We start from the raw sequence: 50,103 nt of genomic DNA, 5'->3' as shown, positions 1-50,103 counted from the left end.
TGAAGCGTCCCGGGTTTTCCGGAGGCTCCTATTTGTGAGAAGGAGCCAGAATGAGCGCTACAAGGAACAAGTTTTCGCCAGAGTTTCGTGACCGCGCGGTGCGAATGGTGGATGAGCACCGGGGGGATTACCCGTCGGAATGGGCAGCGTTGTCTTCGATTGCCGGGAAGGTTGGCTGCACGACCGAGACGCTGCGCCGCTGGTGCCGTGAGGAGGCGAGCCGACGAGCGGGACCAGCGGCGCAGGCCGCCAGCGACCGGGACCGGGTCAAGGCGCTGGAACGCGAAGTGAAGGAGTTGCGCCGGGCCAACGAGATACTCCGCAAGGCATCCGCATATTTTGCTCAGGCGGAGCTCGACCGCCACGGCAAATGGTGATGTCGTTTATCGACACGCACCGTGAGGAACTGGGTATCGAGCCGATCTGCCGTGAACTGGCGATCGCCCCGTCCTCCTACCACGAGCATGCTGCCCGGCTTGCAGATCCTACCAGGCGTCCGGCCCGTGCCCGGCGCGATGATGAGATCAAGGAAGAGATCAGGCGTGTCCATGACAACAACTTTGGCCTCTACGGTTCCCGCAAGGTCTGGCACCAGTTACGCCGCGAGGGCATCGCTGTGGCCAAGTGCACCGTGGAACGGTTGATGCGCACCATGTCGCTGGCAGGCGTGCGACGAGGCAAGACGACGGTCACGACCGTCAGCAACCCCAAGGCGCCGTGCCCGCTCGACAAGGTCAACCGCGAGTTCCGCGTCAGCCGGCCGAACGCTTTGTGGGTGGTCGACTTTACCTATGTCCACACCTGGGCCGGGTTCGTCTACGTGGCATTTGTGATCGATGCCTATGCCCGCCGGATCGTGGGCTGGAAGGTCAGCACGTCGGCGACCGCCGGCTTCGTGCTCGATGCTCTGGAACAGGCGATCCATGCGCGCAGGCCTGGCCCTGATGACGGCCTGATCCATCACAGCGACAGGGGCGTCCAATATCTGGCCATGAACTACACCCAGCGCTTGGCAGAGGCCAACCTCGTCCCGTCCGTTGGCAGCGTTGGCGACAGTTACGACAACGCTTTGGCCGAGACGATCAACGGCCTCTACAAGGCGGAAGTGATCTGGCGGCAGCGATCATGGCCAAGCGTGTCGGCCGTGGAAATGGCAACGCTACGCTGGGTCGATTGGTTCAACAACCAGCGTCTGTTCGGCCCCATCGGGCACATCCCACCCGCTGAGGCCGAAGCCAATTACTATGCAGCTAGAGGGAACCTCGATATGGTCGCATGACTCAATTGAAACTGCCTCCGGAAAATCCGGGACGCTTCACTCCGTTTCTTGACATTCCCACCGCCGCAGTATGAGTCCGCGATCCACCTCGTGTGCCCCCACGCGAAACCGGTGCAATTTGCGACATCGGCGAAAATGTTTTGCTTGCCCATCAAGGCATGGCGGAGACAGATATTTTCCCGCGCTGGGATCACGTGCCGATGACATTCGGATGCCTGAATGGCTGGGCCAGTGATCGGCGGGACAGTTGACCTCTCTGCATTGACATGATCGATGAGTACCGGGCCCAGACCTGATTTCTATCGTCCAGAGAATCAGAGATATCTGCCGATCATCCAAGGAACCAATATGTACCGAAGTCTTGGTCTTTCGATCGCCGTCGCAGTCTTCGCGAGCGATCTCATTTCAAAATGGCTTATTGTGAATGTGGTCATGGACCCTGCCCGCGTGATAGATGTTTTTCCATTCTTCAATCTGGTGCTCGGATATAATCGCGGTGTTACATTCGGCCTCCTGAGTTCCGGCAATCCAATCGCGCCCTATTTGCTGTCCGGGTTCGCGCTTCTTGTCGTGGGCGTTCTGGCCAGATGGCTCTGGCGCAGTACCGTACGCCTCGAATCCGCCGCGATAGGTTCGATCATTGGCGGTGCATTGGGTAACGTTGCCGACCGACTGGCGGACGGAGCGGTCACCGATTTTCTCGACTTCTATGTCGGCGGCTATCACTGGCCGGCGTTCAATCTCGCGGATGTCGGAATAGTCCTTGGAGTGGCATTGTTTCTCGTTACCTGGTGGTCCGGAGAAACGCAGCGCGACGATGGCACCGCGCCGAAAGTGTAGATTCTGCGCTTTTGCCAAGGCAATCTTCAGGCGGATTTTCTAGCAAGCCCGCCGATGATGCCGCAGTCGGTGGCAGTGCCCCCATCGCAGGCCCGTGCCAGGCCGATCAGTTCCTGTCTCATCGCCTGCAGCTGTTCGATCTGCTCTTCCACCCGGCGCAAATGATTTCGTGCCAAAGTCGCAGCGTCCTTGCAATCCCGGTTTGGTGCGTCCGACACTTCGAGCAGCGAGCGAACTTCGGACACCGAAAAGCCCAAACCCCGAGCCCGCCGGATGAATGCGAGCCGTTCGACATCGGCGTCTGCGTAAATCCTTCGTCCCGACTGGGAGCGCGGAGCGGGCTTCAGAAGACCGATCTCTTCATAATAGCGAACGGTGTTGACTTTGGTCCCGGTCGCGCGGGCAATTTTTCCTATCTGCATTCTTTAATCCTCGATGATGGCCATCGCAGGGTGTGTGTCTCCGCGACGCAATCGCACATCGGCCGTCAGACTTTCTGCGAAAGGTGCGCAGAAAGTCCTTGATCCTCCAGTAACTGGAGATTGTAAAGCTCAAAAATCATGAGTTTAGATGATTCGGAAGACTGTGGTTGCACCGGCGACCCCGAGAGGGCGGTTGACGATCCGCAATACCGCCGCGCGCTTTGGATCGTGATTATCCTCAATGTCGGTTTCGGCATGATCGAGCTGGCCGCCGGGTTTTTAGCCGCGAGCCAGGCGCTCAAAGCCGACGCGCTGGATTTCCTTGGCGATGGCTCGATCACCTTCATCGGACTGCTTGCGCTCGGATGGACGGCATCGACGCGTGCTCGGGTGGCGCTCGCGCAAGGTTTGTTTCTGGCGGCGCTTGGTGTGAGTGTGATCGGCGCGGCGATCTGGCGCATGTTCGATATGGTGCAGCCGGAAGCCGGCATCATGGGCTGGGTGGGTTTTGTCGCCCTGCTTATCAACCTTGCCGCCGTTTTTGTGCTCGCTCGCTTTCGCAAAGGAGGCGATGCTCAAGCGCGCGCGATATGGCTATTTTCACGCAACGATGCCCTGGCCAATGTCGCGGTCATCGTCGCAGCCGGTTTGGTTTATTGGTTGGGAAGCGCATGGCCTGATATCATCGTGGCCGCTGCGATTGCGTTTTTGTTCCTCCATTCGGCTCTCGAAATTATCCGCCATGCGCGCAGCGATATGAAAACGCAGCAGATTGCATGATGAAATATTTGGCGCGCCTGTCCGGCATTTGCCTGGCCCTTCTGTTGTCGTTCGGCAGCGCGCAAGCGTTGGCGGCAGAACCCAACACGATCTGGCGCCTGCTCGATTACATGGCGGTAGATTATGCAGCTGCCGTCGAGGACGGCGAAGTCGTCAACGAAGTCGAATATGAGGAAATGGTCGAATTCGCCGGTACGGTACGATCGGGTATTGCGGAATTGCCTGAACGCCCCGGTCGCGTTCGGCTAGAGGCAAACGCGAAGCAACTTGAAGCCGATATCCTCTCGATGGCCCCCGTTGATCAAGTTGCCACGGCAGCCAGAAAGCTCGCTGCGGATCTCCTAGCCATCTATCCGATCACGCTCTCGCCTTCGAGGGCGCCCGATCTTGAGCGCGGAAGACTGCTGTACCAGGAGACTTGTGCCAGTTGCCACGGGGTGTCAGGAAACGGTCGCGGGCCGGCGTCTGCGGGCCTTGATCCACCGCCGATCGCATTTACCGACGTCGATCGCGCGCGTCAGCGCAGCATTATGGGTCTCTATCAGGTTATCGACCAAGGGATCGATGGCACCGCCATGCCCGGTTTCTCGCAGCTCTCCTCCGACGATCGTTGGGCCCTGGCCTTCTATTCGGGATCCGTCGCCTTTGAGGCGGTCGACGAAGGGGCGCGTCTATGGAAGTCAGATTCCGAACTACGCAAACGCTTTCCCGATCTTGCCGCTCTCACGAAGATCACGCCGGACGAACTGGCAGGAGAGATCGGGCAAGTGCGCGCGGACGCGCTCATGGCCTATCTTCGGGCCAACCCGTCGGCGATCGCCGATGCAGCGGGGCCTCTTGGCATCACACGTACCCGGCTCGCAGAAGCTGAACGCGCCCACGCGAACGGGAATATTTCCCGGGCCAAGGAGCTCGCACTGTCGGCATATTTGGACGGGTTCGAACCCGTCGAACCGATATTGGCGACACGCAATCCGGATCTTCTGGTGCGTATCGAGAGCGGGATGATGGACTTGCGTGCAGCCATCGACGCAGATCTGCCGACCTCTGCGATAAGCGAACGGATCCGGGCCATCGAGGGTTTGCTCGTACAGGCTGAAAATGTCCTTGCGCCGGAATCTGCGACGGGCTGGTCAACCTTCGTGGCATCTTTCGCGATCCTCCTCCGCGAGGGTCTGGAGGCATTGCTGATCGTGATCGCCATGATCGCTTTCGTGAGGAAGGCGGGACAGGATCGGGCATTGCGATTTGTTCATGGCGGGTGGACCGGTGCGCTGGTGGCAGGCGCGCTTACTTGGCTTGCGGCGACCTATCTTCTCGACATCAGCGGTGCCGGCCGGGAATCGATCGAGGCATTCGGTTCGCTGATTGCAGCGCTGGTCCTTCTGTCGGTTGGCGTCTGGATGCACGGAAAATCACAGGCAGACAATTGGCAGCGCTATATCCGCGACAAGCTTGGCAAGGCGCTTTCGCGCGGATCGCTCTGGTTCCTGTTCGGGATCGTATTCCTTGTCGTCTATAGAGAGGTCTTCGAAACCATCCTCTTTTACGCTGCGCTGTCCGCTCAGGGAAGTACGGGCTATCTGCTGGCGGGCGCTGCCACGGCCGGTTTGCTCCTTGTCGTCATCGCCTGGCTGCTGCTGCGCTACAGCCGGACGCTGCCGATCGGAAAGTTCTTTGCCTACAGTTCGGTGCTCATCGCCCTGCTTGCGATTGTCCTGATTGGCAAAGGGATCGCGGGCTTGCAGGAAGCGGGTGTGATCGGAATTGCGCCGATAGCCGGCGGTCCGCGACTAAGTATGCTTGGAGTTTATCCGACGTTCCAAGTGATTGGCGCTCAACTTGCAATGGCATCCGTACTTTTACTTGGTTTCTGGATTAATCACACCCGAGCATCAAACAATGACCGGTCACGCGATGCAGTGTGATATTATATCTTTCTATTACGGCGTTTGTGTCGACCCAGGTCGGTACATGAATAGCGCATTTGTTCGTTCTTATGCATTGAGCTGCGCGACGGCTTCGGAATTCGAAGAGAATATCGACTTGTGCCATGTGATTGGTCCTGCTAGCGGGGCCAAAGTGTCATGACCCTCCGTATGCCCCTTCTTGCCTTGAAGCCGTTTTTCGCCATGCTGATTCTCTTCGGCCTGGTGTTCAGCGTAAGCGTGGACGCGGCGGTATGCGGGCCTGAAATTGGCGAACTTACAAGTGTCGAAGCTGCAAGTAGCGAGACTGGTCAAGACTTGCCGGACAGCCCGAATGAGCAGCATGGCATCTGCGCCCACGGCCATTGCCATCATGGAGTCCAATTTGCAGGCAATGCGGATATCGGGGCCGGTGAGCGTTCATCCGGTGCACAGCATTTCTTCGAACCCGTCGGCCTGACTGCAGTCCAGCAAGCGATTTTGACGCCCCCTCCTCGAATCTGACGTCCAGTATTGCCGCCGCAATGTCGGCGCGCATTCGGCATGTCAGTAGAGGAAAAATCAATTCATGTTTGCCATTATTTGGCGAGGCGCCCTTTTTGCAGGGCTGAGCCTCGCAGTACTGCCCGGTGCGGTGCGTGCACAAGAACGCGCGGTGTTGACGCTCGACGAAGCTCTCGCGCGTGCGGGTGTGGACGAAAGCGCGCAGGTGCAATCAGACAATCCGCGTTTGATCGGGCCGCAGGCCGAAACGGACGCGGCACGCGCGCTTATCGATCAGGCACGGCTTCGGCCAAATCCTGAGCTTGCCTTTGAAGCGGAGAACATCGCAGGAAGCGGTGCCTTTTCAGGGCTGCAAGCAACCGAATATACGCTGTCTTTGAGTCAGCGCCTCGAGCTAGGCGGCAAGCGGGGCGCACGCATTCGCTCGGCCGAGGCCGAGGCGCGCGTGGCAATGCTTTCTGGAGAATTGTCGGTCGCTGAGCTGAGTCGCATGGTGCGCGAACGCTACATCGAGGCGGTCGCTTCAGCTGCGCGACTGGAACTTGCCCGCGACGTAGTCGAACGCAATCGCGAACTCGCGCGTATAGCTGGCCTGCTTGTCGAAGTTGGCCGCGAGCCGCCGCTGCGCTCGCTTCGTGCAGAAGCGGCCCTTGCTGAAGCCGAGGCGGAGTTTGAAGCCGCGCGAGCTTCAGAGATAGCGGCGCGGAGCGCGTTGGTGGCGCTCTGGGGTGAAACGTCCCCTCCCCCGGACGTGCCATCGGCGTTTCCCGGGATCGAACCTCCTGCGATGCTTCTTGCATCGCCTTCTGCTTTGCGTCTCCAAGTCGCGCGTGCCGAACGCGAGGCGGCGGACGCTGCGATCGACAGGGAGCGCTCTTTGGGTGTTCCCGATCCGGCCATCTCCGCCGGTGTCAGGCGGTTCGAGGAAAGCAGGGATCAGGCCTTCCTAGTGGGCGTCTCGATTCCCCTTCCTTTCCGCAATCGCAATCAGGGTAACATCGCCGCTGCCGAGGCCCGCTTCCGCGCGGCCTCCGCACGCGAGGCTGTCGCCCGCGCGGATTTCGAACTCGAAGTAACCCAGGCGCGCGGCCGCTTTCTCGCCGCCGAGGCTCGTGTAGAGACTCTGTCCCAAACCTCCCTGCCTCAAGCGGAAGAAGCCTTGCGCCTCGTCCGGATTGGGTATCGCAACGGCAGGTTCCCGCTGATCGAGGTTCTGGCTGCGGCCGAAGCCCGCGATGCAATCCGAGAAGCCTTGATCCAAGCCCAGGAAGATCGCGGTCGCCTGGCGGCGCAGTTGATCTGGCTTGGCGCCCAATGAGGAAAATACCCATGAACCGTAAGCGTTTGGCCGTACTGATCGGCCTGATCATTCTTGTTTTTGCGGCTGCTGTAATGCTGTGGCCGGACAACGGCGCAGAACCGCACAGCGAAGAGGAAACCGAAGAAAGCGATCTCCCGGAAGGACTGGTCCTACTCGGCGAAGAGCAGATTCGAAGCTCCGAAATCATGGTCGAGACCGTTGGTGAGGGCTCGGCGGTAGAGCTAGTGTTCCCAGCCACAATCGCCGCTAGCCCCACAGGCAGCGCGCGGATCGATGCGCGAGCGGCGGGCGTGGTGCGGAGCGTTCAAAAAACGCTGGGTGATTACGTCCGGCAGGGTGAAACCATTGCGCGTATCGAAAGTGCGGAAGCGGCAGCTTTGGCATCGCAATTGAGCGCGGCGCGCGCGCGCGTCAACGAATTGTCAGCCGCCTATGAGCGCGAACGCCGGCTTTTCGAAGCCAATGTTACGGCGCGGCAGGATCTCGAAGCGGTGCGCGCCAATCTCCAGGTCGCCCAGTCAGAACTGTCCCGCGCGCAGGCAGCGGTTGCGGCAGCGGGCGTGAGTGGCGACGGTCGGTCTTTGGCGGTTACCAGCCCTCTTGCAGGACGGGTAACGGCGGCGCCTATTGTCCTTGGTTCGTTTGTCGATGCGGGAGAGGAACTCTACCAAATCGTGAATCCTAATGCGATGCAGATCGAAGTCGCGCTCCCCTCTGCAGAAGCGAGCCGTATTCAGCCAGGCGATGAAGCCACGCTGGAACTTGCAGAAAACCGCGAGATCGGAGCGCGGGTCCGCTCCGTCACGCCATCGCTCGATCCTGAGAGCCGCAGCGCGACGGCAGTCCTTTCGCTCACGCGGTCCATCCCCGGTCTTCAACCAGGTGCCTTCCTGCAAGCGCGCATCCGACCTTCGGGCGAGGTCGACACGGGCCGCATGTCGGTGCCCGAAAGCGCGGTGCAGTCACTCGACGGCCAGGAAGTGGTTTTCGTGCGCACGCGCCGCGGCTTCCAGACCCGTCCGGTGGTGACCGGCGCACGTTCCGCAGGCCGCGTGGTGATCGAATCCGGTCTCGAAGCGAACTGGCGGATCGCAACCGAGAATGCCTTCCTGCTCAAAGCCGAACTCGAAAAAGAGGAAGCCGAACATGGACACTGATCGCATGCAGGAAACGGAGCACTCGCACCGCCACGGCCTGATCGGCATGATCCTCGACATGGCCGTGCGTTTTCGCTGGGCCATGGTCGTTTTGACGATCGGTGTCGCCATCTATGGCGTGATGAACCTTCTTCGGCTTCCCATTGACGCCGTACCCGACATTACGAACGTTCAGGTGCAGATCAATACCGAAGCGCCCGCCCTTTCCCCCTCCCAGGTCGAAACGCAGGTAACCTATCCGGTGGAAACCGGTCTCGCCGGGATCGATGGTCTGGAAATGACCCGTTCGATTTCGCGCAACGGGTTCAGCCAGGTTACTGCAATCTTCGAAGAAGGTACTGACATCTATTTCGCGCGGCAGCAGGTCAATGAGCGCCTGACGCCGATCACCGCTTCGCTGCCCGAAGGAGCAGAACCGGTAATGGGACCTATCTCGACCGGTCTGGGCGAAGTGCTCATGTATACGATCGAGTTCGAGCATCCGGGGGGCAAGGAAGCACCGAAGGGCAATGCGGTCGGTTGGCAGTCCGACGGAAGCTTCGTTACCGAACGCGGTGACAGGCTGGATAGCGATGTCGCTAAGGCTGCTTATCTGCGTACCATTCAGGACTGGGTGGTCGCTCCACTCATGCGGTCGGTCGATGGCGTCGCCGGTGTCGATTCCATCGGGGGTTTCCGAAAGCAATATCTCGTACAGCCCGATCCTGCTCGCATGACAGGCTACGGGCTTTCATTCGATGAGGTGATCGATGCGCTGGAAGCCGCCAACCTTGCCGAAGGCGCGAATTTCGTCGAGCGATCAGGAGAAGCCCTGCTGGCTCGTGTCGATGCACGGCTCGGCAGTGTCCAGGACATCGAGCAAGCAGTCATATCTACACGTGGAGGCGTTCCCATTCGCGTGGGAGATGTCGCAACGGTCAGCATTGGCGGTGATCTCAGAACCGGGGCTGCATCGCTGAATGGCGACGAGGCTGTGGTTGGTACCGTCCTCATGCGGGCAGGAGAAAACAGCCGCACTGTTTCAGCCCAGGCCGCTGAGAGGCTTGACGAAGTCCGCGCCTCCCTGCCACAAGGTGTGGTAGCCGAAATCGTCTACAATCGTTCGTCTCTCGTCGATGCAACGATCGCGACCGTCGAGAAGAATCTCGTCGAGGGTGCGCTGCTGGTCATAGCCATCCTGTTCCTTTTGCTCGGCAACATACGGGCCGCAATTATCGCCGCTCTGGTTATCCCTTTTTCGATGCTGATGGCATCGATCGGCATGAACCGGCTCGGAGTGTCAGGCAATCTGATGAGTCTGGGCGCGCTTGACTTCGGTCTGATCGTCGATGGGGCCGTGATTATCGTCGAGAATAGTGTGGCACGTCTTGCGGCCAGACAGGAGCATGAGGGCCGGCTCCTGACACTTGGCGAACGGCTGACGGAAACGCGGCTTGCCGCGCAGGAGATGATCAAGCCGACTGTCTATGGTCAGGCGATTATCCTTCTGGTGTTCGCACCGTTGCTGACCTTCACCGGAGTCGAGGGCAAGACGTTCTCGCCGATGGCCATCACGGTCATGCTGGCGCTCGCGTCGGCATTCGTACTCTCGCTGACTTTCGTCCCGGCGATGATCGCGATCCTGCTGAACAAAAAACTGACGGAGAAGGAAGTCAAACCGATCCGGATCGCCAAGGAACGCTATGGGCCTCTTGTCCGCAAAGCCATCGCCCGCCCTTGGCCGGTGATCGGGGCCGGTGCCGGCATTTTTGCCGTTGCTGCTCTGGTGTTCAGTTTCCTTGGCAGCGAGTTTACACCGCAGCTCGACGAGCGCGATATCGCGGTGCAATCATTGCGAATCCCTTCCACATCTCTCGAGCGGTCTCTGGCGATGCAGCGGCGAGTAGAAGATCGATTGGAGGAATTTCCGCAAGTGCAGCTGGTATTCTCACGTACCGGTACTGCGGAAGTGGCCAGCGACCCGATGCCGCCCAACGCCTCCGATGCGTATGTGATCCTGAAGCCGCGCGATGAATGGCCTGACCCGGATCTTTCGAAAGATGATCTGGTGGCAGAAATGGAGAGTGCTCTGGGAGGCCTGGTTGGCAATCTCTATGAGTTCAGCCAACCAATCGAACTTCGCTTCAACGAACTGATCGCTGGCGTGCGCGGCGATGTCGCGGTCAAGATCTACGGCGACGACCTGACCGCCATGACCTCGGCAGCGAACGAGGTCGCCGGGATTTTGCGCGAGGTCGAGGGAGCTGCGGATGTTAAAGTCCAGCAGGTCACCGGTTTCCCAACGCTTGATATTGCCTTCGATCGTCCAACGATCGCTCGATATGGGCTGAAGGTCGAAGACGTCGCTCAATCCGTCGCAATTGCTTTGGGCGGGCGGCCTGCCGGGCTGGTCTTTGAAGGCGATCGAAGGTTCGAGGTCGTCGTTCGGCTTTCGGATGCGACACGCGATGATTTCGATCAGCTTGGTGCATTGCCGGTGCTGCTTCCGAACGGAGCGACCATACCGCTGCGCTCGGTCGCCGAATTCCGGGTTGTGGATGGCCTTGCCGAAGTCCGCCGTGAACAGGGACGCAGGCTGGTGATCGTTTCCTCCAACGTGCGCGAGCGCGATCTTGGCTCCTTCGTTGAGGAAGCGAGGGCGAATGTCGAGGCGCAGGTCGAATTGCCCGCTGCAGCCTTCATCGAGTGGGGCGGCCAGTACCAGAACCTTCAGGCTGCGCAGGAACGGTTGCAGATCGTTATCCCGATCGCTTTCGCGGTTATTCTCCTGTTGCTCTATATGGCAGTCGGAGGCTGGGTTCCCGCTCTGGCTGTTTTCAGCGCGATCCCGCTCGCCCTCGCTGGCGGCATCTTCTCGCTGGCTCTGCGCGGAATGCCGTTTTCGGTTTCGGCGGCAGTCGGGTTCATCGCCCTCTCGGGCGTGGCGACCCTCAACGGTCTCGTGATGGTGACTGCAATACGCCAGCGTCTGGACAAGGGGATGGCGCTCGATGAGGCCATCGTGGAAGGCGGACTGGCGCGCTTGCGTCCAGTATTGATGACGGCTCTGGTCGCGTCGCTCGGGTTTGTCCCCATGGCGATCGCGACCGGCACTGGAGCGGAGGTTCAACGGCCTCTGGCAACGGTGGTCATTGGCGGTCTGATCACCGCCACTGCGCTCACCTTGTTCGTCCTTCCCGCGATCCTGAAGCTCGTCTTCGCCACCAGAAAGGATGACCGGACGTGGCGTCAACGCTGGTGGGACCGCCTGCGCCGCAACGTCACTCCCGAGGAACGGCAAGAGCTGCAAGAGGTTACGTGAATGGAGAGCATCAATGATTAGTAGCCAGCTCAGTGTGACTCTTGCCGGCGCCCTGATACTTTCAAGTGTTCCAGCATCGGCGCAGGATCAGAGCACGCTTGTTCCGATCGCCGGTGTCTGGAGCCTTGGTGAAACGCGGTCTTGTGATAGCGGACCGGCCTGGGTGTTTTTCGCAGATGGCTATTATGCCGAAGTGCAGCTTCCGGACGGTGGCCCCGCCGCCGTCGGAATTTGGCGAGACGAGGGCGATGCCATCGCTTACACCCACGCGCACATGCCATTTGAAGGTCATGAACGGCCGATGCGGGTTCGTCATCTTACCATCGAAGAGCGCACCGCCGAAAAACTGACAACCCGCAATTATCGCGGTGTCACGCGCACGTTTCACCGCTGTCCAGCGAATTCGCTGAAAGTGCCGGCAGGTCAGGACGCACATTGACGCTTTCGTTACGCAATATGCGGGCTTCGCTAGTCCCTATTCGGGTTTCGCGAACCTGCAAGCTTACGGGTCTGCGGCACCGGGAGCGGTCAATTTCCAATGGGAAGCAATAGGCAATGACGCGAACCATCGAACTCGAAGTCTCACCGCTCCTTCCCGACATCCCGAGCGAAACCGATCATTGCATCGCGCGCTTGCAGTCTTTGCTCAGCTCGCGGATCGGCGTGCACGAGGTCACGATATTGCCCGGCGAGAAAGATGCATCCGCCCGACTAGCGATATCATACGATGCCGATCGCCTGACTGTCGCCCGCATCAAGGAGTTGGCCCATGTGGCCGGAGCGGAAATCTCCGAACGCTACGGACACGTTGTCTGGCAAGCCGATGGCATCAATTCCACCCGCCGTGCCCAAACGGTCGCGGACCTGCTGGCCAGCAAACCCGGTATCCTCGAAGCAAATGCTGATGCGAGCGGGAGGTTCATCGCCGAGTACGACCGTCAGCTAACCGATGAGCCTAGGATTGCTGGCGAGCTCAAGAACCTCGGCGTGTCGGTTCTGGCGGGCGATGTCGCCAGGAACGCCGAGCACTCTTCCAAAGACCATGATCACGATGATGAAGATCGTGCCGGGCACAGTCATGGTGGCATTTTCGGCGCGAACACCGAACTCTATTTCTCGCTCGCCTCGGGCGTATTTCTCGCGACCGGGTTCGGGATTGAGAAGCTATGGTCTGGGCATCCAGGATGGCTGCCATTCGCATGCTATCTCGCGGCGTATTTCTTTGGCGGATTCTTTACCGTCCGAGAGGCGTGGGACAATTTGCGCCTGCGCCGGTTTGAAATCGACAGCCTCATGCTTGTCGCCGCTGCGGGCGCCGCCTTTCTCGGGGAATGGGCCGAAGGCGCGCTATTGCTGTTCCTGTTCAGTTTCGGCCACGCGCTCGAACACTACGCGATGGGCCGCGCCAAGAGGGCGATCGAGGCGCTCGCCGAGCTCGCGCCGGAAACGGCACGAGTAAAACGTGGAGATGACGTCGTTGAGGTTCCGGTCGAGGAGCTTGCGCTAGGCGACGTCGTAATCGTGCGTCCGAACGAACGCCTTCCGGCTGACGGCTTCATCTTGGACGGCGTCAGTGCCATCAATCAGGCTCCGGTGACCGGGGAAAGCGTGCCGGTCGACAAGAGCGCGGTTTCGAATATCGCTTCTGCGCGCGCAAATCCTGACAATCTTGCGGATGACAATCGCGTCTTCGCAGGGACGATCAACGGATCGGGCGCGCTCGAAGTGGAAGTGACCCGGCGATCGAGTGACACGACCCTCGCCAAGGTCGTCCAAATGGTGAGCGAAGCCGAGGCTCAGCAATCTCCTACCCAGCGCTTCACGCAGCGCTTTGAGCGAATTTTTGTGCCTGCCGTGCTCGCTTTGGCCGGCCTGCTCCTTTTCGCCTGGGTTGTCATCGACGAGCCGTTCCGCGACAGTTTTTACCGGGCGATGGCGGTGCTTGTGGCTGCCAGCCCCTGCGCTTTGGCGATCGCGACCCCGAGCGCGGTCTTGTCCGGAGTAGCCAGAGCAGCACGCAGCGGCATTCTGGTAAAGGGCGGCGCGCCGCTCGAGGATCTCGGCGCGCTCAAGGCCATCGCGTTCGACAAGACCGGTACTCTTACCGAAGGCGAGCCCCGCATGACCGATGTCCAACCCGCGCAGGGTGTATCTGAAAACGAACTGCTTGCGATTGCCTCGGCGGCTGAAAATCTGAGCGATCATCCCCTAGCACAGGCGATTGTTAGGGACGGCAAGCAGCGGCTTGGCGATGAGGCACTGCCCGAAGCTACAAGTCTTGAAAGCTTCACAGGCAAGGGGATCACCGCGCTTGTCGGCGGTGAGCGGGTGTGGATCGGAAAGCTCGAAATGTTCGGGCAAGACGGGGTCCCTCAGCTCGGTGCCGAACTGTCGGATGCTATCGAGTCCATGCGCGAGCGCGGGCGGACGACGATGGGCGTTCGCTCGGAAACGCGCGATCTTGGAGCGATCGGTTTGCTCGACACGCCGCGGGCGGCAGCAAAGGCGACGCTCGAAGCGTTGCGCGGCCTCGGGATCACCCGAATGATCATGATCTCGGGCGACGACCAAAGAGTGGCCGATGCGGTTGGAAAGGAAGTCGGCCTCGACGAGGCCTGGGGCAATCTCATGCCCGACGACAAGGTCAAGGCCATCCGCAAGCTTGCCGGCCAGGACAAGGTTGCGATGGTCGGAGACGGGGTTAATGACGCTCCGGCCATGGCGAACGCAACGGTCGGAATAGCAATGGGGGCTGCCGGCTCGGACGTTGCATTGGAGACAGCCGATGTCGCGCTGATGGCCGATGATCTCGCCCGACTGCCTTTCGCCGTCGATCTGAGCCGACAAACCCGGTCAATCATCCGGCAGAACATGATCGTCAGTCTCGGAATTGTTGTCGTGCTCATCCCGGCAACCATTTTCGGTCTCGGGATAGGCCCCGCTGTCGCGGTTCACGAGGGATCAACGCTAATCGTGGTCGCCAATGCGCTTCGCCTTCTGGCGTATAAAGAGAAGGGCAGCACAAAAGACATAGCAGAGAAGCCAGTATGAGCTGCAACGATGACTTCGATCTGGATTCGGCGGACAAGCGACGCACATTGTGGATCGTATTGTGGCTCAACGTCGCAATCGCGGTTGGTTTCTTTGTCGTTGCCTATTTTGCGGACTCGAACGCGCTCTTGGCCAACGGGCTCGACAATTCGTCGGACGCGCTTGTCTACGCTCTCAGTCTCCTTGCGCTGAGTCGACCGCGCTCCTGGAAGCGAGGCGCAGCGCGCTTTTCTGGCGTCATGCTTTTGATCTTTGCCGGCGGAGTGATTGCTGATGCCGTCAGGCGGTTTGTTGAAGGTTCTGAGCCGGGTGGCATCCTGATGATCGCGATGGCTGCCGTCGCGGGCATAGTGAACCTCTATTGCCTTCGCCTGTTGCAAAAGATGCAGAACAAGGACGTCAACATGCGGGCCGCCACCACATTCAGCTTCAATGACTTCATTTCGAACGGCGGGATTATCATCGCTGGCGTCATCGTTATGATCACAGGCGCGAACTGGCCGGACCTTGTGGTCGGCATCGCTGTGGCTGGCATAGCTCTTTACGGCGGGATCGATATCCTGCGCGACGCGCACAGTGACAAGCACGACGAGGCGGGAACGGTTCATGGCGAAACACGGGAATGAGCCTCGTCCACGAGATATTTGTAACTGAGGATTTGTCGGCGATCCTGACCTTGGCGATGCTGGCAAGCCTCGGCCTGGGTGCTGGCGTTGTCTGGGAAGAAAAGCACGGGCCTACCCCGAACGAAAATGGGTTCGCGGCGGCCGTCCACTCTGGCGCCCTTGCCGCACTTGCGCTTGTTTTGACCGGTCCTGCAGTTGGACAAGCAAGGGGTGACTTCATAGACGCAGCCCTGCTCCCCGCTGGCGGGACTCTCTATCTTCTGGCGGTGCTGATCGGAGGCTGGGCTTCGCATCGCGACTCAGTTGGAACCCTGTCCGACGCCGTGGGAAGACGCGGGCCGAAGATGACCATTGCGCTTCAAGGCGGTATTGCGCTGGGGTTTGGTGGCATCGCTCTGGGTGCAGCAGCAGCCGTGTCTGTCTTCGCCGGTTTCGCAGCAACACTAGGGGTTGGAATCACCTTTTTCCTGGTGGGGCGAAAGACAACAGCCGGATTTCGCGACAGCGCGATGAAACGCATGGATCGTCTAGCGATCCATGTTTTTCTGTCACTCGCCTTTGTTGCCGCAGCGGTAGCCGGGTTTTGGCTTCTCCACGGCATGAGCGAAACAGCGGACGCGCGGTTGGCAATTCTACTCGCAGGATACTTTCTTGTCTGGTCGGTTCATTTTTTGCTGCAAATCCCGGGCAGACTGGGAGGTTTGAATTTGGCAGCACTCGCGGCCTTCATCTCCGGGCTTGCGATGTTCGGAATGATTGCAGTCGGATTTAACGCCGCGATCGGAGCAATCGATAATTCCGATGCGATCCTTCAGCATCCGGATACCGCCGGCAACAAAATCGCAAATAGCGGAGAAAAGTGATGGCGCACTCGCACGATCAAGCTGGCCACAGTCACGGCGAGGAAAACCTTAGCGATCGTCAGCTGATCCTCGCGGTCGCGATCAATGTCCTCCTGACCCTTGCCCAGATTGTCGGCGGCATCCTTTCAGGGTCACTGGCGCTTATCGCGGATGCATTGCACAACTTCAGCGATGCGGCCTCTCTTGGTCTTGCGTGGTTTGCGCGACGCATAGGCCGGCGTCCGGCGGACAAGCTGATGACCTTCGGCTACGCCCAGGGAGAAGTGGTCGCCGCACTCATCAATCTGACGACCTTGCTGATCATCGGATTCTATCTGATCGTTGAGGCGATCAACCGTTTCGCCGCGCCGCAGCCGGTCGAAGGCTGGACCGTGATCTGGGTTGCCGGGATCGCACTTGTCATCGATCTCGTCACCGCATTCATTGTCTATCGCGGCGCGCATGACAGCATTAACATGAAGGCTGCCTTCCTTCATAACGTTTCGGACGCGCTGGCCTCGATCGGTGTGATCGTCGCCGGAGTGCTAATTATTCTATACGATCTCGTCGTCGCCGATCTCATCATCACTCTCATCATCGCGGCCTATGTCATCTGGCAGGGCGCGACGCTCCTACCGCGAACCGTTCGTCTGCTGATGGGAGCAGTGCCGGACGAGGTGGAATTTGATCAGATGGTTGAAAACCTGCGCGCGCTTGGCGGCGTGCAGGATATTCACCACGTCCATGTCTGGAATCTGGGAGAACATCACCGGGCGCTCGAAGCCCATCTCACTCTTGTTGATTACTCCCAAACAGCATTCGAGGGAGTCAAGCGACGCGCGCGGGCGATGCTGGAAAAGGATTTCGGCATCGCACATGTCACTTTCGAGCCCTGCCTCGCTACGGACTGCGATGATGCGCTGATCCCTGCCCACCCGGCACCCAACAACGGGAAAAACACGGTCGGTGATTAAGCTTTCGCTGGCCTGTTCCTGCCCGGCCGTTCGCAGACCCTGAGCCCTCATCGCGCGCCGGTCGCGGACGGTATTGCAGTCCAGAACCGATGCACCGCGAGCCGCCCTCACCCAATATGGGCATAAAAGCCTACTACTGCTATTGCGAATACGTCTCAATAGCAGTAGTAGGCTGGTAAATGTCTCGAAAGGATTCTTCACATGTATCGCGCTACCGCCTCGCTCATAGCAATTGCACTGGCCGCCCCTGCTTACGCCAATGAAAAAGACCCGACCGATGAGCGGCAATCGCAGGACGGGATAGCAAACCCAAGCGAATCGATTATCGTGATTGGCGGTCGCATCGATGCGTATGAAGTGGCCGGTGCGGCGGACCTAATCGATGGCGAGGAACTGAGCGAATTCGAGCATGGTGACGTCAACCGTGTCCTGCGCCAGGTGCCGGGGGTCAACATTCAGGAAGAGGACGGTTTCGGGCTATTCCCGAATATTGGCTTGCGCGGCGCGCCGGTCGAACGGTCGAGCAACATCACCTTGATGGAAGATGGCGTTCTCATTGCCCCTGCCCCCTACGCCGCTCCGGCCGCGTATTACTTTCCCGCGATCGGTCGAATGGACGCAGTCGAAGTGATCAAGGGCGCGGGCTCGGTACGCTATGGTCCTCGCACGATCGGCGGGGCCATCAATTTCCGATCGACTCCGATACCGACCGAGAGCCTGGCTGGCGAAGCTTCCGGCCAGCTTGGTTCTCGCGGCTATTATCAGGGTCATGGCTGGATTGGCGCTAGTGCCGACAATTTCGGGGCGATGGTAGAAAGCTATCAGCAAGGCAGTGACGGGTTCAAGACGATAGATGGGCTTCCCGGCGCCGAGACCGGTTTTCAACGTCAGGACTATCGCGCCCGCTTCGCCGTCCACACCAACCCAGATTCGCCGGTCGATGCTCGCCTCGAGTTCGCCTATGGTCGATCCGAACTTGAGGCGAACGAAACCTATTTGGGCCTCGCCGACGCGGATTTCGCGAGCGATCCGTACCGGCGCTATTCGGCCAGCCAACGCGACGTTTTCACGGGCGAGCACGATCAATATCGGCTCACCGGCACCCTCCGGTTGCCTGACGACACGCAGTTCGCGGTTACCCTATATCGCAACGATTTCACACGAAGTTGGTCGAAGCTACAGGACATCGATTTCGATGGTGATGGCAGCTTTGATGCCATCCAACCCGTTTTCGATGCTCCCTCCTCAAACGAGAGAGGCCTCGCAATCCTGCGAGGCGCAGACAGCGCTGAAGGTGCCCTTCGCATTCGCAACAACAACCGCGTCTATCGGAGCGAAGGCGTCCAGCTTTCGTTCGAAAGACCTTTCGAGACCGGCGAGGTCAGGCACAACCTGGCTGCGTCGCTCCGGTATCACGAGGATGAAGAAGACCGGTTGCAGAATGAGGAATTCTATACGCAAACGGATGGAGATCTCGTTTTCGTCCGGCAGACGGCTCCGGGCGCTCAAGCCAATCGCGAGGCGAAGGCGAAGGCGATCGCTTTCTATCTGGAGAACCGGATCGAGATCGGCGGGCTTACTCTGACACCCGGCATTCGGTACGAAGGCATCGACCTTACTCGACTGGACTATGATCGAGCCGACCCCGCTCGTCTCGATGGACCTGCGCGCATACGCAAGACCAACGTTGACGAATGGCTTCCCGCACTCGGTGCAACCTATGCACTGGGAGACGTGCTGTTGATTGCAGGCGCTTCGCGCGGTTTTTCTCCCCCCGGGCCCGGAAATCCGGAGGCACGAGCCGAGAAAAGCTGGAACTATGAATTTGGTGGGCGTTTTCGGAATGGCGCCATTCAAGCTTCCGCGATTGCGTTTTATTCCGACTATTCCAATCTGCTCGGAAACTGCACACAATCCGTGGGGTGTAGCGTCGGGGATATTGGCGACCAGTTCAATGCTGGGGCCGTCTCCGTGAAGGGGTTGGAGCTGGCAGCTTCGACGGAGCATCAAGTGGGTAGGGAAATTTCTATTCCCTTCTCGGTGGTTTACACGCTCACCGACGCGCAATTCGAAAGCAGTTTCGAGAGTGCGTTCTTCGGTTCCGTGTCCCAGGGCGACGCACTCCCCTACATCGCTCGCCACCAATTCTATGCCGAAACGGGGCTCGCATTTGGACCGGCATCCTTGCTCGTGAGCGCCAATTACACATCGCAAGTACGCACCGAAGCAGGTAGCGGGGATATTTCGCCCGATGAGCGTATTGACGAAAGGATTGTCTTTGATCTCGCCGGCCGGTTTGCGCTGACGGAAGGTCTCTCTTTGTTTGCCAGAGTGGATAATCTGTTCGACAATGCTTATGCTGTAGCGCGTCGGCCTTCGGGTTTGAGACCGGGGGCTCCCCGGCGCTTCGTAGCAGGCGCTAGCGTGCGCTTCTGAGTATCTACGCCGGCCGATGATCGCGCAATCTTGTAGGAGGCGGGAGCGCCAGTGAGCATTTCCGCCTCACTAAATGCAGGTGAGGTCGAGACTCACGCAATCGATTGCGCCGACATTCGACGTGCCGCAGGCCACACACCCGCCAAAATATGAGGACGGCGGACACCTCCCCCAGAATAAATAGGAGTTTTGACATGACCCTCTCCATTGGCTCGACAGCTCCCGATTTCACAGCGGAAACGACCCAAGGCACCATCACCTTCCATGATTGGATGGGCGACAATTGGGCTATCCTGTTTTCTCATCCAAAGGCATTTACCCCGGTTTGTACGACCGAGCTGGGTTACATGGCCGGTCTCGGCGAGGAATTTGCCAAACGCGACACCAAGATTCTCGGCCTGTCGGTCGACAGCAGCCAAGACAATCGCGACTGGCTACCCGATATCGAGGCGGTCAGCGGCAATAAAGTCGATTACCCGGTGGTCGGCGACAGCGACCTGAAGGTGGCCAAACTCTACAATATGTTGCCCGCCGAGGAGACTGGCAGTGCGGAGCAAAGAACCGCAGCCGACAATGCTACCGTTCGCGCCGTCTATATCGTTGGCCCGGACAAAAAAATCCGTGCGATGCTACTCTATCCGATGAGCAGCGGACGCAATTTCGAAGAAGTGCTCCGATTGCTCGATTCAGTCCAGCTCACCGAAAGTAAAGGCGTGGCAACCCCGGTCAATTGGCAGAGTGGGGATGACGTCATCATTCCACCGTCTGTTTCCGATAAAGAAGCGAAAGCGCGCTTCCCGCAAGGTTTCACAACGCTGCGCCCCTATCTGCGCACGGTTAAAATCGACTGACCAGCGCAAGCGGATGTGGTGTATTTGGGCTCGAACTCAACAGGGGAACCCGCATGAAGCTAGACAAAAGCAGTCACGCAACTGCGGCTTCTGCCGCATTACGATTTGGCACCGACGAATTCGTAAGCGCATCCTGCCAGAAACTCGCGGAAATGGAGTTCGTTCAGCTCTCGGCGGGCTGGTAGCCACGGGCGGAATTCTTCGTATTCGCGCGAGACGCCGAACGGTTTCGTAGCGAATATTCCGATTTCAATCAGCCATCGCGGCCAGCGCTCGGGGTGCTTCAGGCCAAGCAGGGCCATCCGGCCACCCGTCGGGAGAGCAGCTGAGGCGCGCTCGATGATCGCGGCGTAGTCAGGTGGCATTTCCAGTCGAAAGGTGCTGATGACTGCGCTGGTCTCGCTCGGAAAGCGGAAGGCGGCTACGTCTGACTGCACAAATTCGACATTGCTAGCTCGCAGGCGCTTCGCTCGTCGACGGGCTTGGTCGAGCATGCCTTGCGAAAGGTCGACCAGCGTCACCTTGCCGCTTGGTCCTACTCTCTCAAGCAGAAACGCGAGGTTTGCGCCGGTGACAGCACATAGATCGATCACATGGTCACCGGCCTTGAGTTCAAGCCGGTTAACCAGATCGCGTCGCCAGCGACCAAGACCGGCCCACCGAAACCCCGACACCAATCGGTCATAGATTCCCGCGTTCTTGTCGTAGAGACGTTCAACCTGTTCGTTGGATAGAATTGCCATGGCGCGTGCTAGCGAACCTCGTCCGAAGAGATGGTGAAAACCTCCGCGAGGTCGTCCGGGTATGGCATTGGCGCGAATGCGCTCACGTTTGCGCGTCCGGTATTGCCCCAGGGGAGCCGTCCGGTGAGATTACCAAGGGGAGCGAGCGCAAGACGTATGACCTGCCCCAGAACTTCGCGGCCATCGCGGGTTTCAACTGCATAGCCCAGCATCGTCATATGTGAACGAAGGTGCGGCCCGAAGAAGCCCTGGCCCAGAATATGTTCCCGCTCGAGCGCGGTCCAAGCCAAAGCCCGGTCACCAGACTGCCTGGCGGCACGGAAAACGCGCCGCTCAGCTTCGATAAGTTCAATAATGTCCTTCTTTGCCACAGGATTTTACCGTTCTGCTTGCATCTTCGAATCGTCTTATGCACCTTGTAGTGGCTACAAGGTCAAGCATTGCGAGAAACCCATGAAGATTGGTGCCCTGGCGCGGAAGACCGGCACGACCGCCGAAACGATCCGCTACTACGAACGGACCGGATTGCTGGAGGAACCACCACGCACCGCCGGAAACTACCGGGACTATGGCCCGACCGAATTGGCCAGATTGCGGTTTATCCGCCGCGCACGCGACCTCGGCTTCACCATGGCGGAGGTGCGCCAATTGCTTTCTTTGTCGGATGATCCATCGCAATCGTGCGAAGCCGTGGACTCTATTGCCAGCCTCCACCTACGCGAAGTGGATCGGAAGCTTGGTGACTTGCGAAAACTGCGAACCGAACTGCGCCATATGGTCGACGACTGCCAGCACGGAGCGGTTGGCGAATGCCGGATAATCGAAGTGCTTTCCGGCTAGCGGGACAGCGCGCGTTTATTCGAGCGGTGACGGGACGCAAACCATGATCATCTCGAAATTCGGGGCGTGTTCTGACATATCTCGTCGGTGCGTTCGACAACAGAACCGATCCAGTCATCGATCTCGGCTTCGACCCAAACCGTGCAACGGGGACCGAGCGAACGCGACTTTGGAAAACGGCCTTCGCGCATCCGCTGATAGATTGCCGTTCGGCGCAGGCCCACGCGCGCCATGACCTCGGGAAGACGAATGAGCCGGTCTGGCGTTGGCTCGACAGGAACGGCTTCCGCGTCCGTTTCGAGACCAGTCGTCATTTCAGAGAGCGAAGCTTTGTTCATCCTGCCGCTCCAGTTGCGCGAGGTGATCCGACAGGAGACCGGCGGTGCGGTGAGCGGTCCCCTTTGCCCAGCGCGGTCTCACATCGAGCAGCCTCTCGCCCAGCGCTTGATCCAAAGCAGACGGCAACTCGCTTATGAAGGTTTCAAGAAATTCCAGCACGCCGCTATTCTGCCAATCCTTGCTACGCTGCGAGTACCCCGCGAGTGCCAGCATCAGGGAGGTGCGCGGCGCGTGACCGCTCGCGTCAAGGATGGCCAGCGCCTCAAGCAGTGTGGCTGACCTTGTCCCGGCGAGGATGCGTCGGAGCGCGTCCTTGTTGATATTCGTCTGTGCGGCAATCGTCCGCCGGGACTTGCCACTTTCGTCCACGGCATGGTCGAGGAAAGCGGCGACTCCTCGCGATAGTTCTCCCCATTTGTCGTTTGTGTTTCGCGCCATTGTTCCTGCTTCCGGTGATCTTTAGCGAATCACCAACAGGCTAGGCGACGCGTCAAACTGTAGGAAAGGAAAAAGAACAAATAAGGAACTCGTAGGAAACTGGCTCATCGTCACACGATTTGATTCGCGCAGAGTCCGGTCCCTCGATCTCAGATTTCGGTATGGGTGGCGCAATGATCGGTATTCTTGGCCGCAATGTCTGCACCGGTCGCGCAAAGCCCGGTCAGATTGCCCAGAATCGACGATTTCTCTTGGTCGGAATGCCGCGTGCGGCAGTTTCCGTTTTCCTACACCCTGCCTTCCAATCGAGGAAAGAACATACAGCGAACGCATCGCTGCCAATGTTCGAAACGGAGTTCCTCGATGAACAATGCAATCACCCTTCCCCGCCCATCCGTCAAAGGCATTCGTGCCCGCGACTATATTCTTCCGGCCGCGATTGCGGTCGCCTGCGCCGGTGCCGCCTATGCCGGTGCCGACACGACCTTTGATCCGGCGCTGCAGAAGTTCACTGACTTCCTCGAAGGTTCGGGCGGCAAGATCATCACCGTCCTCAGCCTTGCCGGCGGTTTGATCGCGCTCGCCTCGGGCCGCTTCGCCCTTGGGCAGGTCGCGGTCCCGGTCGGTGTCGGAATTGGCGTCGGCACAGGCGTGCCGATCGTCACCTCGGTCGTGACCGCAACCATTTGATCGCGGTCTAACGACGGGAGGGCGGCATGGCCGACAGATACCTCGTTCCACGGCGGCTCGACGACCCGGAGCTCATCGGCTTCTGGACCATCGACGAGTTTGCGGGACTGCTCGTCCCCTTCGCGTGGGGCATCCTTTCGCAGCACATCATCATCGGCACCGGCCTATCGGTCATGACCTGGTTCGCCCTTCGAAAGGCGAAGGCATCAGGCGCAGGGTCGAAACTGGTCCATGCTGCCTACTGGTATCTGCCGGGGAGCTTCCTCGGGCTGAAAGCCACGCCGCCCTCCCACTGCCGCCTGCTCGCAGGCTGAGGGAGGACCCAAGTGAAACACGAATTCGCCTATGAGGAAGCGCAGCGTCACCTCAAACAGCGCAACCGCTTCGCCGCGCTGTCAGCCGTGCTGGGCCTTACCAGCCTGCTGGCGGTCGGCGCGGCGGCGACGCGCGAGGAAAGCGTCATTTTGGTGCCTGTCACGACCGAGCGCCTGACGCTCGGGAGCGGCGGTACCGATGCGCACTACCTCGAACTCGTAACCCGCGACACCGCGCTCATGCTGCTCAATCGCGCACCCGAGAGCCTCGACTACTGGATGGAACAGGTCCTCAAGGTGGCAGATCCGTCAGCGCACGGGAGCCTCAAGGCCGAGCTCGTCAAGATCGTCGACGAGCAGCGCGGTTCGGACATCAGCCAGGCCTTCGTCATCTCGCGGATGGAGGTCGACGCGCAGGCGCTCACCGCTGTCGTCACCGGCACGCTCAAGACCTTCGTCGGTGCGCAGGTGATCGCAAGCCAAGAGCGCAGCTTCGAATTCAGCTGGAACCGCCGCGGCCTCAGTCTCGGCCTCACCGGCTTCCGCCAGCTCCCAACCGAAAACGAGGAGGAGAACCCATGACACTCCTATCCCGCCCCTTCCCCGCCGCGCTGACCAGCGTTGCGCTGGCAATCGCCACGGCCGCCTACGCTTCACCGGCACATGCCGACCAGTTCGTCGAGGCCGCTGATGGCGCCGCGATCGACTGCGTGCTCGCGCGCGGCGCGCTGACCCGTATCGCCCTCATCGAGGACGGTTTCGCCAATGTCTCGAAGATGGCGAGCGGTTTTCCCTACAACGATTTCGAGGTGACCCACGAGCCGGTGCGCGGCGACATCTATGTCTCGGTGCCGCTGCAATATGCGAGCGCCAAGGTCAGCTTCTTCGCGACGAGCAGCGCGGGCTATGTCTACAAGTTCACCTGCCGCGTCGAAGGCGAGGAAGCGAGCCAGCTCTTCGTCACCAATCCCGCGCTCGCCAAATCCCAGGCGAGTGAATGGGAAGGCGCAGCAGTGACGCGCGACGAGGCCGCGATCCGGCTGATCGAAGCGATGGCCAGCGATGGGGTCCTGCCGGGCTTCCGCGCCCGTGCCGAACTTTCGCGACCACGCCACACCGACAGCCTCGAAGTGCAGCAGGTCGCGGAATACGAAGGCGCCGAACTGATCGGCCAAGCCTTTACTCTCCGTAATCTTGGCCCGGCACTCGTCGACCTTGCCGGTGAGCGCGAGGCGCCCGCCGGGGCGCTGGCCTTTGCCTATGGCCGCAACTCCCTCGAGCCCGGCGAGAGCACGCAAGCCTTCCTTGTCTTTACCAAGGGAGGGCTCAAATAATGGCCGATACCGACACAAGCTATACGCCCGCGGCAGCGCCAAAGGACGAGACGCGCGGCGAAGCCCGGCGCGATCTCAACCGCACGGTCGCGCAGCGCCAGAAGCTGTTGCTTGCCGGGATCGGCGGCGTGGCGCTCATCGCCGGTTCGATGTTCATCTTCGGCGGCGAGGATGAAGCGAGCGCCGACGGCGCGGGCGCAACCACGATCGAGACCGGCGCGCTGGTCAATCGCAATCTCTCGCAGCGCGAATTCGTCGCCACTTACGGCAACCGCCTCGATGCGCAGGGCAAGGCGATCAAGGACCTGCAGGAGACCCAGCTTCCCAGGGCTTCGATCGAGCAGGAGCTCGAAACGCTGCGGGGCGAGAACGCGCGGATGCTGAGCGACGGGCAAGCTGCGATCGATGCGATCTCGGCGGAGAACGCTGCCTTGCGCTCGGAACTCGAAACCGTCCGCACCAATCCCCCAGTTGCGCCGGTGGCCGCAGTCGATCCGCGGGCTCCGGGCTTCGCTCCCGGACCGCTCGAGCCACCCAGCGAACCCAAGGCAAGCCTGCTGAGCTTCTCAAACGACAAGCCGGGCACCGCCAAGGCCAAGGCAACCGAAAGCGCGCCGGCGCTGCTGCTCGAGGCAAGCCGCGATTACCTGCCGCCCAACAGCTATGCACCTGCCACCGTAATCGTCGGGGTCGACGCCTCGACCGGGGTCACCAGCCAGAGCGATCCGCTGCCCGTGGTGCTGCGGATCACCGGTCCGGCGCGCTCGGTGCTGCAGGGCAACAAGCTCCTCACCACCGATCTCACCGGCTGCCTCGTCAACGGCGCGGCGCGAGGCGATCTCTCGGCCGAGAAGGTTTACGTCAAGCTCGTGCGCATGACCTGTGCGCAGCCCGGCGGACGCTTCGCGGTGAGCGAAGTGAAGGGATTCATCGCCTTCGCCGGCAAGTCGGGCGTGCGCGGCAATGTCGTCAGCCGCGAAGGCAGCCTCGTCAGCCAGGCGCTGCTCGCCGGAATCGTCGGCGGCTTCGGCCGCGGCTTCTCGGCCAATGCCAACGGCATCTTTGCGCAGCCTGTCGGCAGCGACGGCAAGCGCGACGCGCTCTCGCCGACCGACATCCTCGCAGGCGGCCTGGGCCAGGGCGCGGGCGAAGCCGCCGACACCGTCAGCAAATACCTCATCGAACGCGCAGAACAGTACCAACCCGTCGTCGAGATGCCGACCGGCATCGCAGTCGAGATCGTCTTTCTCGACGGCGTCCATGTCAGGAGCACACCCCAATGAACTACTCGAACCAGCGGCCCGGCCTCAAGGCGCGCGCCGCGCACATATCGCTCGCCGCCGCCAGCGCAGCAGCCCTCCTTACAAGCGGCGTCGCGATCGTAACCGCCATGCCCGCGCAGGCCGCGATCACGCGAGATGTGGTTGAAGCGCTCAAGCTTCGTCTGCCCAGAACGCCGATCGACGCGCTCGATTGCACGACATTCGCGCCATGGTGCGAGGTCGTCTCGGGAGAGACGCTGTTCTACATCGACGAAGCGGCACGCTACCTCTTCGTCGGGCGGCTCTACGACATGGAGGAGCGGCGCGACGTGACTGCCGCGCGCCTGCTCGAACTCAACCCCGACCTGCTCGCCGCCGGCGCAGCCCGCCACGCCGGCGAGGACACTGGAGGGCGCCATGACGTTGCCGAAACCCGCGACAGGCAGGTCGCGACGCATGTCGATCTCAAAGCCCTTCCCAAGGAAGGCGCGATCCTGTGGGGCAATCCCAAGGGGCCGAAGCTGGTTGTCTTCTCGGATTTCCAGTGCGGCTACTGTAAGCGGCTCACCGGCGAACTCGAGAAGGCAGGCGTTCTTGTAGAGGAACGGCCGATCTCGATCTTCGGCGCATCGAGCCGGCGCAGGTCCGAGGCGGTGCTCTGCGCCGCCGATCCGATCGGGGCGCTCCATGCCGCCTATACCGGCAAGCACCTCGAACCGCGCGCCGCCTGCAAGAAAGCAGCTGCGCTCGATGCCAACGAAGCCTTTGCACAGGCCAACGGCTTTGCCGGAACCCCGGTAATCGTCCGGGCGCGCGACGGTGCGGTGCTGCACGGCTACCGTGATGCAAAGACACTGCGCGCCTTTGCCAATGCCAAGACCGGATCGAAGCAATGAGCGGCGGTGCGACCCGTGTCGGAGCGACGGCAATTCTCGCGTTGATGATCGCCGGCTGTGCGACGCTTGGCGGCAACGTCAAGGGCGACTTTTCCTGCCGGGCACCGGAGGGAAGCTGCGCGCCGACCTCGATGATCGACGATACCGCGACCCGCGTTTCACAGGCAGAACGGTCCGGTCATGCCTCTGCGGGAGCGCACAGGGCCGGTGATCGCGGATTGCGGATCGTTGTTGCGGGCTACCGCGACGGGACGGGCCACATCCACGAGGCCCGGGTTGTTCATGTCGTGCTGCCCGATCGCGCTGCCGAGCGCTGGCGCGCGCCGCGTTCGACCGGCGACGTGCTTCGCGCACTGGCGCGTCCGGCTGAAGCAGAAGTCGCCCCGCCCGCCGCCGCAGAAGCAATTCCTTTTCAGCTTTCCAATCCGTCCCCCCAGCAGCCTCCCGATGTCCTGGTCATCCCCTCGCAGGATCTGACGGAGCTGCCCGGCGCCAAAGCGCCGGACCCCGGGGCACCTGGTCGTCCCCCCTCCCCCGGCCAGGTGCCCCACCCCGTTCTGCCCGAAGGAGAGCCCAAGTGAACCTCTCGCTATCCTCTGCGCGCGACGCGCTTCTCGCTGGCCTGTTCGGCGATGCGAAAAGGGGCGATCATGCGCAGCCGCGTTTCGCGCTCGACATGCTGTCGGACTGGCTTCCGTACCGAGTCTATGACGAGGGCCCGGGGCTCTACCGCAACGCGCACTCGAAGGGCTTCATTCTCGAAGTCACCCCGCTCATCGGCGCCGACGAGCGGACAGGTGAGATCCTCGGCCAGTTCTTTTCCGAGAGCCTGCCGCAAGGCGCCTGCCTCCAAGTGCTGAACTTCGCGTCCCCGCGCATCGGCGCCATCGTCGGCCCGTGGTTCGCACCGCGCTACGAGCAGGGCGGGATCTACGAAGCGATTGCGAAAGCCCGCACCAACCGGCTCTACGATCTCGTCTGGAAGTCGGGCTCGGCACACGCGCCGTTTCATGCACGCCATGTGCGTCTGGTGCTCTCGCTCGGCGTTCCGGTGCCCGGAAGCGTCACCGATGCAGAACTCACCGAATGCCGCGACGGGATGTCGGGGATGCTGAACTCGCTCGGCCTTGCATCGAACAGGCTCGAGCCCGCAGGCCTCCTCGCACTGGTCGACGAGCTCACCTCGCCGACCACCGCGCGCGAACCCGATCTCACCCACTGGAACCGCGAGGACACGCTCGACGCGCAAGCGATCCGCCGCGACATCGAACTCGAAGTCGAGGACGACCGGCTGATCTTGCGCACCGAGCGCTTCCGCGAGACCGGGCGCTCGCGAGATGGCGTGCCGCAGGTAGGTGAATGCTATCCCGACCGCTTCGATATGCGCCATTACGGCGTGCGCTCTACCCCTGAGCGCTGGGCACCGTGGGAATGCGCGCGGCTCATCGGCGACATGTTCACCGACAAGCTGCGCTTTCCCTGCCCGGCTGCGACCATGCTGTGCCTGCATTATCCCGACCAGGAAGCCGCCTCGGCGCGCGCAGGCTACAAGTTCATGCGCACCACCAGCCTGTCGGAGACCAAAAGCGCGCGCTTCCTGCCCAAACTGTCGGAGCAGTCGGCAGAATGGAGACACGTCCAGGCCGAACTCCAAGCGGGCAAGAAGCTCGTCAAGCTGTTCTATGGTCTCACCACGATCTCGCCGCTCGGCGAAGGCGATGCGCATGAGCGCACGGTCAAGGCGATTTACAAGGCGGCCGGATGGGACCTTGCCGACGAGCGCTTCCTCCAGCTCCAGGGCCTCGTCGCCTCGTTCCCGTTGAGCCTCGCCGATGGTCTGGTCCACGACCTTGCGCGGCTCAAACGCTTTCGAACCATGCTCTCGACCACCGCGGCCAATATCGCCCCCCTGCAGGGCGAGTATCTCGGCGGCACGATCCCGCACCTGCTGCTGCTCGGACGGCGCGGCCAGCCCTTCTTCTGGTCGCCCTTCGAGAACAAGGCGGGCAACCACAACATCGCGATTTGCGGGAAGTCGGGCTCGGGCAAGTCGGTGCTGCTGCAGGAGCTATGCGCCGCGCTGCGCGGCGCTGGCGCCAAGGTCGTGGTGATCGATGACGGCCGGAGTTTCGAGCACTCGATCAAACTTCAGGGCGGCCGCTTTGTCGAGTTCACGCTCGCCTCGGGATTCTCGCTCAACCCGTTCTCGATGGTCGACGATGCAAGGGCGCATCAAGACGAGGATTACCGGCTCGACTGCTTTGCGATGATCAAGGCGATCGTCGGCCAGATGGCGCGGCCAAGCGCCGCGCCCTCTGACACCGAACGCGGCCTCATCGATCGTGCAGTAACACAGGTCTGGAATGCGCTCGGCAGCGGGGGCGCGATCGACGACGTCGCGCATGCGCTCCATCAGAGCGAGAACGAGGCGGGCAAGGACCTAGCCACAGCGATCGCGCCCTTCTGCCGCGGTGGCAGCTATGCCGGGTTCTTCTCGGGGAAAGCGAGTTTCGCGCTCGAAGACGATTTCACTGTCTTCGAGATGAGCGACCTCGCGTCCCGCGAGGAGCTTCGAAGCGTTGTCCTCTCGGCAATCATGTTCATGACCGGTCAGGCGATGACGCGCTCGTCGCGCTCGACCAAGAAGCTGCTGCTGATCGACGAGGCCTGGGCGATGCTCAGGGGCGGTTCGATGGGCGAGTTCGTCGAGACCTATGCCCGCACCGCGCGCAAGTATGGCGGCGCGCTTGCGACCGCCACCCAGTCCTTGAACGACTATTACAAGTCCGATGGCGCGCGGGCCGCGCTCGAGAATAGCGACTGGATGCTGGTGCTCCAGCAGAAGCCCGAGACCATCGCCGATTTCCGCAAGGAGGCCCGGCTCGACATGGACGACCGGACCGAGACGCTGATCCGCAGCCTCAAGCGCTCGGGCACCGAGTACAGCGAGATCTACCTCAAAGGTCCCGAGATGGAAGCCGTTGGACGCCTGGTGCTCGACCCACTCTCGGCAACCATCTTCTCCTCCGATCCTGACACCTATGCCGCAATCCACCGCCATGTCGAAAACGGCATGCCGCTGGAGCGCGCAGTCGCGCTGGTCGCAGGTGTGGAAGGAGGCATGTGATGGTGCTCGAGACCACCACGCTCGTAGATCGCGTGCCGCTTCCGTCAGTCAGACAAGCCTGCGACAAGCACCGTGCGATCGACTGGCTGGCGCTTTTCCAGGGCACCTGCCTGGTGCTGATCAAAACGGCAAGCTTCGCGGCGAGCACGCTGCTGCTGGTCCTCGGCCTGCCGCTGTTCGTGTTCTTGGCTGTAGCAGGCTGGGATCTCACGGCGCTGTTCGCGCAGCTCGGCAACCTCGCCGATCACTACCGCACCGCCGATCCGATCGCGCGCCGCTTCTTTGCCCAGGACCTCCAGATCGCGTTTCTCATCGCAGCCGGCGGTCTCGCCCTGCTGCGCCTGCCGGCCTTCCTGCGCCGCCTCGACCGCCGCCTCTCCGAAGGATCTTCTCGCCATGGATAAACTCAACCTCCCGCTGCGCCTGCTTGGCCCGAAACTGCTTGCCGTAGCCTTGCTCGTTGCTGCGCTCTTGTGGGGCGCGTGGCTTACCCAGCAGGTCACCAGCGCCCCCAAGCAGCGGATCGTCACGGTCCGGCTTGCCGAGACCATCGGCACCTTCGTCGAGGAGGCCGCGCGCGCCGATGCCGATCCGGCGGTCGTCCAGGCGGCAAGCCTCGCCTATCTCAAGGCCGCCGAAAGCGCCGTTGCCGACATGGGCCATGACGGCCGCGTGGTGCTGGTTGCCGAGGCCGTGCTCGCGGGCGCTGCCGACGACGCAACCTCCGAACTCGAGCAGCGCATTGCGGACAAGCTCGCCGGGGAGAAGCAGCCATGAGCCTGACCCGCACGATCCGCCGTTCGCTGCTGCTCTCGGGCCTCGTCCTGCTGCCGCTCGCCTGGGCGCCGCTCGATGCCTTCAGCAAGGACCACGCGTTCCTCATCAATGCGAGCCCGAGCCTGCCCAACTGGGCGTTCTGGCTCGACAAGCACGCGCCGATCGAACGCGGCAGCCTGATCTTCTTCGAGCCGCCGCAAAGCGAGCTGCTCGAAAGGCATTTCGGAAAAGGACCGCAGATGTTCGGCAAGCGCGTGCTTGGCATGCCGGGCGATGTCGTGCGCCACGAGGGCGATGCGGTCTTCATCAACGGGAAGCAGGTCGCGAGCCTGCTCGAGGTCACCCGCCTTGGCGTGCCGCTTACGCGCGGTCCCGAAGGCGCAATACCGGAAGGTTGCTACTACACCGGAACCGACCATCCGCGCGGGCTCGACAGCCGCTACGGCGCAATCGGGTACGTGTGTCGCGGGCAGATCCTCGGCAGCGGGAGGGCAATCCTGTGATGCGCTCCTTCCTTCCGCTCGGCGCCTTTCTCCTCGCTGCGCTCCCGGCCAGCCTGCAAGCACGAGACTACGGCCAGCGCGGCGCGGTCTTCCCCGTGATCGAGCGCGACCTGCTCGAACAGATCCATACGCGCCTCGCGCAGATGGAAAATTCGGGCGAGACCGCCCGCCTCAATCAGGAGCTCAAGCGTCGCACGATCGCCCGCGTAAACCGGCCCGAACCGGTTGCCGGCCTCACTCGCGCAAGCGCAAGCCGTAGCTGGGCGTTCGACCCGACGATCACGCTCGCCGCCGATATCCGCGGGGCCAAAGGCGAGCTCATCCATGCCGCCGGAACCCGGGTCAATCCGCTCGACAGCGTCAAGCTGCGCTCCGACCTCCTCTTTCTCGACGGCGACGATCCCGCGCAAATCGCCTGGGCGCTCAAGCAAGATGCCAATGCCAAGCTCATCCTCGTGAAAGGCGCACCGCTCGAACTGATGAAGGCCCGCCAGCGCCGTTTCTATTTCGACCAGAGTGGCAAGCTGACGCAAAAATTCGGTATCAAGGCTGTTCCCGCGCGAGTGCGCCAGAACGGGCGCTTCCTCGAAGTCAGCGAGATTGCGCTGCCGCGCCGGAAGGCACAGCCATGACCGGAATCCGCGCCTTCCTCGTACTCTTCACGGCGATGCTATCGCTGGTCTTCTCATCACCCGCTTCGGCCGATGCCGGCCCGGGCAAATGCACCGGGCAGTTCGTAAACCCGATCACCGACATCTGCTGGTCGTGCCTGTTCCCGATATCGGTCGGCGGGCTCGAAATCTGGCCCAGCAATCGCCCCGATCCCGACAATCCCGACCTGCCAGTCTGCCTGTGCGGGCTTCGGCCCGGCATCGCGATGGGGTTCTGGGAGCCGGTTCGGCTCGCCGATGTCAGTATGAAGCCGTGGTGCTTCGTCAACCTCGGCGGGATGAAACTCGATCCCGGCTTCGATATCGGGTTCCGCTCAATCTCGGGTCCTTCGGCGGTGGGCGGCGCCAGCCAGTATTATTCGAGCTGGCACGTCCATTGGTATGCCTATCCGCTCATCTACTGGATGGAAATCGTCGCCGACTTTCTGTGCCTTGAGCCAGGTTCGATCGATATCCTCTATATCTCAGAGATCGATCCGCTGTGGCAGGACAGCGAACTCACCGCGATAATCAATCCCGAAGCGGTGCTGTTTGCCAACCCGCTGGCGCTCGCCGCCTGTGCGGCCGATTGCGCTGCATCGACCGCCAATTTGCCGCTCGACGAGATGTTCTGGTGCGCGGGCTGCCAAGGGTCGATGTACCCGATGAACGGCAATGTCTCGGCCTCGATCGGACATGTGCAGGCCTCGCGGCTCGTGCTCTCACGCTTCGCCTACAAACTCCACCGCGAGCTGGTCTCGTGGGGGACGATGGGTTCGAAGGGTCTGTGCGGCAAGTACCTCATGCCGGTGATGCGCAAGCAGCAATACCGCTTCCAGACCACCAACCCCAACCCGGCGACCAAGGGCCGCTACGCCTGCCCGCCCATCGGCGCCTCAACCACCTTCCAGTCCCCCGGACAGGTCATCCCCGCCATCGGCGAAGACATGGGATACCTCGTCTGGCGCAAGAGGAATTGCTGCGCGCTATGAGAAACGCTTTCCCCATACTCGTTGGCCTGAGCCTCGTGATCGCTGCCGGATTTGCCGCCGCTTCGGCGCAGGATGCCGGGCCCGATCTTGACCTCGCTGAGATCCGCGCACGCGCGGCCGAACATGCCGCCGACGCCGAGGCTCTCGCCACATCGGTCAGGACAAAAGCGGATGCCCTCGCAGAAGACGCGCGCGCCGCTCAGCAAACGGCTTTCGACAATCGCGCAGCCTATGCCGAGACTGCGCAGGCGACCGCGAATGCCGGGCCGCTCGATCTCGATGGCATGATCCGCGCCCAGGCCGACGCGGAAGTGGCAGCGATGGGCGACACGCCCCGGTTCATCGCTTTTGCCTCATTGGCAATGCCCGAGCCCTCATTGAAGGCGCTGGTTCGCGATGTCTCAAGGGCCGGCGGCGTCACCGTACTGCGCGGTTTCCCGCAAGGCGACAGCTCGAGCTTCAAGAAACGCATCGCCGCCATCTGGAGCGATAGCGATGATGCCGGCGCGCTCGGGATCGACCCGCGCCTGTTCCGCGCCTTCGATATCAAGGTTGCCCCGAGCTTCGTGATGATCGCAAGCGATTTCAGCCCCTGCGACGGGTTCGACTGCAAAGACGTCTTGCCGCCGCACGACCGCATTGCCGGCAATATCAGCGTGGCCGAAGTGCTTGACACCTTCGCTTCGGGAGGCGGTCCGGGAGCGCAGCTCGCGCGCCTCCATTCCCGCAGGCTCGAAGGAGAACGGCCATGAGGCTCATACAATCGCTTCGCATAGGACTGCTCGGTCTTCTCGCCGTCGCCGCGCCCCTTTCCGCGCAGCAGCAGGACGCGCGTGCCGATGGCAAGGCCTTTGGCCAAAGCCTGCGCGGCGAAGCGCAAGAAGCTGCCAGATCGCAGCCCAATGCAGCAAACCTGCCCAATTACGACCGCGACGCCGTGCAAAACCTCGAATCGCTCGCCGGCGACCCCGACCGGATCGAGAGCAATGCGACAGCGGCAGCCTCCGGACACCAGGGCTATCGGGCAATGCGCGAAAGCGTGGCCAATCGCGCGCGCTTCGATCCAAGCGAGATCGAGGACGTCATCGCGCGCAGCCTCGCCATCAACGAGACCCCGCTCGACTATACCAGTGGCATGGATATCTCCGGCGGCCAGGGCAATTGTGTCCCGCTGCCGCCCGGCTCGAGCGCGGCGGGAACCTATACTGCGACCTGCAACACCGGCACGCGGATCGACCAGTCGGTGGGTCAGTGCGCGGTGCCGCTCGTTGCCAGCGTGACCCGGCGCCAGCAATGGCACTATCTCTGCAATGAGACGAGCACAGTCTATGGATATCCCTGGTGCTCGGCATTCGATGGAGGCTCGTGCCGGATCACGGGGTATCGGCCCGGCCCCTGCCTCCAGTGGCGGCAGGACCAGTTCTACAGATACTGCACCGAACCTGGCGACCCCATCGCCGAAATCACATGCGACACTCCAGATGCGCGCTACACGCCCTATGCGGTGACCACGGACAACTCGATCGATACCTTTTCCGACGAGAGCCAGTGCACCGGATTTGCCGATAATGGCGACTGTACGCTCGATACCGAGATCTGCACCGATGCCGATCCGCAGACACGGGTGATCGACGGTGTCTCGGTTACGCGGCCCTGCTGGGAATGGCAGCGTAGCTACACCTGCACATCGCGCGATGCGGCGACCGACTGTTCGGACATCGAAAGCCAGGGCACCTGCCGGTTCATCGGCGAGGAATGCCTCACCGACGAGACGCCCTGCGAGACCTGGGAGCGCATCTACGAATGTCCCCTGCCCGGTACGGACAGCTCCACCCAGTATGTCTGCGACGGCGATGTCTATTGCATCGATGGCAGCTGCGAGACGATCGAGCGCACCGCCAATGACGAGTTCAAGGATGCGGCGGTCGCATTGCACGCCATGGACGAGGCGCGCGGCCAGTTCGATCCGAACACGCTGACACTGTTCCGCGGCACGCGCAACACCTGCTCGTCCAAGGTCTTCGGCGTGCTCAACTGCTGCAAGGGTAAGGGTTTCCCGCTCATTCCGGGGATCAGCCTGCTGGTTGCGCTCGGCTGCGATCGCGAGGAAGTGCTACTCCACCAGCGCGATGCGCAGGGGCTGTGCGCCTATGTGGGGACCTATTGTTCGGACAAGTTCCTCGGCGTCTGCCTCACCAAGAAGAAGGTCTACTGCTGCTTCGAGAGCAAGCTGTCGCGGATCCTGCAGGAACAGGGCCGCAAGCAGCTCCCCAAGCCATGGGACAAGCCCAAAGAAGAACAATGTGAGGGGTTCACTCTCGACGAGTTTGCCCGGCTCGACCTCAGCCGGATGGATTTCAGCGAAGTCTATGCCGAGTTCACCGACGCGGCCCGACTTCCCGACGAACTCGAGACCTCCATCCTCATCCAGCAGAAGATCGAAGACTACTACGCAAGGGGCGGCCAATGACCCATCTGCATCACCTCACGGCGCTCGCGCTCGGCATCGCTGCCCTGCCCGCCACTCTGGCCCAGGCGCAGGAGCGGCGGGACACAAGATCGACCACCTCGGCAGACGCGCTCTACTGCGAAGAGCGCAGGCTCGGCTACTGGTTCTACTGCGTGAAGCCCGCTCCCATTGAAGAGCCACAACAGCCTGAAGCCGAGCAGGTCGCGGCAACGCAGGAACTCGACGCGATCACCTCCGAGCTTCGCGAACTCAAGGCGCGCGCGATCCTCTATCCGACCGAGGCCAATGTAGCGGCCTATATCCGCTTCCAGCGCGCGCAGCTCGACCGCGCCTCGCTGTTCTCCGATGTCTGGCAGCGGGCGATCTGGCAGGACCCGGACCTCGACTACACGCTTGAACGCCCCGTCGGAGCGGTCGCCAAGAAGCAGTGGCAGGATGCCCGCAGCGCGGAGCGCGATCACGTCATGGCAACGCTCTCGCAGCGCTACGGCCTTTTCTATTTCTTCAGTTCGACCTGCGGACCGTGCGAAGTGATGAGCCCGATCGTGAAGGGCGTCGCCGACCGCTGGCGGATCACCGTGCGCGCGATCTCCACCGATGGCGGTCCATCCCGGCATTTTCCCGACTATCGGGTCGAGACAAACCAGCGCGGCAAGCTTGGTCTCGAAGGCAAAGCCACCCCCGCTCTGGTGCTGTGGGACAGCGTGACCAAACGCCCGATCCCGATCGGTTACGGTGTGCTCTCGGCCGACGAACTCCAGGACCGCATCTACCTTCTCACCTCCAAGGAAGCAGGACATGATTACTAGCATCCGCAATGCGGCATTGACCCTCGCCGCCACCAGTTTGGTCGGCTCACCTGTCGCAGCGAATGTTGGCGACAGCATGGACCGCTTCATTGACGATATGGGCGCGGCGGCGAATGTCACCGGCCCGACCGCCTTCGAAGGTCAATCGGCGGGCTATTACAGCCTCGGCAATGTCTGGACACGCTTCCCGCAGAAGACCACCAATATCGCCAATCTCCAGCTGCCGCGCGCAAGGGCGGGCTGCGGCGGGATCGACATCTTTGCGGGGTCCTTTTCCTTCATCAATGCGAGCGAGATGGTCGCGCTCATGAAGGCGGTTGCTAACAACGCGGTCGGGTTCGCCTTCAGCCTGGCGATCGATACCGTCTGCCCCGAGTGCAACAAGATCATGCAGGAGTTCAGCCAAAAGGCTCAGCTCATGAACAATCTGTCGATCAACTCGTGTGAAATGGCGCAAGGGCTGGTCGGCGGCATCTGGCCCAAGGGCGATCTGGCCGACAAGGCAATCTGCGAGGCGATCGGCAATTCGGAAGGGATCTTCACGGATTACGCCGCAGCCAAGCATGGCTGCGGCACACGCGGACAACGCGCTTCAACCAACGACAGCGCCGGCACCGACTATGCTGACGTCAATCCCGGCGTCGCGCGCAACTACACCTGGCACGTCCTGAAAAAGAGCGCCTTCTTCAATCCCGGCGGCACTTTCGACCGCGAGCTTGCAGAATACGCCATGACGCTGATTGGCACGGTCATCTACGTGCCGCCCAAGGATGACGAGGCAGGCAAGTTCGTGCCGTTCTCGGGCGACGCGTCCTCGACGCTCGTAAGCGCGCTCCTAGACGGGACGCAGGGCCAGACCGTGCGCGTTTTTCGCTGCGACGAGACCGATCTTTGCCTCAATCCCACCTTCGAGCAGATGAGCCTATCGAATGCGAAGGCCATACGCCCACGTGTGGCGCTGCTTATCGGCAATATGGTTGATGCAATCCGCACCGACACCGCGATCGGCAATGCCGAAAAGGAACTGCTGCAGGTTGCCTCGGTGCCGCTCTACAAGATCCTTACCGTCCAGGCCGCCTATGGGCGCGGAATGCCGACCGACGACCGTGACACGCTCGCTGAGATCGCTAGCATCGACCTGCTCTATGCCATCCTCGACCGGATCGTCTCGGAAGCCGGTCGCTCGATGGCAAGCTTCATCGCCGCCGACGAAGCCAAGCTCGCAATCTGGCGTGGCCAGGTCGCCGAGGTGCGCTCTGGCCTCGTCCAGCGGCAGGCAACCGGACAGGCCAAGGTCTCCGCGATCATGCAGATCATCGAGAAGACCGCGATGATCGAGAACGCGCTTGCCGCCTCGATGTCGCCTTCGATGTCCGCCGCGCTCGACTGGTCGCGCGGACTCCAGTCGCGCTCGATCGTCCCCTGAGGCGGGCACCATGGTCGAGATCTTCACCACCGGCGGCGGCGAATACATCGTCAATGTCTTGAACGCCGTCGCCGCGTGGACCGGGGCCGGTGGCTACAAGAGCCTGATCCAGGTGGCATTGGTCATGGGGATGGCGCTTGCGGTCATTGTCGTCGCGTTCAACCAGGACTGGCGCGCCTGGCTCAACTGGTTCCTCGGCGCGACGCTCATCTACATGTGCCTGATGGTGCCGCGCATGGATGTGCAGGTCACCGACCGCGTCAATCCGAGCCTTGCACCGGCCACGGTCGCCAATGTCCCGCTGGGCCTAGCGCTCATGGCAAGCTTTACCAGCCAGGCGGGCGACTATCTAACCCGTTCCGCAGAGCTCGTCTTCGGCCTTCCCGACGATCTCAACTATTCGAAGAACGGCATGATTTATGGCGCTCGTCTGCTTGAGGCGACACGCTCGCTGCGCATTGCCGATCCGGAATTTGCCGCCAATTTCGATGAGCATATCCGGCAATGCGTGTTTTACGACCTGCTCCTAGGCCGCTACTCGATGAAAGAGCTGTCAGAGAGCAACGATATCTGGGCGACGATTGCGCCCGGCAGTGCCGCGCGTGCACAGCGCTTCGTAACCCGGCAGGCGGATGATAGCGTCACGGCCACGATCATCACCTGCCGCGAAGCATACACTGCGCTCTCCAGCCAATGGGCCGGGCTTATCGATGAGATGACGCAGGTCGCCGGGCGCCAGCTCTACCCCCGGGAGACCGAAGCGCTCGCGACGGCCAAGCTCATTGCCGACCTGCCGATTGCCTATCAGTACCTCACAGGAGTCTCGAAGGATGCAAGCAGCATCTTCCGCCAGGTTCTGACCATCAACGCCATGAACCAGGCGATGCATGGCTTCGCCGGAGCAAGCGGCGCATCGAGCGTCGATGTGTTCGCGCAGACCCGCGCCGATATCCAGACCGAACGGACCTATTCCTCGATCGCGCATAACGCGATGAAGTGGGTCCCGATCCTCAATGTCGTCCTGACGGTCGTATTCTACGCGCTCTTTCCGGTGCTCTTCCCGCTGTTCCTGATGCCCAAGACCGGACCGATCGCACTCAGAGGATACGTCACGGGCTTCTTCTATCTGGCAGCCTGGGGGCCGCTGTTCGTCATCCTGCACATGATCCTGATGCTCAAGGGCGCGAGCGATGTGGCGGCAGCGGGCGGCGCAACCGGTCTCAGCCTCGCGACCTTCTCCGGCATGACCGACGTCAACAACGATATCGGGATCCTGGCCGGTTATCTCGTTGCATCGATACCGTTCCTTGCAGGCGGCGTCGCCAGGGGCGCGCTCGCAATATCGGGCCAGGCAACGAGCTACCTCAATCCGAGCCAGAACGCGGCAGAAGAGGCGGCGCGCGAAGCGAGCACCGGCAATGTTTCGCTCGGCAATTCCAGCCTTGAGAACTCGAACGTGTTTTCGCGCCAGTTTGCGCAAGCCAGCCTCGCGCCCAACATTGGCTACGGCGCCGCGCAGACGCGAGCCACGGGCGAAAACGGCACCCAGACCACCGGCTTCGCTCAAGCCGAATTCGCCACCGTGCCGACCTCGAGCTATCCGTTTACCCCGACACTCGGGCAGGACTTCTCGAGCCGGCTTGCGACCATGGCTAGCCAGAGCCGCGGCCAGAGCGAGACATTCTCGAACCTTGCCCAGCAATCAACGAGTTCGGCTGTCACCCGCTTCAGCGAGTTGCGCGATGCCTACACCCGCTCGCGCTCGAACGAGAGCGTCAGTGGCACGTCAACGAGCGACAGCATCGGCAGCGCCTTCAGCGAAGTCGACAACGCCTCGAAGACACTCCAGCAGCAATTCGGGCTTTCGCGCCGCGCGGCCGATGACATCACCGTATCCTGGTTCTTGAACGGGGATGGCGCTCTAGGACTGAAGGGAGAAAAAGGCGCTGGCTCGGCGAGCATAGGTGTTAAGGGAGGACGCAACCAGAGCTGGACCGATAGCGATATCGGGATCGCTTCAGAAGACCGCTCGCGCATCATGGGAGCGCTGCGCCAGATCTCGGACAGCCGTAGCTGGTCGAGCACGCGCGAGGGCTTCTTGCGTGAGACAAGCTCAAGCTCCGAAGCGCTGGTGTCCAGCAGCTCGGCGGGGATCTCGACTTCGATCACCGAAGCGCAGAGCTACACACGCGAAGCGCGCCGCGCCGAAGAGATCGCCAGCCGGCTCGAGAACCAGGCAAGCTGGTACGAAAGTGCCAATGCCGCAGGCACTCTCAACCTCAGCCAGGCCTATCGCGAATGGGGCATGGCGGAGATCGAGGCTAACCGGGACTACTACGGCCCGGTCCGCTTTGACGACATCGACTTCCAGATGAGCGCGCGGGGCCAGCAGCTCCAGGCACGGTTCGTCGAAGGCTATGCGGACCGGCTCAACGACGAGATCTCGGGCGACCTGGTTTTGCCGGCCTCTGCGTCCATCGCTCGGCCCTCAGTGAGCAGCGCCGAGAGCGTCCGGGGATCAGTGCGGCTTAGCGGTGTGCCGGGAAGCCTGAACGCCCCGTCCAGCGAACGTGAAGACATCGCCCGCGATGTCGATCGGGTGCAGCAACAGGGAGATCGACGGATCGGGACCGTGAAAGGCTACCTCGATGGCAAGACCCGCGATGCGAAGGGAGCCTCTGCCGAAGCGGCGGACGATGTGAAGGAATGGTAGGATGCTAAAGGATGACGTCGTGCACAATTACGAACACGACAAAAGCTGCCAATGCAGCAAAAATCACAATCAACTTGAGCCGTCCCCAAGGGTCAGCCCAAGTCTTTTTCCAGGTGTAGGAAGTGAGACGATTCTCGGCGATGGCCCGGTCGACTTCACGAAGACCTTCCCAGTCCTGCTTGCCACCAGTGGGATTCTTGTCTGGATCGCTCATGGCTCATTCTCCTTCGGGGGTAAATCGGCCCTCTCCCCTCTAAATCATCTCAACGCATCGCTGAGAAAATAGCCAAGAAGCATCTCGAAAGCGAGAACGCTGTCTTGGCCTGCAGACCCGAAAATTCATTGCGTCGAAGATCGATCAGCTAAGCCAGGCCGGCGAGCTCGACGGGGCAAAACTCTGGCAGGATGTTGCAGGTCGCTATTATCAGCTTGGCGAGCGCACTCACCCTCACTCTTGATGCAGTCGGGATCGGTACTCTCAACCGACTGTAGATACGCTTCCAGCCGCTCGAGGGTTCTGCGGCGCGGCTTACGCCCTTGCCTGAGGTCGAGTACGAATCGAGGATCACCGACTGCCCGCCTACCGAAGCGTGTCGCCGAAATATGACGATCTTTCAGATACTTTTCGATCCGTTCCAGCAAGGTCATGACCCTTTCGCTCCGACTCGCAAATCCCTTGTGTTCTTGTTATGTTCTTAGTAGGTTCATATCGGCGAGTCTAGGAAAATTCCTACGATTGAGATTCGAAGGACAGACAGATGGAACACGTCAGGGAAGAACTCGACCGGTTGATCCTCAAGGGTGGATATGGCTACGCTTCGATATCGCGGCTGCTCGGCCGCAACCCCGCTTATGTACAACAATTCATCAAGCGCGGCTCTCCGAGAAAGCTCGATGACGAAGACCGAAAGACACTCGCCTGCTTCTTCGGCGTAGATGAGCAAGTGCTCGGCGGTCCCGCCAACCCGGTCAATGATGGCATGGTAGAGATACCGGTTCTCGATGTCGAAGCATCTGCCGGCTTTGGCGCGGTCGCGTCTAGTGAGACCGCACACACACGGTTCGGGTTCGATGAGCGGTGGCTGCGGCACCTGACCTCGGCCAAGAGCGCCAGCCTGTCGATCGTCGGCGTAAAGGGTGACTCGATGGAACCCACGCTCAGCGATGGTGACGAGGTCCTGGTCGACGCGTCAGACCATGGCTCACGATTGCGCGATGGAATCTACGTCCTGCGGGCTGATGATGCGTTGGTCGTGAAGCGTATCGCCATCAAGCCGGGTGGCCGCCAGATTACCATTGCCAGCGATAATCCTGCTTACCCGACCTGGCACGACATGGATCGGTCGGAGGTTCACGTGGTGGGCCGGGTTATCTGGTTTGGCCGAGCCTTGTAGCGGCAGGACTTGGGCCGCAAGCGGTTAATCCGGTTTCGAGAAAACTGACGCGATAGCGGTCATCGGTCAGAGAACTTTCCCCTTCAGCAATTCTAACCAAGCCAAGAAGATCCAGGTGGTCGGCTTGTCATACGGTCAAAACTGTCCTCCTCGGTGTCGCTTCCATGCCCGCTCCAGGATGGAGCAGGGCCGAGATGCAACAGTGTGTAGATCGTGTCATAGCGCTCCGAAACAAAAGTCTCTTCGATGCACGGCTCGTTTAGCCATCCAAGAGCATCATGCTCAGCTTTACCCTTGCCGTTTTCCAACAGATGCGGTTGAGCGGCCAATGACCTACTTGGCACCTCGACTGGCGGCATGTTCGCGGTCTTAATGTAGGCTCCGGTGCGCAGCGCCTTTGGGCTTGAACGCGCCCACAAGATGTAACCATCTCGTGACACCACGAGCAGGGTCCGACGCTCACTGAACTGCAACCAACGCAAGGTCGCTGCCGAAAGCGAGACCCCATAACGATCTGCGCATGCGCCGAGGTCTTCAAAGGCAGGCTTGCTCTTCGGTGGAAGCTGCCTTGCGAAGTCGTCACGGGGCATTAGCAAGCTTGCTGCAAATTCGTTCGCTTCGTGCTCGATCTGGCCATAGGTGCTATCCCATTTCGCCATATCCTCTGCGCTGCATTGCAGGCCATCGGGAAACTGGTGCCTATGGACGAGATAATGGCCAAACTCGTGGGCGAGGGTGAAGTTGATTCGACCCGGGGACTTGATCTCCGAATTGTAGATGATGCCCCAGCCCTTCTTGCCTGCCGGGGCCTTGTAGAGCCCGCCTTCAAAACGATCGAGGCTGGCACCCTTGATAAGCGTGACCGGGTCATTCGGGAAAACCTGATGCGAATAGTCCTTCGCTAGAGACTTCACATCTACAGGAAAGCGATCGCCACCGTCACGAGCATTGAGAAGCAGGGTCAGGTCGATGGCCCAGCGTTGCGGCGACTTACCGTCCATTATTCGCTATCGTCCCACATGTCAGCGATCTTGCGGATTTTTTCGCGCGTCTCAGCGGGCATATTTCTGTATTTTCTATAGAATTGCGCATCGACTGCATCAGCTTCAGTAACCTTGTTTTCGTCGTCGAGCAGATATTCGATTGTCACTCCCAGCTGTTCGGCAATCTTCGACAGCTTTTCGGCTGATGGTCGCGGTGGATTTTTGTTCTCCAGTTCCCATATATAGCTCTTGCTCGAGCCGGTTAGCTCCGCGAGCTTGTCAAGCGTCAGCTTCTTCTCTTTCCGCAGGTCGCGAATCTTATCGCCCAAGATGTTGACCACAAGCGGCCCTCCTCAAAAAATTCGGTGTAGGCGCACATTAACTTCTTGACTTCCGATTTTCAAGCGATAGATATGATTTCCGGAGTAGGCGTATTTTCTTTGCGCCGAAGATGTTAAATCGCGAGGGATCCGTCAATGAGCAAAGGTCCGAAGAGCCACCACGTGGTCCCCAATCCGAGCGGGGGATGGGATGTAAAGAGGGGTGGCGCCAGCCGCGCCAGCACGCACCATGACACGAAACGCGAAGCGATTGACCGCGGCCGTGACATTAGCCGCAATCAGAACTCCGAATTTCGCATCCACAACCGGGATGGTAAGATTGCCCGTAGCGATAGCCACGGCAATGACCCCTGCCCACCGAAAGACAGGAAATAGCGACTGGAATAAAGCGCGAGGATGAAATCTGGTCGCTTGACCGGGTCATGGAGAAGGTTGAATGCCCAAAGTTACTTTCTTTCCAATCGGAAATGCCGATACCTGCCTCATCGAACTCGATAACGACCGTCGTACGCTCTTCGATTTCGCGGACATGCGCAATCCTGACGATAAAGACGACAAGCGCTGTGATCTTGAGGGAGAGATACGCGCCCGGCTCGATGGCGGCAACGAGATCGATGTGGTGGCTTTCACGCACCTCGACACGGATCACTGCAAACGCGCTAGCGAGGTCTTTTGGTTGAACCACGCGGAAAAGTACCAAGATGATGACCGTATCAAGATAAAGACGATGTGGGTCCCGGCAACGGCAATCCTTGAGGAGGGGGTCAAGGGCCAAGCACGAACGCTGCGCTCCGAGGCGCGGCACCGCTTCATCGAGGGCGAAGGCATACGAGTCTTTGGTCGTCCAGATGCGCTCAACGACTTCCTCAAGGAGCGTGGTATTGACCCCGCTAAGCGGCGTAACCTTATCAGCGACGCAGGCACTCTTGCCCCGGAGTTCAATCTTGCGGCTGACGGCATCGAATTCTTCGTACTGTCACCCTTCGCCGAGCATTGCGAGGATGACACCTACAAGCGCAACGACACCGCGATCTTTATGCAAGCGACCTTCGACGTCGACGAGCGCTTGACCCGGCTCCTGCTTTCGGCGGATGTTGGGCACGAGGTCATCGACGACATCATCCGGATCACGCGCAAGAAGAAGAATGACGATCGGCTGATCTGGGACATCAACAACGTCCCGCACCACACTAGTTACCTTTCGCTCGCTGCAGAGAAGGGCAAAGACGAAACTGAACCGGGCGAGCGTATCGCATGGCTCTATGAGGATCAGGGCACCAAAGGTGCGCTGCTGGTTTCGACTAGCTGCCCCATCCCTGGGAATGACGACAGCGATCAGCCTCCACATCGCCAAGCAGCGAACTACTACAAGCGGGTCGCCAAGGGGCACGACGGCGAATTTCTCGTCACCATGGATCATCCAAGCAGCACGAAGCCAAAGCCTCTCGAAATCGAGATCGGAAAGAAGGGCTTCAGCGTGACGAAGAGCGCGGGAGGTTCTGCCGCGCTGCTGACCGGTGCTGCGCCGCGGGCGGGCCGTGGCGGGCGCTGAGGCTGACACACCCCGATCGCAGCGAGCGCGGGATCTACTCTCTTATCTGGCACAGGATTCGGTTCCTGCCTTTGCCAGGCTTCAGGGTAGCGACTTCAGTGGTGCGTTCGACCAAGTCGACCTGGTCGTGCAGCCCGAGCTGGTGCAGGATAAGGCTGTCGACATTAGGCACAAGGAGCCGGTGCGCCTCCTGTTCTGGCCCGACGATGAATACCCGCCGAGCGTCTTTTCCCGACGAGACAACTTTCCAATCGATAATGTCCATACCAACTTCGCGGCAACCGGCGATGGTCTTAGCCTCTGTATCTGGGAGGAGAACTGGGCCGATCTAAAGCGCGGGCTGACGGCGCAGGCACTCGTCGAACGCATCCGCGACTGGTTCGCGCGCACCGCACGCGGCGAGCTCCACCAAGAAGGCCAGTCGCTCGAACCACTGATCCCTTCAACGGCTAACACACTCATCCTGCCATCCGGGGTTCCACCCGAGAAGTGTTACGTCCAAAAGGCCATCGAGAGCGCCGGTCGCTATACACTCCTGCTTGGGGCTTCCGAGACCAGGGATACTGGCTTCGTTGAGTTCTCTCTGTTTCAGGAGACAGTCGAACCTCAGGTGCACGGCGCGCTCCACGCGCGGCCGACGACACTCGGCGAGCTCCGGGATCTTCTAGAGCCAATGGGCACAGATATCTCCAAAAAGCTCGGCGATTGGATAGTCGGGCGGATGGCCGGCAATGACGCGATGGCTGTCCTGCTAATCACCATCCCAAAAAAGAGCTCGGCTGAGGCTGAGGTCGAAGCGTTCGAGGTCATAGCCTTCTCGCCAAACGTAAGACTGCATGAGCTCAGCGTGCTGATTGGGCGAGCCGAACGCACTCCAGAAGGTGCATTGGGCGTCCTCCTGGGCGGTGCCGAACCCGATTTGTCAGCGATCAAACTCCATGGCTGGCGAGTCGTCAATCGCATCGATCGCAGCCTCGCGCGACTCTATTCAGGAAACGCCGCCGAACGCGATTTTAAGCTCGTGGGGATTGGTGCAGGCGCGATCGGCTCGCATGTCATGGCGAATACCACCCGGGCCGGGCTTGGTACTTGGACTGTCGTCGACGACGACGTGTTGCTGCCGCACAATCTCGTGCGGCAGGTCCAAACCAACGATATGATAGGCTGGCCGAAAGCAGAGACTCAGCGCGCTTTGCTCGATGCCATCCTCGACGAAGACGGCTGCAAAGCCATTATCGCAAACATACTCGATTCCGGCAACGAGCGCGCCGCCATCGATGAGGCGCTCGCAGAAGCCGACCTCACGGTCGATTTCAGCGCTTCTCCCGCAGCGCTTGGCTACCTTGCCGATGCCGAACCCGCAGCGCGGGTCGCCAGCCTCTTTTTCAATCCCGACGGATGCGACCTCGTGCTTCTCGCCGAGGACGGGAATCGCAGCGTACGTATCGACGAGATCGAAGCGCAGTATTTTCTCGCTGCGGGAACCTGTCGCCCCTTGATGAGACATCTCGGCAGTGCTCGTCTCGACATGCTGCGCTATGCGAATGCCTGCCAAGATCTCACTAGGCCCCTGCCTCCCTGGCAGGTTCAGACCCTAAGCGGGATTGCTGCCGGCCAACTGGCCACAATTCTGTCCGACGCCGATCGGTCGCGGCTCCACCTTTGGAGACTCAATCCGGAAAATGGGTTGGTCTTGCCTTTCAGTGTCACGGTGTCGCAGGTCTCGCGTCATGCGCTGGCGGACTTTCGGGTCTCGGTCTCTCAAAATGCGGTAGCAGCGATGCGAACGCTGAGAGAACGAGCGGCGCCGAACGAAACAGGCGGGGTTCTTCTCGGTTCCTTCGACCTCTCCCGCAGTGTGCTGCACGTCCTAGACGCGCTTCCCGCTCCGCCCGACAGTCGGCAGTCACCGACATACTTCGAGCGCGGCGCGAAGGATCTTAAGCCGCATGTCGATGCAATCCATCTACGCTCGGCAGGAACCATCCAATATGTCGGCGAATGGCATAGCCATCCAAAGGGCGTGAGCGCCCGACCGAGCGGCGATGACGAAGGAGTATTCGCTTATCTTCAAGCCCATATCGAGCCAACCGGTTCACCCTACGCCATGTTCATATGCGGTGAAGTCGATACTTGGTTCAGGGTTGGCTGGTCGGGCTGCATAAGCGGCGAAGGGACTATCGACCATGCCGCAGGCTGATCCGACCGTTGGGACCCGGCCGGACATCGGCCTTGCGCTGTCAGGCGGTGGATCCCGGGCAATGGCGTTCCATCTTGGGTGCCTGCGCGCCCTTCATGACGAAGGCTTGCTAGACCAAGTCGCTACGATTTCAGCGGTGTCGGGCGGCAGCGTCCTCGCCGCCCTCTACTGCCAAACGCCGGGGGATTTCGCAACCTTCGAAGTGAAGACTCAACAGCTACTTAAGCGTGGATTCTTGCGCCCAGCCATTTTGCAGGCGGTGTCATCTTTCGAGGGATTGAAGGCGCTCGCGAATTTTGCAGCGGTTGGCACTGATCGTCTGCTGGCATTCGTTGTGTGTCGCGTGCTTGGAGGTCTCCGGCTTCGCAAGCGGTTCAAAAGCAGTTGGTTGGCGCAATCTTCGATCCGCCGGAGCGCCAGCCGCACGACAATTTTGCGGAAGGTGTTCAGCCAGGTTTTCGCTCATCAGACTTTGCCGAGCCTGCGGAAGGATCGACTGTCAACGGCGGAGCAAAAGTCGGCCATTCGGCGGCGTAAAACCAGGCCATCGTGTTACATGCCGGGGGGAGTGGCGTGAGGGCGTAGCCCGAGGGCCACTCCCCCCGGCATTGGTGTAATTTTCAGGGTCTGGTTTTGGCCTTGCGGGCCCGGCTGTGCGCGAGGCGATAGCTTTCGCCGTTCATCTCGAGGATGCTGACGTGATGGGTCAGGCGATCGAGGAGCGCGCCTGTGAGACGCTCAGATCCGAAGGTTTCGGTCCATTCGTCGAAGGGCAGGTTGCTGGTGATGAAGGTGGAGCCGCGTTCGTAACGCTGGGAGATCAGCTCGAACAACAGTTCGGCGCCGGTCTTGGAGAGCGGCACAAAGCCCAGTTCGTCGATGATGAGCAGCTTGTATCCGGCCATCTGCTTCTGGAAGCGCAGAAGACGGCGCTCGTCGCGGGCCTCCATCATTTCGCTGACCAGCGCTGCCGCGGTGGTGAAGCCCACCGACAGTCCTTTCTGGCATGCTGCCAGTCCGAGCCCCAACGCTACGTGCGTCTTTCCGGTGCCTGATGGCCCCAGAGCGATGGCGTTCTCACGCCGCTCGATCCACTCGCAGCGCGCCATCTCGAGCACCTGCATCTTGTTGAGCCTGGGGATGGCGGCGAAGTCGAAGCTGTCGAGGCTTTTGACGGCGGGGAAGCGCGCGGCCTTGATGCGCCGCTCGACCATGCGACGCTCCCTGTCGATCATTTCCATCTCGACGAGGCGGGCGAGGAAGCGGATATGATCGACGCCTTCAGCGGCACATTGCCGCGCGAGCTTGTGATGCTCACGCAGGCACGTAGGCAGCTTGAGCGCCTTGAGATGGTGAGCGAGAAGGATCTCCGGGGCCTGATCGCTCATGCGGCCTCCTGCCGGTCGGAGAGCAGGCTCAGATAGGCTCTGGCAAAGGTCTTCTCGACCGTGGTGCGTGGCAGGAAGGGATAGACGTCCAGGTCCAGCCTGGGCGGTACGCGTTCGATCCGGCACAGGACGAGGTGCTTGACGGCATCGAAGCCGATGGCGCCAAGATCGATGGCCTGTTCGACCGCCGCCTGGAGATCGGCGAGGGTGAACGTTTCCAGCAGGCGCAGTACCTGCACATATTCGCGCCTGCCATGTTTGTGCATGCGCCCTTCCATCAACCGCTGCAGTGTCGTGAACGCTTCGGGCAGGTCCCAGCCCTGCAAAGGCGCAGCCTGGTCGAATGCGTTGATCTTCTGCTCGATCAGCGGGAGATAATGGAGCGGGTCGAAGACAACCTCCTCGCGGGCATAGCAACGAGGATGACGGGCGATGACTTCGCTGCGGCAGCCGATCACCACCTCATCGACATAGGCCCTGATCCAGACCTCCTGATGGCCCCAGGCCACCGGAACCGAATAATCGTTGGTCCTGTAGCGCACCAGGGATTGCGAGGAGACCCTCCCGCCTTTCTGATCGCAGGCCTCGAAGGGTGTAGCGGGCAGAGGCTGCATGGCCGCGAGATCGCGCTGCAGCCGCTCACCGATCGTCTCGCTCTGCCCGCGCACCTTGTCCTGCTGGCGCTTGCGGCATTGCTCCTCCAGCCACAGGTTGAACGCCTCCCAGGTCGGGAACTTCGGGATCGGCACCATGAAGTTGCGCCGGCAATAGCCTACCAGCCCCTCCACATTGCCTTTCTCGTTCCCCTTGCCCGGGCGAGCATAGCGGTCGCGGATCACGTAATGTGACAGGAAAGCGCTGAACAGCGTGGCACGCTGCCGCGTGCCGTCGGGCAGGATCTTCGTCACAAGGCAGCGATCGTTGTCATAGACGATCGAGCGCGGTACCGCGCCGAAAAACGCGAAGGCATGCACGTGTCCGTCCACCCAGGCCTCCGCCACCGCCGCCGGATAGGCCCGCACATAGCAGGCATCACTGTGCGGCAGATCGAGCGCGAAGAAGTAGGCCTTCTGCTCCACCCCGCCGATCTCCACCAGCGCTTCCCCGAAATCGGCCTGCGCATCTCCCGCAGGGTGCGCCAGCGGCACGAACATCTCCCGGCTGCGCTGTTCGCGCTCCCGGATGTAATCCTTGATGATCGTATAGCCGCCGGTGAAACCATGCTCGGTGCGCAAACGGTCGAATACCCGCTTCGCCGTATGGCGTTGCTTGCGCGGGACACTGCGGTCACCCTCAAGCCATCCATCAATGATCGCCACAAACCCGTCCAGCTTCGGGCGCTGCGGTACGGACTGGCGCCGGTAACCCGGCGGCGATGAAAACGACAGCATCTTGCGTACCGTTTCGCGCGACACATTGAAACGCTTCGCCGCCGCCCGTTGGCTCATGCCATCCGCGCAAGCCAGACGGACCTGAAGATAAAGTTCCACGCTGTAGATCCCCACACCTCCCTGACTCGGCAGAAAGGCTTCAAGGTGGACGACTTTTACGCCGCCCGCAGCAGGACTATCCCGCCGCTACCGTGGTCGAATATTGCTCCGCCGTTCTCA

The 50,103-nt window shown here is 61.0% G+C and carries 50 protein-coding genes and 1 other annotated feature; of the genes, 40 read left to right on the top strand and 10 right to left on the bottom strand.

Annotated features, from left to right (window positions below; translation table 11 throughout):
* Nucleotides 1-50: 50 nt before the first annotated feature.
* Nucleotides 51-1,279 (top strand): IS3 family transposase gene (locus A9D13_RS02740; RefSeq protein WP_373288794.1). Its coding sequence is split into 2 segments (ribosomal slippage): nt 51-342 and nt 342-1,279, totalling 1,230 coding nucleotides; the frame shifts between segments, so codons are not numbered across the junction.
* Nucleotides 332-446: a sequence feature (AL1L pseudoknot), on the top strand. (Overlaps the previous gene by 115 nt.)
* Nucleotides 1,280-1,627: 348 nt before the next feature.
* Nucleotides 1,628-2,119 (top strand): signal peptidase II, encoded by a 492-nt coding sequence (lspA, locus tag A9D13_RS02735; protein ID WP_010412703.1) that lies wholly within the window; start codon nt 1,628-1,630, stop codon nt 2,117-2,119.
* A 26-nt stretch (nt 2,120-2,145) separates the two neighbouring features.
* On the opposite strand, the gene A9D13_RS02730 is transcribed toward lspA, so the two are convergent.
* Nucleotides 2,146-2,541 (bottom strand): MerR family transcriptional regulator, encoded by a 396-nt coding sequence (locus A9D13_RS02730; RefSeq protein WP_010412699.1) that lies wholly within the window; start codon nt 2,539-2,541, stop codon nt 2,146-2,148.
* A 138-nt stretch (nt 2,542-2,679) separates the two neighbouring features.
* On the opposite strand from A9D13_RS02730, the gene A9D13_RS02725 reads away from it, so the two are divergent.
* The 13 genes from A9D13_RS02725 to A9D13_RS02665 all read left to right on the top strand — a co-directional run bounded on the left by A9D13_RS02725 (nt 2,680) and on the right by A9D13_RS02665 (nt 20,312).
* Nucleotides 2,680-3,321: a cation efflux transmembrane domain-containing protein gene (locus tag A9D13_RS02725; protein ID WP_011413839.1), complete on the top strand. Its 642-nt coding sequence runs from the start codon at nt 2,680-2,682 to the stop codon at nt 3,319-3,321.
* Nucleotides 3,318-5,249, top strand: a complete 1,932-nt coding sequence (locus tag A9D13_RS02720; protein ID WP_094063313.1) for a cytochrome c/FTR1 family iron permease — start codon at nt 3,318-3,320, stop codon at nt 5,247-5,249. The genes A9D13_RS02725 and A9D13_RS02720 overlap by 4 nt, the downstream gene beginning before the upstream one ends.
* 159 nt (nt 5,250-5,408) lie before the next feature.
* Complete coding sequence (locus tag A9D13_RS20390; RefSeq protein WP_137678721.1) at nt 5,409-5,753, top strand: hypothetical protein; 345 nt, start codon at nt 5,409-5,411, stop codon at nt 5,751-5,753.
* A gap of 64 nt (nt 5,754-5,817) precedes the next feature.
* Nucleotides 5,818-7,071: a TolC family protein gene (locus tag A9D13_RS02710; protein ID WP_010412683.1), complete on the top strand. Its 1,254-nt coding sequence runs from the start codon at nt 5,818-5,820 to the stop codon at nt 7,069-7,071.
* 11 nt (nt 7,072-7,082) lie between these two features.
* A complete protein-coding gene (locus tag A9D13_RS02705; protein WP_011413836.1) occupies nt 7,083-8,231 on the top strand; it encodes an efflux RND transporter periplasmic adaptor subunit in 1,149 nt (382 codons plus the stop codon).
* Between the two features lie 37 nt (nt 8,232-8,268).
* Nucleotides 8,269-11,532: an efflux RND transporter permease subunit gene (locus A9D13_RS02700; RefSeq protein WP_137678839.1), complete on the top strand. Its 3,264-nt coding sequence runs from the start codon at nt 8,269-8,271 to the stop codon at nt 11,530-11,532.
* Between the two features lie 13 nt (nt 11,533-11,545).
* Nucleotides 11,546-11,971 (top strand): hypothetical protein, encoded by a 426-nt coding sequence (locus tag A9D13_RS21045; RefSeq protein ID WP_225982092.1) that lies wholly within the window; start codon nt 11,546-11,548, stop codon nt 11,969-11,971.
* 116 nt (nt 11,972-12,087) lie between these two features.
* Nucleotides 12,088-14,583: a heavy metal translocating P-type ATPase gene (locus tag A9D13_RS02690; RefSeq protein WP_010412670.1), complete on the top strand. Its 2,496-nt coding sequence runs from the start codon at nt 12,088-12,090 to the stop codon at nt 14,581-14,583.
* Complete coding sequence (locus tag A9D13_RS02685; protein WP_010412667.1) at nt 14,580-15,209, top strand: cation efflux transmembrane domain-containing protein; 630 nt, start codon at nt 14,580-14,582, stop codon at nt 15,207-15,209. Before A9D13_RS02690 ends, A9D13_RS02685 begins: the two co-directional genes overlap by 4 nt.
* Nucleotides 15,206-16,072 (top strand): hypothetical protein, encoded by an 867-nt coding sequence (locus tag A9D13_RS02680; RefSeq protein ID WP_010412664.1) that lies wholly within the window; start codon nt 15,206-15,208, stop codon nt 16,070-16,072. The genes A9D13_RS02685 and A9D13_RS02680 overlap by 4 nt, the downstream gene beginning before the upstream one ends.
* Nucleotides 16,072-17,025 carry a cation diffusion facilitator family transporter gene (locus tag A9D13_RS02675; protein ID WP_010412661.1) on the top strand — a complete coding sequence of 318 codons (954 nt, stop codon included), beginning with the start codon at nt 16,072-16,074 and terminating at the stop codon, nt 17,023-17,025. The genes A9D13_RS02680 and A9D13_RS02675 overlap by 1 nt, the downstream gene beginning before the upstream one ends.
* A 201-nt stretch (nt 17,026-17,226) precedes the next feature.
* Nucleotides 17,227-19,461 (top strand): TonB-dependent receptor family protein, encoded by a 2,235-nt coding sequence (locus A9D13_RS02670; RefSeq protein ID WP_010412654.1) that lies wholly within the window; start codon nt 17,227-17,229, stop codon nt 19,459-19,461.
* Nucleotides 19,462-19,655: 194 nt separating this feature from the next.
* On the top strand, nt 19,656-20,312 hold the full coding sequence (locus A9D13_RS02665; protein ID WP_010412650.1) for a peroxiredoxin: 657 nt from the start codon (nt 19,656-19,658) through the stop codon (nt 20,310-20,312).
* A 98-nt stretch (nt 20,313-20,410) separates the two neighbouring features.
* On the opposite strand, the gene A9D13_RS02660 is transcribed toward A9D13_RS02665, so the two are convergent.
* Entirely contained in the window at nt 20,411-21,055 is a 645-nt protein-coding gene (locus A9D13_RS02660; RefSeq protein ID WP_010412648.1) for a class I SAM-dependent methyltransferase, read from the bottom strand.
* A gap of 8 nt (nt 21,056-21,063) precedes the next feature.
* Nucleotides 21,064-21,426 (bottom strand): DUF3703 domain-containing protein, encoded by a 363-nt coding sequence (locus A9D13_RS02655; RefSeq protein WP_010412645.1) that lies wholly within the window; start codon nt 21,424-21,426, stop codon nt 21,064-21,066.
* An 82-nt stretch (nt 21,427-21,508) separates the two neighbouring features.
* Here A9D13_RS02655 and A9D13_RS02650 point away from each other — a divergent pair, with 82 nt between their 5' ends.
* The gene (locus A9D13_RS02650) at nt 21,509-21,895 is read left to right on the top strand and encodes a MerR family transcriptional regulator (RefSeq protein WP_010412642.1); all 387 of its coding nucleotides are present in this window, start codon (nt 21,509-21,511) and stop codon (nt 21,893-21,895) included.
* Nucleotides 21,896-21,942: 47 nt separating this feature from the next.
* On the opposite strand, the gene A9D13_RS02645 is transcribed toward A9D13_RS02650, so the two are convergent.
* On the bottom strand, nt 21,943-22,209 hold the full coding sequence (locus A9D13_RS02645; protein WP_010412637.1) for an AlpA family transcriptional regulator: 267 nt from the start codon (nt 22,207-22,209) through the stop codon (nt 21,943-21,945).
* Between the two features lies 1 nt (nt 22,210).
* A complete protein-coding gene (locus A9D13_RS02640; protein ID WP_029140025.1) occupies nt 22,211-22,672 on the bottom strand; it encodes a hypothetical protein in 462 nt (153 codons plus the stop codon).
* 363 nt (nt 22,673-23,035) lie between these two features.
* Here A9D13_RS02640 and A9D13_RS02635 point away from each other — a divergent pair, with 363 nt between their 5' ends.
* The 18 genes from A9D13_RS02635 to A9D13_RS02550 are packed head-to-tail and all read left to right on the top strand — an operon-like array spanning nt 23,036 to nt 40,635.
* Entirely contained in the window at nt 23,036-23,362 is a 327-nt protein-coding gene (locus A9D13_RS02635) for a hypothetical protein (RefSeq protein ID WP_010412629.1), read from the top strand.
* Nucleotides 23,363-23,388: 26 nt separating this feature from the next.
* Nucleotides 23,389-23,676: a type IV conjugative transfer system protein TraL gene (gene traL, locus A9D13_RS02630; protein ID WP_010412623.1), complete on the top strand. Its 288-nt coding sequence runs from the start codon at nt 23,389-23,391 to the stop codon at nt 23,674-23,676.
* Between the two features lie 12 nt (nt 23,677-23,688).
* Complete coding sequence (locus tag A9D13_RS02625; RefSeq protein WP_010412621.1) at nt 23,689-24,258, top strand: type IV conjugative transfer system protein TraE; 570 nt, start codon at nt 23,689-23,691, stop codon at nt 24,256-24,258.
* Entirely contained in the window at nt 24,255-25,010 is a 756-nt protein-coding gene (locus tag A9D13_RS02620) for a type-F conjugative transfer system secretin TraK (protein ID WP_010412619.1), read from the top strand. The genes A9D13_RS02625 and A9D13_RS02620 overlap by 4 nt, the downstream gene beginning before the upstream one ends.
* Nucleotides 25,010-26,293: a TraB/VirB10 family protein gene (locus tag A9D13_RS02615; protein WP_010412616.1), complete on the top strand. Its 1,284-nt coding sequence runs from the start codon at nt 25,010-25,012 to the stop codon at nt 26,291-26,293. The genes A9D13_RS02620 and A9D13_RS02615 overlap by 1 nt, the downstream gene beginning before the upstream one ends.
* Nucleotides 26,290-27,168: a DsbC family protein gene (locus A9D13_RS02610; protein WP_010412614.1), complete on the top strand. Its 879-nt coding sequence runs from the start codon at nt 26,290-26,292 to the stop codon at nt 27,166-27,168. The genes A9D13_RS02615 and A9D13_RS02610 overlap by 4 nt, the downstream gene beginning before the upstream one ends.
* Nucleotides 27,165-27,749, top strand: a complete 585-nt coding sequence (locus A9D13_RS02605) for a hypothetical protein (protein ID WP_228275084.1) — start codon at nt 27,165-27,167, stop codon at nt 27,747-27,749. The genes A9D13_RS02610 and A9D13_RS02605 overlap by 4 nt, the downstream gene beginning before the upstream one ends.
* The gene (gene traC, locus A9D13_RS02600; RefSeq protein WP_066769764.1) at nt 27,746-30,295 is read left to right on the top strand and encodes a type IV secretion system protein TraC; all 2,550 of its coding nucleotides are present in this window, start codon (nt 27,746-27,748) and stop codon (nt 30,293-30,295) included. The genes A9D13_RS02605 and traC overlap by 4 nt, the downstream gene beginning before the upstream one ends.
* Entirely contained in the window at nt 30,295-30,699 is a 405-nt protein-coding gene (locus tag A9D13_RS02595; protein ID WP_066769762.1) for a hypothetical protein, read from the top strand. The genes traC and A9D13_RS02595 overlap by 1 nt, the downstream gene beginning before the upstream one ends.
* Complete coding sequence (locus A9D13_RS02590) at nt 30,692-31,072, top strand: TrbI F-type domain-containing protein (RefSeq protein ID WP_066769759.1); 381 nt, start codon at nt 30,692-30,694, stop codon at nt 31,070-31,072. Before A9D13_RS02595 ends, A9D13_RS02590 begins: the two co-directional genes overlap by 8 nt.
* A complete protein-coding gene (locus A9D13_RS02585; RefSeq protein ID WP_066769751.1) occupies nt 31,069-31,575 on the top strand; it encodes a S26 family signal peptidase in 507 nt (168 codons plus the stop codon). The genes A9D13_RS02590 and A9D13_RS02585 overlap by 4 nt, the downstream gene beginning before the upstream one ends.
* Entirely contained in the window at nt 31,575-32,207 is a 633-nt protein-coding gene (traW, locus tag A9D13_RS02580; RefSeq protein WP_066769749.1) for a type-F conjugative transfer system protein TraW, read from the top strand. Before A9D13_RS02585 ends, traW begins: the two co-directional genes overlap by 1 nt.
* On the top strand, nt 32,204-33,217 hold the full coding sequence (traU, locus tag A9D13_RS02575) for a conjugal transfer pilus assembly protein TraU (protein WP_066769747.1): 1,014 nt from the start codon (nt 32,204-32,206) through the stop codon (nt 33,215-33,217). The genes traW and traU overlap by 4 nt, the downstream gene beginning before the upstream one ends.
* Nucleotides 33,214-33,969: a type-F conjugative transfer system pilin assembly protein TrbC gene (gene trbC / locus A9D13_RS02570; RefSeq protein ID WP_066769745.1), complete on the top strand. Its 756-nt coding sequence runs from the start codon at nt 33,214-33,216 to the stop codon at nt 33,967-33,969. Before traU ends, trbC begins: the two co-directional genes overlap by 4 nt.
* Nucleotides 33,966-35,687, top strand: coding sequence for a conjugal transfer protein TraN (locus tag A9D13_RS02565; RefSeq protein WP_066769742.1), 1,722 nt, complete (start codon nt 33,966-33,968; stop codon nt 35,685-35,687). The genes trbC and A9D13_RS02565 overlap by 4 nt, the downstream gene beginning before the upstream one ends.
* Nucleotides 35,684-36,496 (top strand): conjugal transfer protein TraF, encoded by an 813-nt coding sequence (locus A9D13_RS02560; RefSeq protein ID WP_066769740.1) that lies wholly within the window; start codon nt 35,684-35,686, stop codon nt 36,494-36,496. The genes A9D13_RS02565 and A9D13_RS02560 overlap by 4 nt, the downstream gene beginning before the upstream one ends.
* Entirely contained in the window at nt 36,486-37,922 is a 1,437-nt protein-coding gene (locus tag A9D13_RS02555; protein ID WP_066769738.1) for a conjugal transfer protein TraH, read from the top strand. The genes A9D13_RS02560 and A9D13_RS02555 overlap by 11 nt, the downstream gene beginning before the upstream one ends.
* Nucleotides 37,923-37,932: 10 nt before the next feature.
* Nucleotides 37,933-40,635, top strand: a complete 2,703-nt coding sequence (locus A9D13_RS02550) for a conjugal transfer protein TraG N-terminal domain-containing protein (protein ID WP_066769736.1) — start codon at nt 37,933-37,935, stop codon at nt 40,633-40,635.
* A 4-nt stretch (nt 40,636-40,639) separates the two neighbouring features.
* On the opposite strand, the gene A9D13_RS02545 is transcribed toward A9D13_RS02550, so the two are convergent.
* Nucleotides 40,640-40,849, bottom strand: coding sequence for a hypothetical protein (locus tag A9D13_RS02545; RefSeq protein ID WP_066769723.1), 210 nt, complete (start codon nt 40,847-40,849; stop codon nt 40,640-40,642).
* 109 nt (nt 40,850-40,958) lie between these two features.
* On the opposite strand from A9D13_RS02545, the gene A9D13_RS21385 reads away from it, so the two are divergent.
* Both A9D13_RS21385 and A9D13_RS02540 read left to right on the top strand, forming a co-directional pair.
* Nucleotides 40,959-41,093 (top strand): DUF6961 family protein, encoded by a 135-nt coding sequence (locus A9D13_RS21385; protein ID WP_373288791.1) that lies wholly within the window; start codon nt 40,959-40,961, stop codon nt 41,091-41,093.
* A gap of 300 nt (nt 41,094-41,393) precedes the next feature.
* Nucleotides 41,394-42,029: a S24 family peptidase gene (locus A9D13_RS02540; protein WP_066769721.1), complete on the top strand. Its 636-nt coding sequence runs from the start codon at nt 41,394-41,396 to the stop codon at nt 42,027-42,029.
* 92 nt (nt 42,030-42,121) lie between these two features.
* Here A9D13_RS02540 and A9D13_RS02535 read toward each other — a convergent pair whose 3' ends face one another.
* Together A9D13_RS02535 and A9D13_RS02530 are read right to left on the bottom strand one after the other, a co-directional pair.
* Nucleotides 42,122-43,030: an ImmA/IrrE family metallo-endopeptidase gene (locus A9D13_RS02535; RefSeq protein WP_066769719.1), complete on the bottom strand. Its 909-nt coding sequence runs from the start codon at nt 43,028-43,030 to the stop codon at nt 42,122-42,124.
* Entirely contained in the window at nt 43,030-43,353 is a 324-nt protein-coding gene (locus tag A9D13_RS02530; RefSeq protein ID WP_066769717.1) for a helix-turn-helix domain-containing protein, read from the bottom strand. Before A9D13_RS02530 ends, A9D13_RS02535 begins: the two co-directional genes overlap by 1 nt.
* Nucleotides 43,354-43,488: 135 nt before the next feature.
* On the opposite strand from A9D13_RS02530, the gene A9D13_RS19980 reads away from it, so the two are divergent.
* From A9D13_RS19980 to A9D13_RS02515, 4 genes are all read left to right on the top strand, one after another.
* Nucleotides 43,489-43,728, top strand: coding sequence for a DUF2188 domain-containing protein (locus A9D13_RS19980; RefSeq protein ID WP_082922044.1), 240 nt, complete (start codon nt 43,489-43,491; stop codon nt 43,726-43,728).
* Nucleotides 43,729-43,789: 61 nt separating this feature from the next.
* Entirely contained in the window at nt 43,790-44,905 is a 1,116-nt protein-coding gene (locus A9D13_RS02525) for an anti-phage 6A-MBL system MBL-fold protein (protein ID WP_066769709.1), read from the top strand.
* Nucleotides 44,892-47,105: an anti-phage 6A-MBL system cap2_3 protein gene (locus A9D13_RS02520; protein ID WP_082922046.1), complete on the top strand. Its 2,214-nt coding sequence runs from the start codon at nt 44,892-44,894 to the stop codon at nt 47,103-47,105. Before A9D13_RS02525 ends, A9D13_RS02520 begins: the two co-directional genes overlap by 14 nt.
* Nucleotides 47,092-47,682 (top strand): patatin-like phospholipase family protein, encoded by a 591-nt coding sequence (locus tag A9D13_RS02515; protein ID WP_066769703.1) that lies wholly within the window; start codon nt 47,092-47,094, stop codon nt 47,680-47,682. Before A9D13_RS02520 ends, A9D13_RS02515 begins: the two co-directional genes overlap by 14 nt.
* A gap of 43 nt (nt 47,683-47,725) precedes the next feature.
* Here the strand turns inward: A9D13_RS02515 and istB are convergent, their stop codons facing one another.
* Entirely contained in the window at nt 47,726-48,493 is a 768-nt protein-coding gene (gene istB / locus A9D13_RS02510; protein WP_007686288.1) for an IS21-like element ISSsp5 family helper ATPase IstB, read from the bottom strand.
* Entirely contained in the window at nt 48,490-49,983 is a 1,494-nt protein-coding gene (istA, locus tag A9D13_RS02505; RefSeq protein ID WP_011950768.1) for an IS21 family transposase, read from the bottom strand. Before istA ends, istB begins: the two co-directional genes overlap by 4 nt.
* Between the last annotated feature and the right edge of the window lie 120 nt (nt 49,984-50,103).

It is taken from the genome of Croceicoccus mobilis (assembly GCF_001661965.1).
In the GTDB taxonomy this organism is placed as follows: domain Bacteria; phylum Pseudomonadota; class Alphaproteobacteria; order Sphingomonadales; family Sphingomonadaceae; genus Croceicoccus; species Croceicoccus mobilis.
The sequence above is the reverse complement of the archived record's forward strand: the minus strand, read 5'-3'. Positions and strand labels throughout refer to the sequence as shown.

What these genes read in the sequence shown, in the direction of transcription:
- A9D13_RS02595 (WP_066769762.1), top strand. Translation starts at nt 30,295, where the DNA reads ATGGTGCTCGAGACCACCACGCTCGTAGATCGCGTGCCGCTTCCGTCA.
- A9D13_RS02610 (WP_010412614.1), top strand. Translation starts at nt 26,290, where the DNA reads ATGAACTACTCGAACCAGCGGCCCGGCCTCAAGGCGCGCGCCGCGCAC.
- A9D13_RS21045 (WP_225982092.1), top strand. Translation starts at nt 11,546, where the DNA reads ATGATTAGTAGCCAGCTCAGTGTGACTCTTGCCGGCGCCCTGATACTT.
- A9D13_RS02540 (WP_066769721.1), top strand. Translation starts at nt 41,394, where the DNA reads ATGGAACACGTCAGGGAAGAACTCGACCGGTTGATCCTCAAGGGTGGA.
- A9D13_RS02680 (WP_010412664.1), top strand. Translation starts at nt 15,206, where the DNA reads ATGAGCCTCGTCCACGAGATATTTGTAACTGAGGATTTGTCGGCGATC.
- A9D13_RS02705 (WP_011413836.1), top strand. Translation starts at nt 7,083, where the DNA reads ATGAACCGTAAGCGTTTGGCCGTACTGATCGGCCTGATCATTCTTGTT.
- A9D13_RS02635 (WP_010412629.1), top strand. Translation starts at nt 23,036, where the DNA reads ATGAACAATGCAATCACCCTTCCCCGCCCATCCGTCAAAGGCATTCGT.
- A9D13_RS20390 (WP_137678721.1), top strand. Translation starts at nt 5,409, where the DNA reads ATGACCCTCCGTATGCCCCTTCTTGCCTTGAAGCCGTTTTTCGCCATG.
- A9D13_RS02560 (WP_066769740.1), top strand. Translation starts at nt 35,684, where the DNA reads ATGACCCATCTGCATCACCTCACGGCGCTCGCGCTCGGCATCGCTGCC.
- A9D13_RS02535 (WP_066769719.1), bottom strand. Translation starts at nt 43,030, where the DNA reads ATGGACGGTAAGTCGCCGCAACGCTGGGCCATCGACCTGACCCTGCTT.
- A9D13_RS02690 (WP_010412670.1), top strand. Translation starts at nt 12,088, where the DNA reads ATGACGCGAACCATCGAACTCGAAGTCTCACCGCTCCTTCCCGACATC.
- A9D13_RS02670 (WP_010412654.1), top strand. Translation starts at nt 17,227, where the DNA reads ATGTATCGCGCTACCGCCTCGCTCATAGCAATTGCACTGGCCGCCCCT.
- A9D13_RS02590 (WP_066769759.1), top strand. Translation starts at nt 30,692, where the DNA reads ATGGATAAACTCAACCTCCCGCTGCGCCTGCTTGGCCCGAAACTGCTT.
- A9D13_RS02640 (WP_029140025.1), bottom strand. Translation starts at nt 22,672, where the DNA reads ATGGCGCGAAACACAAACGACAAATGGGGAGAACTATCGCGAGGAGTC.
- A9D13_RS02545 (WP_066769723.1), bottom strand. Translation starts at nt 40,849, where the DNA reads ATGAGCGATCCAGACAAGAATCCCACTGGTGGCAAGCAGGACTGGGAA.
- A9D13_RS02615 (WP_010412616.1), top strand. Translation starts at nt 25,010, where the DNA reads ATGGCCGATACCGACACAAGCTATACGCCCGCGGCAGCGCCAAAGGAC.
- A9D13_RS02525 (WP_066769709.1), top strand. Translation starts at nt 43,790, where the DNA reads ATGCCCAAAGTTACTTTCTTTCCAATCGGAAATGCCGATACCTGCCTC.
- A9D13_RS02605 (WP_228275084.1), top strand. Translation starts at nt 27,165, where the DNA reads ATGAGCGGCGGTGCGACCCGTGTCGGAGCGACGGCAATTCTCGCGTTG.
- lspA (WP_010412703.1), top strand. Translation starts at nt 1,628, where the DNA reads ATGTACCGAAGTCTTGGTCTTTCGATCGCCGTCGCAGTCTTCGCGAGC.
- A9D13_RS02555 (WP_066769738.1), top strand. Translation starts at nt 36,486, where the DNA reads ATGATTACTAGCATCCGCAATGCGGCATTGACCCTCGCCGCCACCAGT.
- A9D13_RS19980 (WP_082922044.1), top strand. Translation starts at nt 43,489, where the DNA reads ATGAGCAAAGGTCCGAAGAGCCACCACGTGGTCCCCAATCCGAGCGGG.
- A9D13_RS02710 (WP_010412683.1), top strand. Translation starts at nt 5,818, where the DNA reads ATGTTTGCCATTATTTGGCGAGGCGCCCTTTTTGCAGGGCTGAGCCTC.
- A9D13_RS02720 (WP_094063313.1), top strand. Translation starts at nt 3,318, where the DNA reads ATGATGAAATATTTGGCGCGCCTGTCCGGCATTTGCCTGGCCCTTCTG.
- A9D13_RS02585 (WP_066769751.1), top strand. Translation starts at nt 31,069, where the DNA reads ATGAGCCTGACCCGCACGATCCGCCGTTCGCTGCTGCTCTCGGGCCTC.
- A9D13_RS02725 (WP_011413839.1), top strand. Translation starts at nt 2,680, where the DNA reads ATGAGTTTAGATGATTCGGAAGACTGTGGTTGCACCGGCGACCCCGAG.
- A9D13_RS02550 (WP_066769736.1), top strand. Translation starts at nt 37,933, where the DNA reads ATGGTCGAGATCTTCACCACCGGCGGCGGCGAATACATCGTCAATGTC.
- A9D13_RS02685 (WP_010412667.1), top strand. Translation starts at nt 14,580, where the DNA reads ATGAGCTGCAACGATGACTTCGATCTGGATTCGGCGGACAAGCGACGC.
- A9D13_RS02620 (WP_010412619.1), top strand. Translation starts at nt 24,255, where the DNA reads ATGACACTCCTATCCCGCCCCTTCCCCGCCGCGCTGACCAGCGTTGCG.
- A9D13_RS02645 (WP_010412637.1), bottom strand. Translation starts at nt 22,209, where the DNA reads ATGACGACTGGTCTCGAAACGGACGCGGAAGCCGTTCCTGTCGAGCCA.
- A9D13_RS02730 (WP_010412699.1), bottom strand. Translation starts at nt 2,541, where the DNA reads ATGCAGATAGGAAAAATTGCCCGCGCGACCGGGACCAAAGTCAACACC.
- istB (WP_007686288.1), bottom strand. Translation starts at nt 48,493, where the DNA reads ATGAGCGATCAGGCCCCGGAGATCCTTCTCGCTCACCATCTCAAGGCG.
- A9D13_RS02565 (WP_066769742.1), top strand. Translation starts at nt 33,966, where the DNA reads ATGAGGCTCATACAATCGCTTCGCATAGGACTGCTCGGTCTTCTCGCC.
- A9D13_RS02665 (WP_010412650.1), top strand. Translation starts at nt 19,656, where the DNA reads ATGACCCTCTCCATTGGCTCGACAGCTCCCGATTTCACAGCGGAAACG.
- A9D13_RS02650 (WP_010412642.1), top strand. Translation starts at nt 21,509, where the DNA reads ATGAAGATTGGTGCCCTGGCGCGGAAGACCGGCACGACCGCCGAAACG.
- A9D13_RS02515 (WP_066769703.1), top strand. Translation starts at nt 47,092, where the DNA reads ATGCCGCAGGCTGATCCGACCGTTGGGACCCGGCCGGACATCGGCCTT.
- A9D13_RS02660 (WP_010412648.1), bottom strand. Translation starts at nt 21,055, where the DNA reads ATGGCAATTCTATCCAACGAACAGGTTGAACGTCTCTACGACAAGAAC.
- A9D13_RS02675 (WP_010412661.1), top strand. Translation starts at nt 16,072, where the DNA reads ATGGCGCACTCGCACGATCAAGCTGGCCACAGTCACGGCGAGGAAAAC.
- traL (WP_010412623.1), top strand. Translation starts at nt 23,389, where the DNA reads ATGGCCGACAGATACCTCGTTCCACGGCGGCTCGACGACCCGGAGCTC.
- traU (WP_066769747.1), top strand. Translation starts at nt 32,204, where the DNA reads ATGACCGGAATCCGCGCCTTCCTCGTACTCTTCACGGCGATGCTATCG.
- trbC (WP_066769745.1), top strand. Translation starts at nt 33,214, where the DNA reads ATGAGAAACGCTTTCCCCATACTCGTTGGCCTGAGCCTCGTGATCGCT.
- traW (WP_066769749.1), top strand. Translation starts at nt 31,575, where the DNA reads ATGCGCTCCTTCCTTCCGCTCGGCGCCTTTCTCCTCGCTGCGCTCCCG.